This window comes from Curtobacterium sp. MCBD17_026 (assembly GCF_003234895.2).
In the GTDB taxonomy this organism is placed as follows: Bacteria; Actinomycetota; Actinomycetes; order Actinomycetales; family Microbacteriaceae; genus Curtobacterium; species Curtobacterium flaccumfaciens.
This window is the reverse complement of sequence record NZ_CP126281.1, coordinates 57,672-113,120: the sequence shown is the minus strand read 5'-3', so window position 1 is coordinate 113,120 and position 55,449 is coordinate 57,672. Positions and strand designations below refer to the sequence as shown.

General features: G+C 71.3%; 57 protein-coding genes and 1 pseudogene (2 of these 58 running past the window's edge). 21 read left to right on the top strand and 37 right to left on the bottom strand.

The window, feature by feature from the left end; all coding sequences use genetic code 11:
* The 11 genes from hemL to hemE form a co-directional block, all read right to left on the bottom strand.
* On the bottom strand, positions 1 to 1,137 hold the 5' portion of the coding sequence (hemL, locus tag DEI85_RS00535; protein ID WP_111123724.1) for a glutamate-1-semialdehyde 2,1-aminomutase. 195 nt of this gene lie to the left of the window's left edge; the window shows 1,137 of its 1,332 coding nt (coding positions 1–1,137); its start codon is at positions 1,135 to 1,137; its stop codon lies beyond the left edge, outside the window.
* Positions 1,134 to 2,189, bottom strand: coding sequence for a porphobilinogen synthase (gene hemB / locus DEI85_RS00530; protein WP_258369932.1), 1,056 nt, complete (start codon positions 2,187 to 2,189; stop codon positions 1,134 to 1,136). The genes hemL and hemB overlap by 4 nt, the downstream gene beginning before the upstream one ends.
* A complete protein-coding gene (locus DEI85_RS00525) occupies positions 2,186 to 2,767 on the bottom strand; it encodes a uroporphyrinogen-III synthase (RefSeq protein WP_258376356.1) in 582 nt (193 codons plus the stop codon). The genes hemB and DEI85_RS00525 overlap by 4 nt, the downstream gene beginning before the upstream one ends.
* 258 nt (positions 2,768 to 3,025) lie before the next feature.
* Complete coding sequence (hemC, locus tag DEI85_RS00520) at positions 3,026 to 4,078, bottom strand: hydroxymethylbilane synthase (protein WP_284183445.1); 1,053 nt, start codon at positions 4,076 to 4,078, stop codon at positions 3,026 to 3,028.
* The gene (locus DEI85_RS00515; protein WP_111123726.1) at positions 4,075 to 5,307 is read right to left on the bottom strand and encodes a ferrochelatase; all 1,233 of its coding nucleotides are present in this window, start codon (positions 5,305 to 5,307) and stop codon (positions 4,075 to 4,077) included. Before DEI85_RS00515 ends, hemC begins: the two co-directional genes overlap by 4 nt.
* Entirely contained in the window at positions 5,304 to 6,056 is a 753-nt protein-coding gene (hemQ, locus tag DEI85_RS00510) for a hydrogen peroxide-dependent heme synthase (RefSeq protein ID WP_110862042.1), read from the bottom strand. Before hemQ ends, DEI85_RS00515 begins: the two co-directional genes overlap by 4 nt.
* 68 nt (positions 6,057 to 6,124) lie before the next feature.
* Entirely contained in the window at positions 6,125 to 6,355 is a 231-nt protein-coding gene (locus DEI85_RS00505; RefSeq protein WP_027467026.1) for a DUF3618 domain-containing protein, read from the bottom strand.
* A gap of 32 nt (positions 6,356 to 6,387) precedes the next feature.
* On the bottom strand, positions 6,388 to 6,846 hold the full coding sequence (locus tag DEI85_RS00500; protein WP_111123727.1) for a phage holin family protein: 459 nt from the start codon (positions 6,844 to 6,846) through the stop codon (positions 6,388 to 6,390).
* Positions 6,843 to 7,097 carry a hypothetical protein gene (locus tag DEI85_RS00495; protein ID WP_017887727.1) on the bottom strand — a complete coding sequence of 85 codons (255 nt, stop codon included), beginning with the start codon at positions 7,095 to 7,097 and terminating at the stop codon, positions 6,843 to 6,845. The genes DEI85_RS00500 and DEI85_RS00495 overlap by 4 nt, the downstream gene beginning before the upstream one ends.
* A gap of 100 nt (positions 7,098 to 7,197) precedes the next feature.
* A complete protein-coding gene (locus tag DEI85_RS00490; protein ID WP_111123728.1) occupies positions 7,198 to 8,514 on the bottom strand; it encodes a protoporphyrinogen/coproporphyrinogen oxidase in 1,317 nt (438 codons plus the stop codon).
* Positions 8,511 to 9,647 carry a uroporphyrinogen decarboxylase gene (hemE, locus tag DEI85_RS00485; RefSeq protein ID WP_111123729.1) on the bottom strand — a complete coding sequence of 379 codons (1,137 nt, stop codon included), beginning with the start codon at positions 9,645 to 9,647 and terminating at the stop codon, positions 8,511 to 8,513. Before hemE ends, DEI85_RS00490 begins: the two co-directional genes overlap by 4 nt.
* 38 nt (positions 9,648 to 9,685) lie before the next feature.
* Between hemE and DEI85_RS00480 the strand changes: the two genes are divergently transcribed.
* Positions 9,686 to 11,008: a glutamyl-tRNA reductase gene (locus DEI85_RS00480; RefSeq protein WP_110863603.1), complete on the top strand. Its 1,323-nt coding sequence runs from the start codon at positions 9,686 to 9,688 to the stop codon at positions 11,006 to 11,008.
* A gap of 35 nt (positions 11,009 to 11,043) precedes the next feature.
* Positions 11,044 to 11,442: an NUDIX hydrolase gene (locus DEI85_RS00475; RefSeq protein ID WP_111123730.1), complete on the top strand. Its 399-nt coding sequence runs from the start codon at positions 11,044 to 11,046 to the stop codon at positions 11,440 to 11,442.
* A 3-nt stretch (positions 11,443 to 11,445) separates the two neighbouring features.
* Here DEI85_RS00475 and DEI85_RS00470 read toward each other — a convergent pair whose 3' ends face one another.
* The 3 genes from DEI85_RS00470 to DEI85_RS00460 form a co-directional block, all read right to left on the bottom strand.
* Positions 11,446 to 11,721 (bottom strand): hypothetical protein, encoded by a 276-nt coding sequence (locus DEI85_RS00470; RefSeq protein ID WP_111123731.1) that lies wholly within the window; start codon positions 11,719 to 11,721, stop codon positions 11,446 to 11,448.
* A 196-nt stretch (positions 11,722 to 11,917) separates the two neighbouring features.
* Entirely contained in the window at positions 11,918 to 12,856 is a 939-nt protein-coding gene (locus DEI85_RS00465) for a serine hydrolase (RefSeq protein WP_111123732.1), read from the bottom strand.
* Positions 12,856 to 14,820: a M13 family metallopeptidase gene (locus tag DEI85_RS00460; RefSeq protein WP_111123769.1), complete on the bottom strand. Its 1,965-nt coding sequence runs from the start codon at positions 14,818 to 14,820 to the stop codon at positions 12,856 to 12,858. The genes DEI85_RS00465 and DEI85_RS00460 overlap by 1 nt, the downstream gene beginning before the upstream one ends.
* A gap of 81 nt (positions 14,821 to 14,901) precedes the next feature.
* Here DEI85_RS00460 and DEI85_RS00455 point away from each other — a divergent pair, with 81 nt between their 5' ends.
* The 3 genes from DEI85_RS00455 (at position 14,902) to DEI85_RS00445 (ending at position 18,991) form a co-directional block, all read left to right on the top strand.
* Positions 14,902 to 16,239: a uracil-xanthine permease family protein gene (locus DEI85_RS00455; RefSeq protein WP_111123733.1), complete on the top strand. Its 1,338-nt coding sequence runs from the start codon at positions 14,902 to 14,904 to the stop codon at positions 16,237 to 16,239.
* Positions 16,240 to 16,421: 182 nt separating this feature from the next.
* Positions 16,422 to 17,732: an MATE family efflux transporter gene (locus DEI85_RS00450; RefSeq protein WP_111123734.1), complete on the top strand. Its 1,311-nt coding sequence runs from the start codon at positions 16,422 to 16,424 to the stop codon at positions 17,730 to 17,732.
* A gap of 83 nt (positions 17,733 to 17,815) precedes the next feature.
* The gene (locus DEI85_RS00445) at positions 17,816 to 18,991 is read left to right on the top strand and encodes a lipopolysaccharide biosynthesis protein (RefSeq protein ID WP_111123735.1); all 1,176 of its coding nucleotides are present in this window, start codon (positions 17,816 to 17,818) and stop codon (positions 18,989 to 18,991) included.
* A 145-nt stretch (positions 18,992 to 19,136) separates the two neighbouring features.
* Here the strand turns inward: DEI85_RS00445 and DEI85_RS17585 are convergent, their stop codons facing one another.
* Together DEI85_RS17585 and DEI85_RS00440 are read right to left on the bottom strand one after the other, a co-directional pair.
* Positions 19,137 to 19,964, bottom strand: a complete 828-nt coding sequence (locus DEI85_RS17585; protein ID WP_349815126.1) for an FRG domain-containing protein — start codon at positions 19,962 to 19,964, stop codon at positions 19,137 to 19,139.
* A gap of 262 nt (positions 19,965 to 20,226) precedes the next feature.
* Complete coding sequence (locus tag DEI85_RS00440; protein ID WP_111123737.1) at positions 20,227 to 21,369, bottom strand: substrate-binding domain-containing protein; 1,143 nt, start codon at positions 21,367 to 21,369, stop codon at positions 20,227 to 20,229.
* A gap of 115 nt (positions 21,370 to 21,484) precedes the next feature.
* Between DEI85_RS00440 and DEI85_RS00435 the strand changes: the two genes are divergently transcribed.
* The 4 genes from DEI85_RS00435 to DEI85_RS00420 all read left to right on the top strand — a co-directional run bounded on the left by DEI85_RS00435 (position 21,485) and on the right by DEI85_RS00420 (position 25,722).
* Positions 21,485 to 22,882 (top strand): MFS transporter, encoded by a 1,398-nt coding sequence (locus DEI85_RS00435; RefSeq protein WP_258376357.1) that lies wholly within the window; start codon positions 21,485 to 21,487, stop codon positions 22,880 to 22,882.
* A 9-nt stretch (positions 22,883 to 22,891) separates the two neighbouring features.
* Positions 22,892 to 23,587: an endonuclease NucS gene (nucS, locus tag DEI85_RS00430; protein WP_027466993.1), complete on the top strand. Its 696-nt coding sequence runs from the start codon at positions 22,892 to 22,894 to the stop codon at positions 23,585 to 23,587.
* A gap of 183 nt (positions 23,588 to 23,770) precedes the next feature.
* Entirely contained in the window at positions 23,771 to 24,445 is a 675-nt protein-coding gene (locus tag DEI85_RS00425) for an HAD hydrolase-like protein (protein ID WP_111123738.1), read from the top strand.
* Complete coding sequence (locus DEI85_RS00420) at positions 24,442 to 25,722, top strand: MFS transporter (RefSeq protein ID WP_111123739.1); 1,281 nt, start codon at positions 24,442 to 24,444, stop codon at positions 25,720 to 25,722. Before DEI85_RS00425 ends, DEI85_RS00420 begins: the two co-directional genes overlap by 4 nt.
* 109 nt (positions 25,723 to 25,831) lie before the next feature.
* On the opposite strand, the gene DEI85_RS00415 is transcribed toward DEI85_RS00420, so the two are convergent.
* On the bottom strand, positions 25,832 to 26,665 hold the full coding sequence (locus tag DEI85_RS00415; protein ID WP_111090818.1) for an SDR family oxidoreductase: 834 nt from the start codon (positions 26,663 to 26,665) through the stop codon (positions 25,832 to 25,834).
* A 41-nt stretch (positions 26,666 to 26,706) separates the two neighbouring features.
* On the bottom strand, positions 26,707 to 27,348 hold the full coding sequence (locus DEI85_RS00410) for a nucleoside/nucleotide kinase family protein (RefSeq protein WP_111123740.1): 642 nt from the start codon (positions 27,346 to 27,348) through the stop codon (positions 26,707 to 26,709).
* Between the two features lie 54 nt (positions 27,349 to 27,402).
* Between DEI85_RS00410 and DEI85_RS17630 the strand changes: the two are divergent.
* Positions 27,403 to 27,603: pseudogene (locus DEI85_RS17630) on the top strand (VOC family protein); the annotation flags it as partial.
* A 176-nt stretch (positions 27,604 to 27,779) separates the two neighbouring features.
* On the opposite strand, the gene DEI85_RS00400 reads toward DEI85_RS17630, so the two are convergent.
* From DEI85_RS00400 to DEI85_RS00385, 4 genes are all read right to left on the bottom strand, one after another.
* The gene (locus DEI85_RS00400; protein ID WP_027466986.1) at positions 27,780 to 28,220 is read right to left on the bottom strand and encodes an NUDIX hydrolase; all 441 of its coding nucleotides are present in this window, start codon (positions 28,218 to 28,220) and stop codon (positions 27,780 to 27,782) included.
* A gap of 473 nt (positions 28,221 to 28,693) precedes the next feature.
* A complete protein-coding gene (locus DEI85_RS00395; protein ID WP_110862002.1) occupies positions 28,694 to 29,284 on the bottom strand; it encodes a TetR/AcrR family transcriptional regulator in 591 nt (196 codons plus the stop codon).
* Between the two features lie 78 nt (positions 29,285 to 29,362).
* Positions 29,363 to 30,685, bottom strand: a complete 1,323-nt coding sequence (locus DEI85_RS00390; protein ID WP_111123741.1) for a carboxylesterase family protein — start codon at positions 30,683 to 30,685, stop codon at positions 29,363 to 29,365.
* 115 nt (positions 30,686 to 30,800) lie between these two features.
* Positions 30,801 to 31,112: a hypothetical protein gene (locus DEI85_RS00385; RefSeq protein ID WP_110863626.1), complete on the bottom strand. Its 312-nt coding sequence runs from the start codon at positions 31,110 to 31,112 to the stop codon at positions 30,801 to 30,803.
* A gap of 151 nt (positions 31,113 to 31,263) precedes the next feature.
* On the opposite strand from DEI85_RS00385, the gene DEI85_RS00380 reads away from it, so the two are divergent.
* A complete protein-coding gene (locus DEI85_RS00380) occupies positions 31,264 to 31,776 on the top strand; it encodes a MarR family winged helix-turn-helix transcriptional regulator (RefSeq protein ID WP_110861996.1) in 513 nt (170 codons plus the stop codon).
* A gap of 78 nt (positions 31,777 to 31,854) precedes the next feature.
* Here the strand turns inward: DEI85_RS00380 and DEI85_RS00375 are convergent, their stop codons facing one another.
* Positions 31,855 to 33,153, bottom strand: coding sequence for an MFS transporter (locus tag DEI85_RS00375; RefSeq protein WP_110861994.1), 1,299 nt, complete (start codon positions 33,151 to 33,153; stop codon positions 31,855 to 31,857).
* Positions 33,154 to 33,403: 250 nt separating this feature from the next.
* On the opposite strand from DEI85_RS00375, the gene DEI85_RS00370 reads away from it, so the two are divergent.
* The 3 genes from DEI85_RS00370 (at position 33,404) to DEI85_RS00360 (ending at position 36,701) form a co-directional block, all read left to right on the top strand.
* The gene (locus tag DEI85_RS00370; RefSeq protein WP_181430128.1) at positions 33,404 to 34,204 is read left to right on the top strand and encodes a sugar phosphate isomerase/epimerase family protein; all 801 of its coding nucleotides are present in this window, start codon (positions 33,404 to 33,406) and stop codon (positions 34,202 to 34,204) included.
* Positions 34,201 to 35,316 (top strand): Gfo/Idh/MocA family protein, encoded by a 1,116-nt coding sequence (locus DEI85_RS00365; RefSeq protein WP_110861990.1) that lies wholly within the window; start codon positions 34,201 to 34,203, stop codon positions 35,314 to 35,316. Before DEI85_RS00370 ends, DEI85_RS00365 begins: the two co-directional genes overlap by 4 nt.
* Positions 35,317 to 35,507: 191 nt before the next feature.
* The gene (locus DEI85_RS00360; RefSeq protein ID WP_181420132.1) at positions 35,508 to 36,701 is read left to right on the top strand and encodes a carboxylate-amine ligase; all 1,194 of its coding nucleotides are present in this window, start codon (positions 35,508 to 35,510) and stop codon (positions 36,699 to 36,701) included.
* Here DEI85_RS00360 and DEI85_RS00355 read toward each other — a convergent pair.
* Positions 36,682 to 36,972 (bottom strand): hypothetical protein, encoded by a 291-nt coding sequence (locus DEI85_RS00355; RefSeq protein WP_146244681.1) that lies wholly within the window; start codon positions 36,970 to 36,972, stop codon positions 36,682 to 36,684. The genes DEI85_RS00360 and DEI85_RS00355 overlap by 20 nt on opposite strands.
* A gap of 186 nt (positions 36,973 to 37,158) precedes the next feature.
* On the opposite strand from DEI85_RS00355, the gene ctaD reads away from it, so the two are divergent.
* A complete protein-coding gene (gene ctaD / locus DEI85_RS00350) occupies positions 37,159 to 38,856 on the top strand; it encodes an aa3-type cytochrome oxidase subunit I (RefSeq protein ID WP_258376358.1) in 1,698 nt (565 codons plus the stop codon).
* 140 nt (positions 38,857 to 38,996) lie between these two features.
* On the opposite strand, the gene glgX is transcribed toward ctaD, so the two are convergent.
* The 5 genes from glgX to DEI85_RS00325 form a co-directional block, all read right to left on the bottom strand.
* Entirely contained in the window at positions 38,997 to 41,015 is a 2,019-nt protein-coding gene (glgX, locus tag DEI85_RS00345; protein WP_111123743.1) for a glycogen debranching protein GlgX, read from the bottom strand.
* A 59-nt stretch (positions 41,016 to 41,074) separates the two neighbouring features.
* A complete protein-coding gene (locus DEI85_RS00340; RefSeq protein WP_071248778.1) occupies positions 41,075 to 41,689 on the bottom strand; it encodes a TetR/AcrR family transcriptional regulator in 615 nt (204 codons plus the stop codon).
* Between the two features lie 135 nt (positions 41,690 to 41,824).
* Positions 41,825 to 42,361, bottom strand: coding sequence for a MarR family winged helix-turn-helix transcriptional regulator (locus DEI85_RS00335; protein ID WP_111123744.1), 537 nt, complete (start codon positions 42,359 to 42,361; stop codon positions 41,825 to 41,827).
* A gap of 18 nt (positions 42,362 to 42,379) precedes the next feature.
* Complete coding sequence (locus DEI85_RS00330; RefSeq protein WP_111123745.1) at positions 42,380 to 42,562, bottom strand: hypothetical protein; 183 nt, start codon at positions 42,560 to 42,562, stop codon at positions 42,380 to 42,382.
* Between the two features lie 70 nt (positions 42,563 to 42,632).
* The gene (locus DEI85_RS00325) at positions 42,633 to 43,094 is read right to left on the bottom strand and encodes a MarR family winged helix-turn-helix transcriptional regulator (RefSeq protein WP_110861980.1); all 462 of its coding nucleotides are present in this window, start codon (positions 43,092 to 43,094) and stop codon (positions 42,633 to 42,635) included.
* 50 nt (positions 43,095 to 43,144) lie between these two features.
* Here DEI85_RS00325 and DEI85_RS00320 point away from each other — a divergent pair, with 50 nt between their 5' ends.
* The 3 genes from DEI85_RS00320 to DEI85_RS00310 all read left to right on the top strand — a co-directional run bounded on the left by DEI85_RS00320 (position 43,145) and on the right by DEI85_RS00310 (position 44,779).
* Positions 43,145 to 43,888 carry an alpha/beta fold hydrolase gene (locus DEI85_RS00320; RefSeq protein WP_111123746.1) on the top strand — a complete coding sequence of 248 codons (744 nt, stop codon included), beginning with the start codon at positions 43,145 to 43,147 and terminating at the stop codon, positions 43,886 to 43,888.
* A gap of 109 nt (positions 43,889 to 43,997) precedes the next feature.
* The gene (locus tag DEI85_RS00315) at positions 43,998 to 44,441 is read left to right on the top strand and encodes an Hsp20/alpha crystallin family protein (RefSeq protein WP_027466972.1); all 444 of its coding nucleotides are present in this window, start codon (positions 43,998 to 44,000) and stop codon (positions 44,439 to 44,441) included.
* Between the two features lie 11 nt (positions 44,442 to 44,452).
* Positions 44,453 to 44,779, top strand: a complete 327-nt coding sequence (locus DEI85_RS00310; RefSeq protein WP_110861976.1) for a hypothetical protein — start codon at positions 44,453 to 44,455, stop codon at positions 44,777 to 44,779.
* Between the two features lie 82 nt (positions 44,780 to 44,861).
* Here the strand turns inward: DEI85_RS00310 and DEI85_RS00305 are convergent, their stop codons facing one another.
* Positions 44,862 to 45,743 carry a manganese catalase gene (locus DEI85_RS00305; protein ID WP_071404423.1) on the bottom strand — a complete coding sequence of 294 codons (882 nt, stop codon included), beginning with the start codon at positions 45,741 to 45,743 and terminating at the stop codon, positions 44,862 to 44,864.
* Between the two features lie 344 nt (positions 45,744 to 46,087).
* Here DEI85_RS00305 and DEI85_RS00300 point away from each other — a divergent pair, with 344 nt between their 5' ends.
* Together DEI85_RS00300 and DEI85_RS00295 are read left to right on the top strand one after the other, a co-directional pair.
* A complete protein-coding gene (locus DEI85_RS00300) occupies positions 46,088 to 47,299 on the top strand; it encodes a sensor histidine kinase (protein ID WP_258369922.1) in 1,212 nt (403 codons plus the stop codon).
* Positions 47,296 to 47,967: a response regulator gene (locus DEI85_RS00295; RefSeq protein ID WP_110861974.1), complete on the top strand. Its 672-nt coding sequence runs from the start codon at positions 47,296 to 47,298 to the stop codon at positions 47,965 to 47,967. The genes DEI85_RS00300 and DEI85_RS00295 overlap by 4 nt, the downstream gene beginning before the upstream one ends.
* Here the strand turns inward: DEI85_RS00295 and DEI85_RS00290 are convergent.
* Positions 47,964 to 48,716: a TetR/AcrR family transcriptional regulator gene (locus DEI85_RS00290; RefSeq protein WP_258370330.1), complete on the bottom strand. Its 753-nt coding sequence runs from the start codon at positions 48,714 to 48,716 to the stop codon at positions 47,964 to 47,966. The two genes, DEI85_RS00295 and DEI85_RS00290, sit on opposite strands and share 4 nt — an antisense overlap.
* A gap of 79 nt (positions 48,717 to 48,795) precedes the next feature.
* Between DEI85_RS00290 and DEI85_RS00285 the strand changes: the two genes are divergently transcribed.
* Complete coding sequence (locus DEI85_RS00285) at positions 48,796 to 49,638, top strand: NmrA family NAD(P)-binding protein (RefSeq protein ID WP_110861969.1); 843 nt, start codon at positions 48,796 to 48,798, stop codon at positions 49,636 to 49,638.
* Here DEI85_RS00285 and DEI85_RS00280 read toward each other — a convergent pair.
* From DEI85_RS00280 to DEI85_RS00255, 6 genes are all read right to left on the bottom strand, one after another.
* Positions 49,631 to 50,392: a triose-phosphate isomerase family protein gene (locus tag DEI85_RS00280; RefSeq protein WP_110861967.1), complete on the bottom strand. Its 762-nt coding sequence runs from the start codon at positions 50,390 to 50,392 to the stop codon at positions 49,631 to 49,633. The two genes, DEI85_RS00285 and DEI85_RS00280, sit on opposite strands and share 8 nt — an antisense overlap.
* Entirely contained in the window at positions 50,389 to 52,095 is a 1,707-nt protein-coding gene (locus DEI85_RS00275; protein ID WP_111123747.1) for a dihydroxyacetone kinase family protein, read from the bottom strand. Before DEI85_RS00275 ends, DEI85_RS00280 begins: the two co-directional genes overlap by 4 nt.
* Positions 52,092 to 53,483, bottom strand: coding sequence for an MFS transporter (locus DEI85_RS00270; protein ID WP_110861963.1), 1,392 nt, complete (start codon positions 53,481 to 53,483; stop codon positions 52,092 to 52,094). The genes DEI85_RS00275 and DEI85_RS00270 overlap by 4 nt, the downstream gene beginning before the upstream one ends.
* 121 nt (positions 53,484 to 53,604) lie before the next feature.
* Positions 53,605 to 54,384: an SDR family NAD(P)-dependent oxidoreductase gene (locus tag DEI85_RS00265; RefSeq protein WP_111090798.1), complete on the bottom strand. Its 780-nt coding sequence runs from the start codon at positions 54,382 to 54,384 to the stop codon at positions 53,605 to 53,607.
* Positions 54,385 to 54,401: 17 nt separating this feature from the next.
* Complete coding sequence (locus DEI85_RS00260; protein WP_110861959.1) at positions 54,402 to 55,355, bottom strand: 3-hydroxyacyl-CoA dehydrogenase family protein; 954 nt, start codon at positions 55,353 to 55,355, stop codon at positions 54,402 to 54,404.
* A protein-coding gene (locus tag DEI85_RS00255; RefSeq protein WP_111123748.1) for a sugar phosphate isomerase/epimerase family protein crosses the window boundary here: on the bottom strand, positions 55,352 to 55,449 show its 3' end. 913 nt of this gene lie beyond the right edge of the window; the window shows 98 of its 1,011 coding nt (coding positions 914–1,011); its start codon lies beyond the right edge, outside the window; it ends in the stop codon at positions 55,352 to 55,354. The genes DEI85_RS00260 and DEI85_RS00255 overlap by 4 nt, the downstream gene beginning before the upstream one ends.

Here is a 55,449-nt window from a genome sequence, read left to right as displayed (position 1 = left end):
GTTCCGCGGTGCCTGCTCGGTGAACGCGAACGAGAACAGGTTGCCGGCGCGCTGCACGGTGTGGGCGACGCCCTCGGCCGACAGGGCGTCCGACGTGGCCGCGGAGATGACCGCAGCCGTGCGGTTCAGCGACTCGTACACGGACGGCGTCGCGGCGCGCAGCGTCGCGATGCCGGCGGCGACGGCCAACGGGTTCCCCGACAGGGTCCCCGCCTGGTACACCGGCCCGAGCGGGGCGAGGAAGTCCATGACGTCACGCCGACCGCCGAGTGCGGCGAGGGGCATGCCACCGCCGATGACCTTGCCGAACGTGATGAGGTCGGGCTTCCACCCGGCGCCGTCCGGCACGACCTTGGACGCCTCGAGGCCCCACCAGCCGGCAGCACCGACTCGGAAGCCGGTCAGGACCTCGTCGACGATGAGCAGCGCCCCGTGCGACCGGGTGATCTGCGCCAGGGCACGGTTGAAGCCGCGCTCCGGTGCCAGGACGCCCATGTTCGCGGCGGCGGACTCGACGATGACGGCGGCGATGCGCTCGGAGTGCTCGTCGAACGCCCGGCGGACGGCGTCGAGGTCGTTGTACGGCAGCACGAGGGTCTGCGCGGCGGTCTCGGCGGTGATGCCCGCACTTCCCGGCATGGCCAGGGTCGCGACGCCCGAGCCGGCCTCGGCCAGCAGGGAGTCCGAGTGCCCGTGGTAGTGCCCGGCGAACTTCACGAGCAGATCGCGACCGGTGTAGCCGCGGGCCAGCCGGATCGCGGTCATCGTGGCCTCGGTGCCGGTGGACACCATGCGGAGCTTCTCGATGGGGCCGTCGCCGTCCACCGACACCCGCTGCTTCACGAGTTCGGCCAGCTCGGTCTCACCCGGGGTCGATGCCCCGAACGACAGTCCGCGCGCGGCGGCCTGCTGCACGGCCTCGACCGTGCCGGGGTGGGCGTGCCCGAGGATCGCGGGGCCCCACGACGCGACGAGGTCGACGTACTCGCGACCCTCCGCGTCAGTGACGTAGGCGCCCTTGGCGGACACCAGGAACCGCGGAGTGCCGCCGACCGACCCGTAGGCCCGGACCGGGGAGTTCACGCCCCCGGGGATCGCGTTCTTGGCTCGGCCGAAGAGCTGGTCGTTCGTGGTCATTCGGGGGCCTTCCCGGTCGAGGCGATGCCGGCGACGTCCGCGGTGCTGCCCGAGGTGCGGAGGCCCGCTTCCTCGTTGAGCTTCCGCGCGATGTCGACGGCGAAGTAGGTCAGGATCGCGTCGGCACCGGCGCGCTTGATGCCGACGAGCGACTCCATCGCGGCAGCGTCGCGGTCGATCCACCCGTTCTGCGCTGCTGCGGTGATCATCGCGTACTCGCCGGAGATCTGGTACGCCCAGACCGGGACCGGCGAGGTGGCCGCGGTCTCGGCGAGCACGTCGAGGTAGCTCATCGCGGGCTTCACCATCACGATGTCGGCGCCCTCGTCGACGTCGAGCTCGACCTCGCGGAGCCCCTGCCGACCGTTCGCGGCGTCGATCTGGTACGTCCGGCGGTCGCCGACGAGCGACGACGAAACGGCCTCGCGGAAGGGACCGTAGAACGCCGAGGCGTACTTGGCGGCGTAGGCGAGCAGCGCGGTGCCGCTGTGCCCGGCACCGTCGAGCGCGTCACGTGCGGCGGCGATCTGGCCGTCCATCATGCCGCTCATGCAGACGAGCTCGGCGCCGGCCTCGGCCTGCGCGACCGCCATGTCGCGGTAGCGCAGCAGGGTGGCGTCGTTGTCGACGGAGCCGTCGGCGGCCAGCACACCGCAGTGTCCGTGGTCGGTGAACTCGTCGAGGCACAGGTCGGACTGCACCACGAGGGCATCCCCCACCTCCTGCCGAGCGACGCGGATCGCCACGTTGAGGATGCCGTCCGGGTCGGTGGCGCCCGAACCCTCGGCGTCCTTCGTGGTCGGGACGCCGAACAGGTTGACCCCGCCGACGCCCTGCTCTGCCGCCCCGACGAGCGCGCGGCGGAACGAGTCGAGGGAGTGCTGCTGCACGCCCGGCATGCTCGAGATGTCCACCGCGTCGGTCGCGCCTTCGCGGATGAACATCGGCAGCACGAGTTCGGCGGGGTGGAGCCGGGTCTCGGCCACGAGTCGTCGCATCGCGGGGGTGGCGCGGAGCCGACGGGGGCGGACCTGGGGGAAGCGTCCAGTCACGGGTGACCTTCCTGGTGGGGGGTGGTTGGGTTCAGTGCGTCGACGACGGCGTCGAGCAGGGCTTCTGCGGACCGGGACCGTCCGACGGCGTGCACGGGCAGTCCGGCCGCGCGCGCGTCGGCGGCGGTCCCGGGGCCGATGCAGGCCACGATGGTGCGTGGGTCGAGTGGGGCCATCCGGCGGGCGATCTCGCGGGCGACGCTGCCGCTCGTCACGAGCACCGCAGCGGGCGCCGTCTCGAGGGTGATCGGCTCGTCGCCGGTCCCCACGGTACGGTACGCGACCACGTCGTCCACGTCGATGCCGCGGGCACGGAGGCCGTCGACGAGCGTCGGTGCCGCGATCTCGGAACGGGGGAACAGCACGGTGCCGTCGGTGTCGGGCAACTCCTGCACCAGGCCGGCTGCGGACGTCTCGGTCGGCACCAGGTCGACGACCCAGCCCGCAGCGCGGGCGGCACGGGCGGTCGGCTCGCCGACCGCGGCAACGCGCACCCCGGCCGGGAGGCCCGCCACGCGTTCCGTCAGGACCGTCACGGCCGTCGCACTGGTCACCACCACCCATGCGTAACCAGCCACAGGGGTTCGGTCACCGACGAGGGTCGGTGACCAGTTCCTCCCGGCCGCACCGGAGGCGACCAGACGGCGGACCGCAGCGTCGAGCGCGGTGGGGTCGGACGGCGGAGCCTCCGTGATGAGGGGGACGACGACGGGGGCGAGCCCACGGGCGCTGGCCGCTACGGCGACCCGGTCCCCCCACGCACCGCCACGCGGGACGAGGACGACCGGGGGTCGCGCCTCGTCCGTCGCGGTGGTGGAGGGTTCCGTGGTGACCGCCTACTCGGCCGGCGTCGCGAGGCCGGGGCCCGCGGTGTGCGGGCCGTCCGTGGTGTCCTCGGCGACGGTGGTCGCGAGGTCGGCCAGGTCCGCAGCACCGTTCTCGAGCAGCTCGGTCGCCACCCGGCCGCCGACCTCGAGGGCTTCGTCGAGACGGTCCTGCGCCGACCCGTCGAGCACGGCCGCGTGCGATGCGGTGCGGTACTCGGTGCCGTCGGGGCGGTAGACGGTCGCGGACACGAGCAGGAGCTCGGCGTCCACGACGGCCGTCGCACCGATCGGGGCGGAGCAGCCGGCCTCGAGCTTGGCGAGCACCTCGCGCTCGGCCGTGACCGTCAGGCGGGTCGGGGCGTGCTCGATCTTGCGGAGTGCGGCGAGCAGCCCACGGTCGGTCTCGTCCGAACGGATCTCGACCGCGAGCGCACCCTGACCGGGAGCACTCGGCCAGAAGCCGAGGTCGAGCAGCTCCGTCGCGGCCGACAGACGGTCGATACGACCCAGGCCGGCGGCGGCGAGCACCACGGCGTCGAGGTCGTCGTCCACCCGACCGAGGCGGGTGTCGATGTTGCCGCGGATGTCGACGACGTCGAGGTCCGGACGCGTCGCACGGAGCTGCGCGGCACGGCGGGGCGAACCGGTGCCGACCTTCGCGCCCTCGGGCAGGGTGTCGACGGTCGCGCCGTTCCGTGCGACGAGGACGTCACGGGCGTCCGCACGCTTCGGCACGGCACCGATCGTCAGGCCCGGGTACGGCGCGGTCGGCAGGTCCTTCAGAGAGTGCACGAGCACGTCGACCTCGCCGGCGACGAGCGCTTCACGCAGGGCGCTGGCGAAGACGCCGGTGCCGCCGAGCGACGCCAGGGAAGCACGGTTCGTGTCGCCCTCGCTCGTGACGGTGACGAGCTCGACGGGCCGACCGGCGGCCTTCGCCAGACGGTCGGCGACGTCCTGCGACTGCGCGACCGCGAGCCGGCTGGCACGCGTGCCGAGCCGGATCGGGGTCGGGCCGTCGGGCGACGTCGTGTCGGGGTCGCTCACGGGTGCATCGGTCACGGGGCGACGCCCGCGGCGGCGGGCTTGAACCCCGCTCGCACGTTCTCGCAGCACCCGGGACGGCACACGTCGTACCAGGGACCGATGTCGGTCATGTGCGGACGCTCGGCCTTCGGGGTGCCGTTGACCCGCTCGAGCACCAGGTCGACGAGCCCGGACACGTAGGCCGGGTCGATGCCGGGGGTCTGCGTACGGAGCGACCAGAAGCCGAGCTCACCGGCGGTCTCGGTGGCTTCCTCGTCGAGGTCCCACATGACCTCCATGTGGTCGCTGACGAAACCGAGCGGGACGATCAGCACGGCACGCGTCGGGCCGCCCTTGAGGTCCTCGTTCATGTAGTCGTTGATGTCGGGCTCGAGCCACGGCTGCGTCGGGGGGCCGGAGCGCGACTGGTAGACGAGCTTCCAGGCGGGCTTCGACGTGCCCTGCAGGTGGGCGTGCTCGGGCTGCTCGAGGAGCTCGGCCCAGGCCTGGTCGAGGACGACCTCGCCGACCGCCAGGTGCTGCGCCTCGTACGCGCCGTGGTCGTCGAACCCGCGGTAGTCGGGGCCGGAGCGGGCGGCGTCGGCCGAGGGGATCGAGTGCGTCGAGAAGAGCACCTGCAGCTCGGTCGCGACGTCGAGGCCGTCGTTCTCGGCGATCGCGCGGGCCATGCCGTCGCGGACGCCGTCGATGAACGGGCGGACGAAGCCCGGGTGGTCGAAGAACTGGCGGACCTTGTCGATCTGGATCGTGTCGATCAGGCCGGTCTCGTTCAGCACGCGGGCGTAGTCCTCGCGGTACTGCCGGCAGCTCGAGAACGACGAGTACGCGCTCGTGGCGATGGCGACCAGCTTGGTGTAGCCCTTGTCAGCCGCCTCGGTGAACGCTTCTTCCAGGTAGGGCTCCCAGTTGCGGTTGCCCCAGAGGACCGGCATGTCGATGCCGCGCGACGCCAGCTCGGCCTCGAGCGCTGCCTTGAGCGCACGGTTCTGCGCGTTGATCGGGCTCACGCCGCCGAAGTGGCGGTAGTGGTGCGCCACTTCTTCGAGACGCTCGTCCGGGATCCCGCGGCCACGCGTGACGTTGCGCAGGAAGGGGATGACGTCGTCCTGGCCCTCGGGGCCACCGAAGCCGGCGAGCAGGATCGCGTCGTAGGCGGTCGGGGTCTCGACGTGCTCGGGACCGGATGCCGCCGCGGGGGTGGCGGCGAGGACCTGGCCGTTCGTGATCATGCTGGTGTCGGTCATGACAGCACCTCCGGGAGTTCGGCGGTCGTCACGCGACGACCCGTGAAGAAGGGGACCTCTTCGCGCACGTGCATGCGCGCTTCGGTGTAGCGGAGATCGCGCATCAGGTCGACCAGGTCGACGAGGTCCGGGCTCTCGAGCGGCAGGATCCACTCGTAGTCGCTCAGGGCGAAGGTCGCGATGGTGTTCGTGAGCACGCGGCGGTACTTCGCGCCGGCGATGCCGTGGTCGCGGAGCATCTTCGAACGCTCCTCTTCCGGCAGCAGGTACCACTCGTAGGAGCGGACGAACGGGTACACCGTGATCCACGCCTCGGGGTCCTTGCCGCGCAGGAACGCGGGGGTGTGCCGCTTGTTGAACTCGGCCTCGCGGTGCATGGCCATCACGTGCCAGACCGGCTCGGCGTCCTGGAAGAGGCCGGTGCGACGGATCTCGCGCAGCACGGCCTGGATGACCTGCGCGTCGTCACCGTGCAGCCAGACCATGACGTCGGCGTCGGCACGGAAGGCCGAGACGTCGTAGAAGCCACGGATCGTGACCCCGCGCTCGGCGGCGCTGGCGATCACGGTGTCGAGTTCGGCCACAGCGTCGTCTCCGACGCGGTGGACCGGACCGAGGGGCCGGCGGAACACTGCCCAGAGGGCGTAGGCCGTCAGCAGGTTCGGGTCGATCCCGGAGTCCGGGAGGCCGGTCTCGGCGGGTTCGGTGTGGGGGTGGTCGTTCGCGTGCGCGGGCGCGTCGGAGCTCATGGATCCATTGTCCTATCGGTTGCCAGGGTGTTGGCCGCCCCGCATCCGGTGGACCGCGCTCGGGCGGTCTACCGCCGTCGGAGCACCATCACGACGATACCCCCGACCACCGCCACACCGGCTGCGAGACCGGCCAGGTAGGGCACCGGCTTCTCGTCGAGGCCGCGCTTGAACTTCGACGCCGCGATCCCGATCTGCTTCGGGACGTTGAGCTTGTCCTCGATCGCGTCGAGGGTGTCGAACAGCTGGGCGCGGGTCGCGGCGACGCGAGCAGCGAGATCGTCGTGCGGGTCGGTCACGGTTCCTCCGTCGGTGGTGCGGATGTCGGGCCTCAGGGTCGGCCGTCGACGTCCGGGTTGCGGCTGCCGTACTGGGTCGGCGGGGTCGGCTTCTTGCCGAGGCCCTTGACCGCGTTGATGTCGTCCTTGACGCTGGCGATCGTGCGCTTCGGCGTGACCGGCAGGCCCTTCTTCAGCCGCTTCCAGCCGATCAGGCCGAGGATCGCGGCGATGATCAGCATCACCACGGCCACCACCAGTGCGGCCAGCCACGCCGGCATCACGGTCGCGAGGCCCATCACGGCTGCGGTCAGCAGGACGCCGATCGCGTAGAGCACGACGACGAGGGCACCGACCAGCAGACCGGCTGCGAGGCCGAAGATCTTCGCCTTCGCGAGCATCTCGGCCTTGAGCAGGTCGATCTCGCCCTTGACCAGGCCCTTGACGAGCTTCGGGACGTCACCGACCAGGCCGAACAGCGAACGCGACTTGCGATCGCGGGTGTCGGTCATGAGGTGGTGGTGTCCTTCTTCTGGCCGACCTTGCGGACGGCCTTCTTGGTCGTCTCACCGATGAACTCGGCGACGTCCGGCGTCTTGTCGGCGATGAAGTCCTCGGCGACGTGCACGCCCTTCTGGACGCCGTTGCTGTTCCAGACCTTGCCGCTGACGGTCTTGATCTGCTCGTACCGCGCCCGTCCGGCTCGCGATCCCAGGACGTACCCGAGTGCGGCGCCGGCGACGAACAGGAGCTTTCCGCGCATGTGCGATTCCTCCGTGCATTGGTTGTGCGGTGGTCATGCACCGAACGGAATACGTCCGGCGGTCTGACCAACAGTAGCCCTCAGGGGCTGCGCGGTCCGCTCAGGAACCGAGGATCTCGTCGGCTGCCGTCCGAGCAGCGGCGATGATCCCCGCCAGGCCCCGTCCGGTCGAGGCCTCACCGATGCCGACGACGCCCTCGGCCAGCGCGGCCGCGGTCAGGTCCGGCCCGTACCAGCCGACGCGTGCGGCGCCGCTGACGCGGTCGGCCGTGATCGGCACACCGAGCAGCGTGGACGCGTCCTGCAGCGCGCGGCTGCCGACGGGGTCGGTCGGGTCGACCGGGAGGCTCCTGGCGACGCCCGCAGGGTCCGTCCCGGTGGTCGCGTAGCTGAGCCGCAGGACGTGGCGTCCGTCCGCCACGTCGGCCAGCCACGGCCACTTCACCGTCGCGTGCGTGAGGGCCTTCGCCGACACCGCCTGGGCGTCCGGGTGCACGAGCATCCCGGTGCCACGCGGGGCGGCGTCGAGCTCCGGCTGGTCGACGACGAGCGTGACGAGCTGGATGCCCGTCCGGTCGGGGGTGGCGGTGCGCTCCGGGTCGGCGACGGAGGACAGGGTGTGCTGGGCGGGCAGCCGTTCGGTCGTGCCGTCGGCGCTGACGATCTCGACCGCGTGCGCCTCGATGCGGGTCGCCCGGGTGTGCAGCCGGACGTTCACCCCGTAGGTCTCCATGTCGGCGACGAGCTCGTCCACCAGGCGCACCGTCCCACCGCGGATCCCCTGCACCGGGGTGCCGGCGGCCGCGCGTGCCCGCAGCGACAGGACAGCCCGGGCGAGTGAGCCCTCGCGCAGCAGTGCGGCGCGCAGGCCCGGAGCCACCCGATCGGGGTCGAGCTGGTCGGGGTGGGTGGAGTGCACGCCACCGGCGATCGGCACCACGAGGTCGTCGAGCACCCGCTCCCCCATGCGCCGACGGACGAGTTCGCCGAGCGAGGAGGCCTTGGCGCCCACCGGTGCCGGCAGCAGCGAGTCCATCTGGGCGCGCAGGCCGCCCTTCTGCCCGACCACGGCCAGCACGTCCGCGGCCATCGGGGTGCTCGGGATGCCGAGGAGCCCGGTCGCCGGGATCGGGGAGGTCCGGCCGTCGCGGGTCATCAGCCAGGCACCGCGGGGGTCGGGGGCGACGACGTCGTTGCCGAGCCCGAGCTCGATCGCCAGGCGGCCGACGGCGTCCGTGCGGGTGGCGAACGAGTCGGCCGCCATGTCCAGGTCGATCCCGCCGACGGTGTGCCGACGGATCATGCCGCCGAGCTCGCCCGAGGACTCGACGAGCACCACGTGGGCGCCGCCCTTGGCGAGGTCACGGGCGGTGACGAGCCCGGCGACCCCACCGCCGACCACGACGACGTCGGTCACGCGCCGGCTCCGTCCTGCGCTGCGCCGCCGTCCGCGCGGCCGTCGCCGAGCGAGTGGACCAGCTCGACCACCCGGGTCAGGACCTCCGGGTCGGTCTCGGGCGGGACGCCGTGGCCCAGGTTCACGACGTGGGCCCGTGCGGCACCGCCCCGACGGACGACGTCGCGGACGTGCGCTTCGAGGACACCCCACGGCGCCGAGAGCATCGCCGGGTCGATGTTGCCCTGCACGCTGACCCCGGTGCCGACGCGCTGGACGGCCTGGTCGAGCGGCAGGCGCCAGTCGACCCCGACCGCGTCGACGCCCACGGAGTCCGTGCCGAAGGTCGTCATGTCGGCCAGGACCTCGCCGCTGCCGACGCCGAAGTGGATGCGCGGCACCCCGAGCTCGGCGACGTGCGACATCGCCTGGGCGGAGTGCGGTGCGACGGACCGGACGTAGTCGGCGCGGGAGAGCGACCCGACCCACGAGTCGAAGAGCTGCGCGGCCGAGGCCCCGGCGAGCACCTGGGCCCGGAGGAACATCCCGGACACCTCGGCGGCCCAGGCGAGCAGCCGCGACCAGGTCTCGGGGTCGGCGTGCATGAGCGTGCGGGCGCGGATGTGGTCCTTGGACGGGCCACCCTCGACCAGGTAGGCGGCGAGGGTGAACGGCGCCCCCGCGAAGCCGATCAGCGGGGTGTCACCGAGCTGCTCGACCGTGCGTCGGACGGCCTGCTCGATGGGGGCGAGGGCCGCGGGGTCGAGCTGTTCGAGGGCGTCGACGTCGGCGGGGGTGCGGATCGGCGACGAGAGCACCGGGCCACGACCGGGGACGATCTCGACGTCCACGCCGGCGAGCTTGATCGGCACGACGATGTCGCTGAAGAAGATGCCCGCGTCGACCCCGTGCCGGCGCACCGGCTGCAGGGTGATCTCCGACGCCATCTCCGGGTCGAGGCACGCGTCGAGCATGGCTGTGCCGACCCGGAGCTCCCGGTACTCCGGCAGTGACCGTCCGGCCTGGCGCATGAACCACACCGGGAGCGTCTCCGGACGGTCACCCCGCAGGGCCCGTACCAGGCGGGAACCACTCGTCCGCCCTGATGCCAGGGGGTGGGAGTCGGGGAGGGATGTGGTCGTCGCTTCGGTCACCGGATGATTCTCCCATCGAGCGCGTTACCATTGACTACGTGCTCATCTGTCTCACGGCGTCGCATCGCAACGCCAGCTTCGATCTCCTGGAGCGACTGAGCATCGGTGCACCCGCGGCAGCCAGCCGACTCGTCACGGATGCCGGCGTCCTGGACGGTGCCGTGGTGCTCGCCACCTGCAACCGCTTCGAGGCGTACCTCGACATCGCGGGCGACGAGAGCGACTCCGCCGTCTCCGCCACCGTGCAGGCCGTGGCCGCCGCGAGCGACCTGGACGCGACCGAGGTCCTGGACTCCGTCAACGTGCTGGACGGCAAGGACGTCGTGCAGCACCTGTTCGCCGTGTCGAGCGGACTGGAGTCCGTCGTCGTCGGCGAGACCGAGATCTCCGGCCAGGTCCGTCGCTCGCTCGAGGACGCGCGGTCGAACGGCACCACCACCTCGGACCTCGAGCGCCTGTTCCAAGAGGCTGCGCACACCTCGCGCGGCGTCAAGACCCGCACCCGCATCGGCGCCGCCGGCCGGTCGCTCGTGCGCCTCGGCCTCGAACTCGCCTCGTCACGGGTCACCGACTGGGCCCGCACCCGCGTGCTGCTCGTCGGTACCGGCAGCTACGCGGCCACCACCATCGCCGCCCTGCGTGACCGCGGCGCCACGAACATCCAGGTGTTCTCGCCCTCGGGCCGGGCGCCCTGGTTCGCCGCCAAGCACGACCTCGTCGCCGCCCGCGACCTGCGCCAGGCCATCGGCGAGAGCGACGTCCTGATCACCTGCACCTCGAGCGAGGTCCCGGTCGTCGCACCGGCCGACCTCGACGACGGGGTCCGTCGCATCGTCATCGACCTCGGGCTCCCCCGCAACGTCGACCCCGCAGCCGCCGGTGTCGACGGCGTCGAGCTGCTCGACCTCGAGACGATCAGCATCCACGCCCCGATCTCCGAGCTGAACGCCGAGTCCGAGGCCCGCGCGATGGTCGACGACGCCGTGTCCCGGTTCCGCGCCCAGGCGATGGAACAGTCGACGACCCCGGCGCTCGTGGCGTTCCGCAAGCACGTGTTCGACATCCTCGACGACGAGATCGAGCGGGCCAAGCGCCGCGCGGACGCCGACGGCGAGTCCGTCGAGCACACCGAGCGGGCACTCCGGCACCTGGTCGGCGTCCTGCTGCACCGTCCCTCGGTCCGCGCCCGTGAGCTCGGTCGCGCCGGTCGCGGCGAGGAGTTCGTCGGGGCGATCGACTCCCTGTACGGTGTCCGGCCCGAGGCCGAACCGGAGCTGCCGTCGCCCGTCGTCCCGCTGGCCGACCGCACTGCACTGGACCCGACCGCCTCGGATCGCGACGACCAGGCGGACGCGAGCTGAGCCTCCAGGCCGCTCCTCAACCACCCACGCTGCGCGTGAGTGCGCTGCTGCTGGTGCGTGATCGACGCGTCCTGATGGTGCGCGCCCGGGCGCGCGACGTGCTCTACCTGCCCGGCGGCAAGGCGGAGCCGCACGAGACCGATGTCGAGGCCGCCGTGCGCGAGGCGTACGAGGAGACCGGCCTGCGGCTCACCGCCGCCGACGTCGACCCGTTCGGCGTCGTGCTCGAACCCGCCCACGGGCAGGCTCCGGGGACCATGGTCGCGATGACCCTGTTCCTGGTCCGGCCGGGCGGCCCGCTGGACTCCGCCACGCCCGTCGCCTCGGCCGAGGTGGACGAGGTGGAGTGGGTCACCTCGGCCGACGCGGACCGCTGCCCGCCTGCGGGCGCGGAGACGCTCCGCCGCCTGGTGGCGGCGGAGCTCATCGACTGACCGTCAGGCCTTGTCGGTGTCGGTGTACTCCCCGACCTCGCCGTTCTGGGCCGGCTCGGCCTCGCCGGGGATGTCCGAGTCGACGTACTCGCCGTCGGGTCCGGCTCCGGTCGGACGCGTCTCGCCGGGGATGTCGCTCGAGACGAACTCGCCGACGGGCTCCGTCGACTCGACGGGGTCCTCGCCCGGGATCTCGCTGTCCGTGAAGGCTCCGGCGCGGGGTTCGACCCCGTCCGCGCGACCCTCGTCGCCTCGTGCCTGTTCGTGCTTGCCCGTCATGTCCGACCTCCGCTGCTCGGGTTGCTTGTCTCGGAGTGTGCCCGTGGTCCCTGGACGCCGACCGAACCGGATGCGGCGTCCGGCGCCGGAGGGGCAGCACGCTCCCTGAGTCTCGACCCGGCGGACAGTTTCGCCGTCGCTCCGCCAGTGATCTGTCCGCCGGGCCGAGACTCGGCACGGGCGGCGGCGAGCGCCCTCAGCGACGAGCCGGGGCGTGCACGGCCTCGAGCACCTCGGTGCCCATGGTCCGCAGCGCCTCGACGACGGCCAACCGCCGCTGCAAGGAGGCGTCGTCGAACGTCACCGTCACGGCGTAGCTGACCGACGACCCCGGCCCCCGCAGGATCCCCGCCTCGGCCCGCACGCCGGTGCTCGACCCGGTGACCGCGACGACCTGCAGCCCGTGGTCGAGCGCCCGGTGCGCCAGGGGGTCGAGCCCGAAGGAGCCGGCGACCAGGTTCAGGTCACTCGCCAGGGACAGCCAGCCGAGCACCCGGTTCGACACCGCTTCGTCGACGACCTCGCCGAGCGCCAGTCCGCGCATCACCCACGACAGCTCCCCGGTCGGTGCGACGGAGGCGTCGGGGGCGTCATCCGGTCCGCGGCGGTCCCGCACGCGGTCGATCAACGCCGTGCGCTCGATGCCCAGGGACTCCGCGCGCTCACGGACGGCGTCGATGCCCACGGTCGACAGCAGTGCGTTCATGGCCCAGGCGTCGGCGTTGGCCCCGACCAGCGTCGCCAGGTCGGGCACCTGCATCGTGGGCTCCTGCAGGAACTGCCACAGGCCGGCACCGGTCGCGGTGTCGCGGGCCATGCGCTGCAGGCGGTCACCGTGCAGGCGGCCGTCCTCGAGCTGGGCGGCGACCTCGATGAGCAGCAGGACACGGCCCAGGCTCGCGACCGGCTGCACCAGGGTGTCGTCGATCGCGAGCAGGGCCTTGCCGCTCGAGGTGTCGATCACCGAGGCGCTGACCCCGGCACCCTCGAGCGCGAGGGCACCGAGGGCCTCGGTGGTGGCGGTGAAGCGGTCGTCGGGCCGGCCGCTGTGCCGCCCACGACCGCGGCCGCCACCTGCTGGGCGGTCGTCCGGTCGCCGGCGGCGCGACGACCGGGCCGCGTCCGGCTCCGTCATCACCAGATGGCGACGCGCTCGGCGGGGTCGAGGTACATCGCGTCCTGCTCGGTCACGCCGAAGGTGTCGTACCAGACGTCGATGTTCCGCACGACCTGGTTGCAGCGGAACTCGTTGGGCGAGTGCGGGTCGATCGACAGCAGACGAGCCGCTTCTTCCGGGCGGATCGCCATGCGCCAGGCCTGTGCCCAGCTCAGGAAGAAGCGTTCGGCACCGGTGAGGCCGTCGACGACCGGGGGCTCCTGGCCGTCGAGCGAGAGCAGGTACGCCTTCCACGCGATCGACAGGCCACCGAGGTCACCGATGTTCTCGCCGATCGTCAGGGCACCGTTCACGTGCCCGTCGGGCACCTCGGTCGGCACCAGGGCGTCGTACTGGGCGATGAGGGCCTTCGTGCGCTCCTCGAACGCGGCACGGTCTGCCTCGGTCCACCAGTTCTCGAGCTTGCCGTCGCCGTCGTACTGCGACCCCTGGTCGTCGAAGCCGTGGCCGATCTCGTGCCCGATGACGGCACCGATCGCGCCGTAGTTCGCGGCGGCGTCGCGGCTCGCGTCGAAGAACGGGAACTGCAGGATCGCCGCGGGGAACACGATCTCGTTGAAGCCCGGGTTGTAGTACGCGTTGATCGTCTGCGGGGTCATGAACCACTCGTCACGGTCGATCGGCTTGCCGATCTTGCCGAGCTCGCGGTCGACCTGGAACGAGGCGTTGGCGCGGACGTTGGCGACCAGGTCGTCGGCACGGACGGGCAGCGCCGAGTAGTCGCGCCACTTCACCGGGTACCCGATCTTCGGCGTGAACTTGTCGAGCTTGTCGAGCGCGCGGGCACGGGTCTCGTCGGTCATCCAGTCGAGCCCCGTGATGCTCTGCCGGTACGCCTCGACCAGGTTGGCGACGAGGTCGTCCATCTCGGCCTTCGAGGTCTCGTCGAAGTGCTCCTGCACGTAGATGCGGCCCACGGCCTCGCCCATCGCGCCCTCGACCAGCGAGACGCCGCGCTTCCAGCGCTCGCGCTGCTTGGGCGCACCGGTGAGTGCGGTGCCGTAGAACGAGAAGTTCGTGGCCGAGAACGCGCTCGTCAGGTACGCGGCGGAGCCACGGATGACCTGCCAGCGCAGCCAGTCCTTCCAGACCTCGAGCGGCTGGTCGTTCAGCAGGTCGGCCAGGCCGGTGATGAACGAGGGCTCACGGACCACGACGGTCTCGAAGGCGCCCGCCGGTGCCTCGATGGCCTGCCACCAGATCTGCAGGTCGACGCCCTTCGCGAGCGCCGCGACCTCGGCCCAGGGCAGCTTGTTGTAGGTCTTCTGGCTGTCACGCGTGGTGACGTTGTCCCAGTGCTGGGCGGCGAGCGCCGTCTCGAGCGCGATGACGTGCTCGGTACGGGCACCGCCGTCGTCGAGGCCGGCGAGCGGGAACATCGCCGCGACGAACTCGCGGTACTTCTCGCGGATGTCGGCGAAGCGCTCTTCGCGGTAGTACGACTCGTCGGGCAGCCCGAGGCCGGACTGCTCCAGGAACACGACGTAGGACTCGGGGTCGCCCGGGTCGTTGTCGACGAAGAGCTGCAGGAAGCTCGGCAGGCCGAGGCGCTCGAAGCGGCCGACGGCGGCGATGACCTCGCGCACGGACTGGATCTCGGTGATCTCGGCGAGCAGGTGCTCGATCGGGGCGGTGCCGAGCTCCTCGAGCCGCGCTTCGTCGGTGAACGAGGTGAAGAGGTCACCGACCTTGCGCTCCTCGGTGCCGGGGGCGGCCTGCTGCGAGCGCTCGATGATGTCGCGCACGGCGATCTCGGCGGCTTCGGCCAGCACCGTGAAGGAGCCGTACCGGGCCTTGTCGTCGGGGATCGGCGTCGCCTCGATCCAGGTCCCGTTCACGTGGCGGTACAGGTCGTCCTGGGGGCGCACCGCGGGGTCGAGTTCGTCAGTGTGGATGCCGGAGGCACGTGCGACGTCGGTCATGTCGTCCACGATAGCCACCGTCCCCATGGGGCAGGCCGATCCGGGTCGTCACCGGCGCACGGCTGCCGGTACGGTCATCGCATGGGACTTCCGTGGAAGCTGCACGGGGACGGCAAGACCGTCTCCGCGACGACGATCGTGACACCGGACGAACGACTCACCTGGCCCCGGACGATCGGCCTCGGCGTGCAGCACGTCGTCGCGATGTTCGGCGCCACGTTCCTGGTGCCGCTGATCACCGGGTTCCCGCCGTCGACGACGCTGCTGTTCAGCGGCATCGGCACGATCCTGTTCCTGCTCATCACGGGCAACCGCCTGCCGAGCTACCTCGGGTCGTCGTTCGCGTTCATCGCCCCAATCGGCGCTGCCACCAAGATCGGCGGCATCCCGCTCGCCCTGTCCGGCATCATCGTCGTCGGCGCGCTGCTCGCGATCGTCGGCCTCGTCGTGCACCTGGCCGGAGCCGGCTGGATCGACCGCCTGATGCCCCCGGTGGTCTCCGGCGCGATCGTCGCGCTGATCGGCTTCAACCTGGCACCGGCCGCCCGCGACAACTTCACGGCGTCCCCGGTCATCGCACTCATCACCCTGGCGGCGATCATCCTGGTCACCGTCCTGTTCAAGGGCCTGATCGGCCGGCTGTCGATCGTCATCGGTGTGCTCGTCGGGTACGTCGCCGCGCTCATCGGCGGGCAGGTCGACTTCTCGAAGGTCGGTGAGGCGAAGTGGATCGGTCTGCCGGACTTCACCGCGCCCGCGTTCGACCCGTCGCAGCTCGCGATCTACCTGGCGTTCGTGCCGGTCGTCCTGGCGCTGGTCGCCGAGAACGTCGGGCACGTCAAGGGCGTCGGACAGCTGACCGGCCGTGACCTCACGCCGCTCACCGGTCGCGCGCTCTTCGCCGACGGCATCTCGACCGTGCTCGCGGGCGTCGGCGGCGGCTCCGCCACCACCACCTACGGCGAGAACATCGGCGTGATGGCCGCCACCCGCGTCTTCTCCACCGCCGCCTACTGGGTCGCCGCCATCGCGGCCGTCCTGCTCGGCCTGTCACCGAAGATCGGCGTGGTCATCTCCTCGGTTCCGGCCGGCGTGCTCGGCGGCGCCACCACCGCGCTCTACGGCCTGATCGGCGTCATCGGCATCCGGATCTGGGTCGAGAACCGCGTCGACTTCTCGAAGCCGAAGAACCAGCTGACCGCCGGCATCGCCCTGATCATCGGCATCGCGGACTTCACGTTCCGCTTCGGCCAGGCCAGCTTCGGCGGCATCATCGTCGGCACCATCGCCGCGATCGTCGTCTACCACCTGATGGACGTCATCGGCCGGGCCCGCGGCACCGACGAGTCCTCGACCGAGGTCGCCGAACCCGCGCACGCCGCCACCGGCGCCGTCCCCGCGGAACCGCGCGCCGACTGACGCGAGTGGTCGACCGGAACGCGCGTCGGGCCTGACGACGTGGGACCACCGGACTGGAGGCCCGTGGCGGCGCCGCCACGGGCCTCCAGTCCGTCGTGGCGTCGCGCCCACCCCGCCTGATGACCGCGACGGGTCGGCATCGCCGACAGAATGGGTCGGTGCACCCACCGACGCGACCCGCTGTGACCGCTGAGCGGCGCGCGGTCGACCGCGACATCGTGCGGCTGGCGGTGCCGGCGCTCGGAGCGCTCGTGGTCGAGCCGCTGTTCCTGCTGACCGACACCGCGCTCGTCGGGCACCTCGGGGCGACGCCGCTGGCGGCCGTCGGGCTCGCGAGCGCCGTGCTGTCGACGGTGACCGGGCTGCTGGTGTTCCTGGCGTACTCGACGACCCCGGCCGTGGCGCGCGCGCTCGGTGGTGGCGACCGTCGCGGCGCCGTGCACGCGGGCATCGACGGGATGTGGCTCGCGCTCGTGCTGGGGGTGGTGCTGGCGCTGGTCGGGTGGCCGCTTGCCGGACCGCTCGTCGACCTGTTCGGCGCCTCGGCCGAGGTGTCGGCGGCGGCGACCGCGTACCTGACCATCTCGCTGGTCGGGCTGCCCGGCATCCTGGTCGTGACCGCCTCGACCGGGCTGCTGCGTGGGCTGCAGGACACCAAGACCCCGCTCGTCGTCGCGACCATCGGGTTCGTCGCGAACGGGCTGCTCAACGCCGTCCTGATCTACGGCGCCGGCTGGGGCGTCGAGGGTTCCGCCGCCGGCACCGTCATCGTGCAGTGGGCGATGGCCGTCGTCTACGTGCGCATCGCGGTGCGGGCCGCGCGGTCGTCGGGGGCGCCGCTGCGACCCGGCGCCTCGGGCGTCGCCCGTGCACTGCGGTCGGGGGCCTGGCTGTTCCTGCGGACCGCGTCGCTGCGGATCGCGATGCTCGCGACCGTCGGGGCCGCTGCCGGGCTGGGGACCACCGGGCTGGCGACGACGCAGGTCGGGCTGACCGTCTTCTCGACGCTGGCGTTCGCGCTCGACGCCCTGGCGATCGCCGGGCAGGCGCTCGTCGGGCACGGGCTCGGCGGGCGGGACCCGGAGCGGGTGCGACTGGTGACGCGACGGCTCGTGCTGCTCGGGATCGCCGGCGGTGTGCTGCTCGGGGTGCTGACCCTGGCCGTGAGCGGGGTGCTCGGGCCGGTGTTCTCGGACTCCCAGGCGGTGCGGGACGCCCTGCCCGTCGTGCTGGTGCTCATCGCCGTCGGGATGCCCGTCGCCGGGTACGTCTTCGTGCTCGACGGGGTGCTGATCGGCGCAGGGGACGCGCGGTACCTGGCCATCGCCGGAGGCCTGAACCTCGTCGTGTACCTGCCGCTGCTCTGGTGGGCCGGCGGGACCCTCGCGGGATTGTGGGCTGCCTTCGCCCTCGGGTACATCGGGGTCCGGGCGGTGACGCTCGGGGTGCGGGCGCACCGGCGCGGGTGGGTGGAACAGGCGTTGGCGCGATGAGCGGGCCGTCTCCGGCTGGGCCTGCTTCGTCTGCCGGGCCTGATTCTCCTGCGGCGCCGTCGTCGTCGGTCGCTTCGTCGGCCGTGCTCGCCACGGTCGGCATCGGGGTGCAGGGCGTCGCGAAGCTGCTCGTGACCGTCGTCGTCGGGCGGGTGTTCGGCACCGAGACCCTCGGGCAGACCACGGCGCTGCTGTCACTCTCGGTCTTCGTCGCGCTGCTCTGGCCGAACGCCGCAGGCAACACTGCATCGCGGTTCCTGGCCATCGCACTGCGGGGTCGGCGCTCGGACGCCGCCGTGAACCGGCTGCTCGGGGTGTCCATGCTGGTGTCGAGCGCGGTGCTCGCGGCGGTCACCGTGCCGATCGCGCTGGCCTGGGGCAACGGCCCCGGGATGGTTCTGGGCGGTGCCGCGGTCGTCGTCGGCTACGGGCTCTACTGCTACGCCCGCGGCGCACAGCTCGGCTACGACCGGGCGCCCCGGGTCGCTCTCTGGGACTCGGTGACGAGTGTGCTGGCGCTCGGGTTGCTCGTGGTGGCGTGTGCTGCGCGGCTCGAGCCCTTCGTGCTGCTGCCCCTGGCCATCGGGTACACGGTGTTCGCGATCGCGTGCTGGCCGCGGGGCAACGGCTTCGCGCCTGCTTCGCGCGAACCGGCTGCCGGGGTGCTCGGGTTCGCGGCGTGGAACGTGCTGGCGGTGGTGACCTCGAACGGGTTGCTGCAGTTGACGATGATCTCGGCGCAGGTGACGTCGTCGGCGCACGACGCCGGCGTCTACGCCGCCGCGTTCACCCTGGCGACGCCGGCGTCGATGCTCGGGCAGGCGTTGGGGCAGGTGCTCGTGCCGGCGTTCGCGCACCGGACCGATGGCGGATCGCTGCGCTCACGCTGGGCGCTGCTGCTCGTCGTCGGGTTCGCTGCGGCATCGGCCGTCGTGTTCGGCCTGGTCGCCCTGCTCGCGGGGTGGTTCCTGCCGATCGTCTACCCCGCCGAGGGTGCCGCTGCCGTCGCGGATCTGCGGTACCTGATGGTCGCAGTGTGGGTGTTCACCGTCGGGCTGGTGCCGGCGGCGCTGTTGCTCGCCGCTGGACGCTCGCGCCAGGTCGCCCTGGCTTCGGTGGCCGGGTTCGTCGTCGGGGCTGGGCTCATGGCGGTGCTCGGACCCGTCGCAGGAGTCGCGGGCGGAACGACGGGGTTCTTGGTGGGAAGTGCGGTGAACCTGGTCGCGGTGGTGGGGGTCGGGGTGTGGCGGCGCTGTTGATTTCATCGCCTCGGGATAAAGTACGGCGGCGAGGTCCGGTCGGCGGGTACGGCCCTTCCTTCCACCTCGGAAGTCAGCTCGATGCTCGAGCATCAAAAACCCGCTTATGCAGTACAGCCCTTGGTTCCTGGTAACTCGTGCAGTCTTAAAGCCCACGCTTAACGCGAGCTAGCACCCGCGAGTATCGAAGCATGCCCTCCACGTCGGGATAGCAGAAAGCATAGTCGATGGCGTCGCCAGCGGGACGAAGGTCTCCCCTGTTTGCGCGCTTTGCGAGTTGCTCCCGAAGCGCCGCTTTGTCAACGTGTATGCGAGCCGTGTAGCACCGGACGCCTTTTTGATAAGGGAGAGTGGGATCGTCAATCCCGGTGATTGCGAGCGGAACGGACATTACCGAGACCACCTCAGAACGAAGCATATGCCGCTGGGAGCCGACAGACTCAGGGTCCCGGACGCGTCGGCGGGGCGCAGTGGACGGTAGTCGACCCAGGACAAAGACACCTTTCTGAGCGGCAACCCGGGGGGACAATGCGACTGGGGGCGTCCAAAGGCGAATCTCCCCCTGAGTCAGGTCGTTTACTCGAAAGTCGCTTGCATCCTCGAGTGGAGCGTTTGCCTTCGGAACGAGAATGGCGAAAAGCCGCCCCTCAACATCGTCATGAGCTTCGCTGGCGAAGAACGTCGCTATAAGCGGATCGGGGGTGAAGTCAATCAACCGAGTGGGAACACCCATATGCTGGAGCAGAGCAAGCCATTCAAGCTCGTTGGCAGGCGAAGTCGCTAGCGAAGTGACCCAGCGCGCTGCCTCCTCAATCAGGGACGATTCCGCCTCTCGCAGATCGCGATCAGTCAGAACGGTCGGGGTATCACTGAGCCTCGACAGAGATGACGTAACTCCCCAGGAATGATTGGTCTGTCCACGCCAATACACGTCAGCATCGAGGCGACTAGCTGCGGCTTCGACCTCGTTCATGAAGGCGCGGACCTCGCCAATCGTAGTCGGCACGCTTTCGAAAAGGCCGTAGTGGTCTACTGGAGATATCGCCATAGTGAGATGCTCTCACAGAATCAGCGACAGGAGAAGAAGGAAACTAGAGGGGGTAGGCCGAAACGGCTTTGTCCATGCGGGCAAGCACCTTCGGGCCGACAGAACGAAGCAACACCTATTTATGTCACTGCACCTTAGCGGGTTATACATTAAGACTGAGGGCGAGGGGCGCCTGGCGGAGGATCAGTTAGCGAACATGCGACTTTGCTACTGCTGCCGGCGGCCCCGTCGTGTCCCCCACCCGCAACTCCGACGTGAACGACGCCGGCTGCGGCTCCGCCCCCTCGAGCATGGCCAGGGCGGCACGGGCTGCGGCCTGGCCCTTCTGCACGAAGGGCTGCACCAGGGTGGTCAGGTGCCGGATGGGTGTGCGGTGGAGCAGGCTGTCGTCCACCGTGATGCCGTCGAAGCCGACCACGCTGACGTCCTCGGGAACACGGAGTCCGGCGTCGAGAGCGGCCGAGATCACGCCGACGGCGATCAGGTCACTCTGCGCGATGACGGCGGTGGGACGAGGGCCGTTCGGGGCGAAGAGTTCAGTGCCGGCGAGACGCCCCTCTTCCACCGAACTCCCGGCGGTCTCGATCGCGACGGCGTCCGGGTAGACCTCTCGCACACCACGCAGTCGTTCGAGCGTGGTGAAGGCGATGCCCTCGGCCTGGCGAGCAGCGTCGATCGGGCCGCGTCGGCGTGCGGCGTCGAGGGGCAGGGTCACGACGGTGACGGCTGCGTGCCCGAGGTCCTGCAGGTAGGCGGCAGCACGGCGTGAGGCATCCCGGTTGTCGAGCTGGACGGGGACAGCGCCCTCGATCTCGTCCGCCTCGATCGCGACGACGGGGATCTGCCGACGCCGTAGCACCGCGACGGCCGGGTCGATCCGGACGTTGCACCCGACGAGCACGACGGCGTCCATCGGGGCGTCGACCAGCGGGCCGGCGCCCTGCTCGTCATCGAGCGGACTCCGCACGAGCAGCAGCGAGGCACCTGCGGCACCCGCTACCTCGGCGATGCCGTCCAGCGTCAGGACGTTGACCGGGTCACGGAACGCGTCGCTGAGACGCTCGTCCATCACGACACCGATGACGCCCGAGCGACCGCGGCGCAGGGAACGAGCACGGGGGTCGGGGCCGCCGTAACCGAGGTCGGCGGCGGCGGCGAGCACGCGGGCCTTGGCGTCCTCGGACACCGGGCCGAGACCGCTGAAGGCGAGCGACGCCGTTGACGGCGCGACACCGGCAGCACGGGCGACCGCCGCGAGCGTCGGGCGCGACGAACGGGTGACGCCGCCACGGGAAGGCGACGCGCCGGGTCCTGTTGCCGGTTCGTCCATCGCCCGTTAGCGTAGCCGGAACGAGCAGTCGAATCGATTCGACAGCCGCAAGACCAGCACTGACACGCACCAGAACGCGCAGCTCCGAGCGCGCCGCAGCACGATGGGAACCACCATGACGACGCCGTCCACCCGCACCGTCCCGACCACCAAGGCCTGGATCATCGCGGTGTTCGTGGTGTTCACCCTGTCCGGGCTGGACATCGCGACGTGGCTGGGCCGGATCCCGAGCGTCCGCGACTCCCTCGGGGCGAGCACGTTCGAGATGGGTCTGCTCGTGCTCGGCATGGCCGTCGGCTCCATCGGTGGTCTGACCTTCGCCGGCCACATCGTCGCCAAGCTCGGTGCTCGCCGGGGCGTGCAGGTGGCTGCGGCGTGCCTGGCGGTCGGCATGGTCTTCGCGGGAGTCGCGGTCACGCTCGGGTGGGGCTTCGCCGCCATCTGGATCGCGCTCATCGCGTTCGGCTTCGGCAACGGACTGTGCGACGTGTCGATGAACGTCTCCGGCGCCGCCGCCGAGAAGGCCGGCGGGCGCACCATCATGCCGCTGTTCCACGCCGCGTTCAGCCTCGGCACGCTCGCCGGCGCGGGCCTCGGCGCCCTGGCCGAGAAGCTCGAGATCCCGGTCTCGTGGCACTTCATCGTGCTCGTCCTCATCACGAGCGCCGCCATGCTCGTCGCCGTCACGAAGTTCCAGGACGAGCACCGCTTCGAGCAGCCGGTGTCGACCGACACCAGCCCGATCGCGACCCCGCTCACCCGCTGGCAGGTCTGGGCACAGCCCTCGACGCTGCTCATCGGCGTGATCGTGCTCGGCATGGCGCTGGCCGAGGGGTCCGCGAACGACTGGCTGCCCCTCGCGATGATCGATGGGCACGGGCTCGACAACGCGGGCGGTGCTGCCGTGCTGACGGTGTTCCTCGCCGCGATGACCGCCGGTCGCGTCGCCGGCAGCCCGCTGATCGACAAGTTCGGCCGCGTGCCGATCCTGCGCATCAGCGCCGCCGTCGCCGTGGTCGGCCTCGGCATGCTCATCTTCATCGACAACGTGCCGCTCGCGATCGTGGGCGTCGTGCTCTGGGGTCTCGGTGCCAGCCTCGGTTTCCCGATGGGCATGTCCGCCGCTGCCGACGACCCGCGCACCGCCGCCGCCAGGGTCAGCGCCGTCGCGACGATCGGCTACGTGGCGTTCCTGGCCGGGCCGCCCCTGATCGGGTTCCTCGGCGAGGAGATCGGCCTGCTCGAGGGGCTGCTGATCGTCTTCGTGTTCATCATCGCGGCCGGACTCGCGTCGGGCGCCGCTCGTGAGACCGGCGCCGCCGCCCGCCCGGCCCGCAGCACGGGCGACGTGGACGGCGGAGGCGAGCCGCGCCTCCAGGCCGACAGCGCTGCCACCGCTGCCAGCGCTGCCACCGCAACCGACGCTGCCAGCACCCGCGACAGCAGCGACGACGTCGACGGTGGCGGTGCCCGCACCGACGTGCCGTCGGCACGGAGCCACGACGCCGGTTAGGCTTCCGGGGTGCGTCTCGTCATCGCCCGGTGCTCCGTCGACTACGCGGGCCGGCTCTCCGCCCACCTGCCGCTCGCGACCCGCCTGCTCATGCTCAAGGCGGACGGCTCCCTGCTCGTGCACTCCGACGGCGGCAGCTACAAGCCGCTGAACTGGATGAGCCCGCCCTGCTCGATCGAGATCACCGAGCCGGACGACGAGCAGTCGAGCGCCGGCATCACGCAGGTGTGGACGGTCACGCAGAAGAAGACGCAGGACAAGCTCATCGTCTCGCTGTACGAGGTCGTGTCCGACGAGACCCACGACCTGGGCGTCGACCCGGGCCTGGTGAAGGACGGCGTCGAGGCGCACCTGCAGCAACTCCTGGCCGAGCAGATCGAGCTGCTCGGAGACGGCCACACCCTGGTGCGCCGCGAGTACATGACGGCGATCGGGCCGGTCGACATCCTGGCCCGCGACGACGCGGGAGCGAGCGTCGCCGTCGAGATGAAGCGCAACGCCAACATCGACGCGGTCGAGCAGCTCACCCGGTACCTCGAGCTCATGAACCGCGACCCGCACCTGCGTCCGGTGCAGGGCGTACTGGCGGCGCAGACCGTGGCACCACAGGCGCGCACCCTCGCCGAAGACCGCGGGATCCGCGTCCTCGTGCTCGACTACGACGCGATGCGCGGCATCGAGGGCGGGCACACCCGCCTGTTCTGAGCGGACCACGTCTCCCCCTCCCCCGGAACCAGGTTCCGGACGCCACACCGCGCTTGTCCACGGTTCTGTGTCCGGAACCTGGTTCCGAACGGAAGGACCGGCCTGGAGGCACGGCGCACCCCCGCCCCACCGCCGACGGATCCCGGATGGTCACCGCCACGGCCCGGCTAGGGTGGACAGGACATGACCAGCCCGTTCTCCGCCATCCTGTTCGACCTCGACGGCACCATCAGCGACTCCGCGCCGGGCATCCTCGAGAGCCTGACGCACACCTTCCGCACCGTCGGCGTCCCGGTGCCGGACCACGACACCCTGATGTCGTTCGTCGGTCCGCCGATCATGGACACGTTCCGGGTCGCGATGGGCATGGACGAGGAGCTCGCCGACCACACCCTCGCCGTGTACCGCGAGCACTACTTCTCGCACGGGGCGCTCGACTCCGAGATGTTCCCGGACATCGACGTCGTGCTGCGCACCCTGCACCAGGCGGGGCTGCCGATCTCGACGGCGACGAGCAAGCCGGAGACGCCGGCGACCTACATCCTCGAGCACTACGGGCTCACCGGGGACATCGACATCATCACGGGTGCCAGCGACGACGAGGTGCGGTCGAGCAAGGCCGACGTCGTCGAAGAGGCACTGCGACGACTCGATGCCCACGGCTTCGACATCACCCGCCCGGTGCTGATCGGCGACCGGAAGCACGACGTCGAGGGCGCCACCGTGCACGGCGTCCCGGTCGTCTTCGCCGAGTGGGGCTACGGCTCCCCCGACGAGGCCGAGGGCACCATCGCCCGCGCCGCCACCCCGCTCGACCTGCTGCCGATCCTGCTGCCGTCCGCGACGCCGTCCGTATGAGCGGCGACGTCGTCCGGCGGGGGCTCCGCGGTGCCGCCTGGCTGCTGCCGGCGGCCATCGTCCTGATCGCACTGAACTTCCGCGGCCCGATCGTCGCGACCGCACCGGTCATCGGGGACGTCCGCGCCGACCTCGGCCTGACCGCGACGATCGCCGGGCTGCTGACGACGATCCCGGTGCTGTGCTTCGCCCTCGCGACGCCGTTCGCCAGCTGGGTCATCGCGAAGGCCGACCCCGAGCGCGCGGTGTCCCTGTCGCTCGTCATCGTGCTCGCCGGCACCGTCCTGCGCTCGATGCCCTCGTCGGCGGCGCTGCTGATCGGCACCGCCGTCATCGGCATCGGCATCACGATCGGCAACGTGGTGATCCCGGTGGTCATCCGGCGGGACACCTCGCCGGAGCGCGTCGGCCTGGTCACCGGCGTCTACACGTCGGCGCTCAACGTCGGGTCGATGATCACGTCGCTCGGCACCGCTCCCCTGGCAGCCCTGTGGGGCTGGCCGGTCGCCATCGCGATCTGGGCGGTCTTCGCACTCATCGCCGCCGCTGCCTGGACCTACGCGGTCGGTGCTCGCGCGGCCTGGCGCCGCCCGCTCCCGTCCGAGCGGGACGAGCCGCTGCCCGTCACGGGTCCGATCGACCAGGTGCTCGACACCGGGGCGATCCGCACCGCCCGTGCCGCCGAGGCCGCACGGGTCGCCGCCGCCGAGCCCATCCGACCGGCACGGCGGCTCATCACCTGGGGCCTGACGCTCGCGTTCGGCGGTCAGGCGTTCTCGTACTACGCCCTGACCGCGTGGATCCCGACGCTGCTGCACGACGAGATCGGCTTCTCGAAGGCGTCGTCGGGCGCGAGCTCGTCGGTGTTCCAGATCCTGGCCGTCGTCGGGGCGCTCGGTGTCCCGCTGCTCGCGACCCGGTGGCGTCCGGCGGCGATCATCGCCCTGGTCGGCACCCTGTGGCTGGCGATGCCGCTCGGGCTGCTGTTCGCCCCGCAGCTCTGGTTGCTGTGGTCGGTGCTCGGTGGCGCTGCCCAGGGTGGCGGGATCACCGTGATCTTCATCGTGATCGTGCGGATCGTCTCGAGCGATGCCGACGCCCGCAGGATGTCCGCGTTCGTGCAGGGCGGCGGGTACCTGCTCGGCTCGGCCGGGCCGCTCGTCGCCGGTGCGCTGCACGGAGCGACGGGGACCTGGACGGCACCGCTGCTCGTCGTGCTCGTCGCGGTGCTCACCCTCGGCGTCGTCGGGACGTTCGCCGCGCGACGGGTGTCCTGACCGAGGACATCGGCACGTGCGCCGCTTCGTGAGCAGGAACGGTCGGGTGCCCGCGGCCGACCCGACACCTTCTGCCCACGAAGCACGGCGCCGGCCACGCGCGTGCGGCTCAGCCCGCGGCGAGCACCTCCCGCAGGGACATCGGCGCACGCCCGGTGATGCGTTCGACGTCGCCGGACACGTGCGCGAGCGCCCCCTCGGCGATGGCCGTGTAGGTGCTCACCCAGGCGTCGGCCTGCCACGGCTCCGGGTTCCACTGCGCACGTGATGCGTACGCCTCGTCGAGCGTCTCCGGGTGGTAGCTGACCGTGCGGCCGCGGACCTCGGACACGATCGCCGCCGCCTGGGCGAGGGTGATCGCCTCGGGGCCGGTCAGCTCGTACGTCTGGTCGCGGTGGGCGTCCGGGTCGTGGAGCACGGCGGTCGCGACGCGGGCGACGTCGGCACGGGCCACCGCGGCCATGGCGCCGTCGCCGGCCGGGCCGCGGATCACGCCGTCCTCACCGACCAGGTCCTCGACGAAGTCCAGGTAGAAGCTGTCGCGCAGGAACGTGAACGCCATCCCGCTCTCGCGGATCGCCTGCTCCGTCGCCCAGTGGTCGCGTCCGAGCGTGAAGGTCGCGTCGGGAGCCGCGCCGAGGAACGACGTGTAGACGACGTGCCGCACGCCCGCGTCCGCCGCCGCGGCGACGAACGCCCGGTGCTGGTCGAGGCGGTCCTGGGCCTCGGCCGCCGAGACCATGAGCAGCACCTCGACGCCCTGCAGCGCGTTCCGGCTCGCGTCGGCATCGGCGAAGGTCGCGACGGCGACCTCGGTGCCGGGCAGCTCCGGCGCACGCGAGGCGTCGCGCACGAGCATCCGGAACGGCACGGCGTCCGCGGCGAGCGCCGCGCTCACGGCGCCCCCGATGTTGCCGGTCGCGCCGGTGATGGCGATGGTCATGGTCGCTCCTCGTGTCGGTGTCGCGTGGTTGTCGTCGTTGGTCACGTCCACACCGTCCTGGAGGCCCGGCTCACCGTGGGCGCGACCCTCGCGGCGTTCACGCCGTCCACCTCCACCGCCCACGCGCGGGCGGCGTCGTGGTCGCGGCCGTGCCGCATGTGCCGGCCGACCAGACGGTCGAGCCGCACGTCGTCGGCGACGGCGCAGAACCAGGTCTCGGTGAAGAGCGCCGGCAGCGCCGACCACGGTGCGGCGTCGTCGAGCAGGTAGTTGCCCTCGGACACCACGAGTCGGGCTGCGCGGGGCACCGCGATGCTGCCGGCGACGGGTTCGTCCACGCGACGGTCGAAGTCCGGCGCCCACACCACGTCCTCGTCGGCGGTGACGAGTCGGCGGACGAGCGCGACGTACCCGTCGGCGTCGAAGGTGTCCGCCGCGCCCTTGCGGTCGTGCCGGCCGAGAGCGTCGAGCGCCGCGTTCGACAGGTGGAAGCCGTCCATCGGGACCTGCACCGCCGTACCGGCACCGAGGCGGTCGTCGACTGCGGTGACGATGCGGCGGGCGAGCGTGGACTTGCCGGCACCCGGTGCTCCGGCGATCCCGAGCACCGTGCGGCGGTTCGAGCTGGCTAGTTCGAGGGCGCGCTCGACGGCCTGGTCGACGGTCGTGCCGGAGTCGCTCACGACTTCATCCTCGCAGAGCGCACCGACGCCGGACCGCGGTGGTTCACTTGCCGCATGGTCGATGCGACGAAGGCGTTCAGCGGGTTCTCGGTGCGCGACGTGCCCGAGGCGAAGGCGTTCTACGAGGACGTCCTGGGGGTCGAGGTCACCGAGGACCACGGCATGCTCTTCCTGCAGCTCGGCGGCGGACACCAGGTGCTCGTCTACCCGAAGGGCCCCGGTCACGAACCCGCGGCCTTCACCGTGCTGAACTTCCCGGTGCCGGACATCGACGCCGCGGTCGACGAGCTCACCGCGAAGGGCGTCGTGTTCCTGCAGTACGAGGGGATGACCGACGACCGGGGCGTGAACCGGAGGGCGGGCCGCTCATCGCCTGGTTCACCGACCCGTCGGGCAACGTCCTCAGCGTCATCGAGGAGTGACGCCAGCGGTCAGCGGGACAGGGCACCCGCCCAGCCGAGGGCGATCGGCACGAGCAGGCCGTGGCGGTGGTGCGGGAGCTCGGCGACGGGGATCCACCGCGACTCGTCGGTCGAGCCGTCGAGCTCGTGGCGCAGTGCTCCCCCGGTGATGGTCGCCCGGAACACCACCTGCACGGCCTTCATCGGCCGGCCGTTGGCGTGGATGCGGCGTTCCGCGGGGACGATGTGGTGCCGGACCCCGAGCAGAGCACCGGCCTGGGCCTCGTACCCGGTCTCCTCACGGATCTCGCGCACGACGGCCTGCTCGACGGTCTCGTCGAACTCGACCCCGCCGCCCGGCAGCGTCCACGTGCCCGCGTCGGGGTGGCGCAGCTTCGCCAGGAGCACGCGGTCACCGTCCGTGATCACGCCGTAGGCGGCGAGCCGGGTGTCGTAGTCCGTGTACTCCATGGGCCGACCATGCCAGGTGGGTGCACCGACGTCTGCCAGCCGCGCCGGGCCTCCAGGCCGTGGACCGGGGTGGTGCAGACGCTCACCAGCCCGCCGACCGGTCACGACCCCCCGCGGCCCGCACGCCGAGCGGTCACGGACCGTCGGCCCCGCCGCCCGCAAGCGACGGAACGTGACCACGCGACGCAGCCCGTGCGGTGTGTCGCGACCACCCCGCGGGCCGGGAGGCGCGAGTCGCCGCCGCCACGGGCCTCCCCGGCCGTCCGGCGTGCCGTCGGGACGTCCACGCCGGCGCGCGGTCAGGACACCCCGATGGCTGCCCGCCGAGCGGTCACAAACCGTTGCTTGCGACACCGCCAGACGCCGCAACGCGACCGCGCGACGCTGCACGCGCGGGGAGTCGTGACCGCTCGCCGCTCAAGGCCCCGGACCCGCATGGTGCCAACGGACCCGCCGTGCTCGCCCGACCCGGATCAGGCGTCGACGCGTGCCGCTGCCCAGCCAACGCGCATCCGGGCGACCGCCCGGTCGAAGGCGCTGAGCGGTTCCCCGTCGTCGCGGATCACGGACTGGAGCTGGAGCCCCTCGTACAGCGCCATGAGCTGCTCGGCTGCGTGCCGGGGCGATGCGCCGCGGGGCTCCCGGCCGGCGACGACGTCACGGACCAGGGCGAGCGTGACGTCCTCGAACGCCCGCGTGTACTGGTTGCGGAACCATCCGGCTGCGGGGTGGTCGGGGTTCGAGGCGGCGCTGAGCACGGCGACCCGGAGTCGCACGAGGGCCGGGTCCTCGACGCCCGCAGCGAGCCGGGCTCGCAGGTAGGCGACCGTGCCGTCCCGCTCCGCGATGGGCCAGAGCTGGCGCCGGCTGCCGTTGTTCCACTTGTCCATGACCGCGACCACCAGGAGTTCCCACATCGGGTACGCCCGACGGAACTCGTCGGCCGTGACCCCGGCGTGCTCGGCGACCTCGTCGGGCCCGACGCGGTGGAAGTCCCCGGCTCGGTAGGCACTGATCGCCCCGGCGACGATGCGTGCGCGGAGGTCGACGTCGGTCGTGGGCATGCTGACGATTGTGCGGGGCCGGTCAGCAGCCCGCGACCGCCAGTTCAGGGGGCGCGGCCACCATCGCCGGCTCCGGGGTCAGCCGCGGTCGAACGTCAGGGTCTCGTCGTCGGGCGCCCGGACCTCGCCGGTGCGGGCGAAGTCGGCCCAGATCGCGCGGAAGGCCCGGCCGCGGCGCTCGACCTCTGGCCAGTCGCGTTCGGGGACGAACCGGGTGCCGGCCCAGGCCTCGCGCCCACCCAGCAGCAGCGGCAGGTCACTCATGTGCACGGCTCCGGTCGGGGCGCTCGTGACACCGCGGTGCAGTCGGTACGAGGTCGCGCGCCCGCCGGCGCGTCGGTGCCGTTCGGTGAACCGTCGGGCATCGCGGCCGTAGATGACGTCGGACAGCGGACGGACGACCCACCACCGCAGGGCCGACCGCAGCACCCGCGACCGGGTGACCCGACGCAGGCCGGGCACGAGCGGCACGTACATGCCCGCCTCGTCCGAACCGGACCCGATCAGGACGTCGACGTCGGGCGCGACCCGGCTCCACTCGGCGTCGAGGTCACGCTCGGCGGGCAGCGGCGCGAACCCGTACTGGGTGCCGAACGGCATGCCGGCGGAGAGTCCGTACGGCGCGGCGGCCCGGGTACCGAGCGCCTGACGATCGAGCAGGTCCTCGAGCGGGGTGTCGGCGTGCACGGTGCCGACCGCCCGGACCATCGCGCGGTTCATCCGTGCCCGACGGCGGGACAGCCCGAGCGGAGCGCTCTGGATGATCGCGCGGCGGAAGAGTCCTCCGGCGCCGGCACTGATCATCAGGTGCGCGGCCGCGTCCCCGCCGGCCGACTGCCCGAAGACGGTGACCAGGTCGGGGTCGCCGCCGAACGAAGCGATGTTCGCGCGCACCCAGCGGAGCGACTCGACCAGGTCGAGGAGCCCGAGGTTGGCCGGGATCGTCTCGCCGTCACCGAGGAACCCGAGCACGCCGAGCCGGAACGTGACCGACACCACGATCACGCGCTGCTCGGTCACCAGGTCGCGGGCGTCGTAGATCGGCAGGTCCCCGCCGCCGATGACGTACGAGCCGCCGTGGATCCAGACCATCACCGGCAGCTGTTCGCCCGGACGGACGTCGGCGGGCAGCGTGATCGAGAGCCGCTGGCAGTGCTCGTCGACCTCGATGCCCTGGATCGGGTTGAGCAGCAGGTCGACGAACTCCTCGTGCGGCTGCGGTGCGACCGGCGACGGGGTGGACGCGTGCAGCTCGCCCGCGAACGGTGGCATCGGCTGCGGCGGGGCGAACCGTTCGGCCTGCGCGTACGGGATCCCGAGCACCCGCACCACGTCGCCGTCGACCGTCCCGACGATGCGGCCGGCGGGGGTGTCGAACGAGGCGGGCGTGGCGTCGAGCATGGGGTTCACGGTATCGGTGCGGCGACGACACGAGCGGACGTGACGAAAGGCCGCCCCGATGCGATCGGGACGGCCTCACTCCGGCTCGGGAGCCGGGTGCACGTGGTGCTCGGCGTCAGTTCGAACGACCGTTGACGTCGCGTCGGTCGTCGTCGTTCCAGTCGGGCTTGCGCACGCCGGACTTCGCGATGCCGCGGCTGACGACGTAGGCGGCCGTCACGATCGCGACGTACAGCCAGGCCTGGTCGGCACCGAAGCCGGTGTGGCCCTCGTCCGCGTTGTCCACGACGGCCGACGCAACGAGGATCGCGATGGACACGACGAGCCAGGCGTAGAACTCGGTGGTCTTGAGTGCGGACTTGGTCTCGTTCCAGGTGGCACGGACGACCGAGTCGTGTCGTGCGGGATTTCCTGCCGTGTTCGACATGGTCACTCCTTCTGATCTCCGCCACCGGACATCGATGGCGTCATGACCGCAACAGTTGTCTCGCCTGGCTGATTACTTCCCCAGTTTGGGTTCCCAGGGAGGTCGGGGAACATGGGGTTTGTCCACCAAACGACAGGACGCAGGGGCGACCATGAGCGAAGACGACCAGCAGCGCGGATCCGATCTGTTCGACCGGCAGCCGCGCACCGCCGAGGGCGCCGCCGCGATCGCGAGCCTGCAGGCCCTGAGCGACAGCGTCCACGAGGCCGACGAGCAGGCGCTCCGCACCCTGGGGATGCTCCCCATCGATGCCCTCGCCCTGCGACACCTGGTGCTCGCGCGCCGCGATGGACGGACGGTCAACCCCACACAGCTCGCCCGGGCGTTGCGGCTCTCCACCGCGGGGATGACGAAGCTCATCGACCGCCTGGTGCGTGACGGGCGTGCGGAACGGCGGGCGAACCCCGAGGACCGCCGCGGCGTCATCATCACGGCGACCGGCTCCGCCGAGCAGGACCTCGCGCGTGCGTACGGGCACATCCACGCTCCGCTGATCGAGACCATCGACGCGCTGAGCGTCGACGAGGCGACGGCGGTCCGCCGGTTCGCCTCCCGCCTCGCCGAGGCGCTCCGGCAGGAGCTGCCCTCCCCCGGCACCCCCTGACGCCGGCCCGGCGGTCGGTCCCTGCGACGGACTGGAGGCCCGTGGCGGGGTCGCCACGGGCCTCCAGTCCGCTGTGGACTACCGCACCCGCTTGATGGGGATCACGACGAGTGCGCCGATGATGGCGATCGCGCCGGCGGCCCAGCACATGAGCGTGTAGTTGTCAGCGGCGTCCCCGGACCCGATCTTCAGGAAGAACAGGGCGACGGCCGGCGCGAGCGACTGCGGCAGGGCGTTGGCGATGTTGATGACGCCGAGGTCCTTGCCGGGACGGTCCGCGTTCGGCAGCACGTCGACGACGAGTGCGGTGTCGATCGCGGAGTAGATGCCGTACGCGAAGCCCATGATGACCTCGGCGACGTAGAAGCCGTTGACCGTGTCGGCGTGCGCCAGCACGATGAGTCCCACCGCGAACATCGCCGTGGAACCACCGACGAACACCTTGCGGCGACCGAGCTTGTCCGAGGCCCAGCCGGACAGCGCCGCACTGACCAGCAGCGCGATCGTGTAGAGCAGCACGCCGAAGGCGACGGCGGCGGTCGCCTCCTTCGCGCTCTCGATGCCGAGGTGCTGCTCCATGTAGAGCAGGCGGTACGTCGTGAACATGAAGGTCGCGAAGATGATGAGGAAGCGCGACCACCACGCGAACGCGAAGTCCGGGTTCTTGACCGGGTTCGTCCAGAACGACGCGATGAGGTTCAGGAACGTGAACTTCTTGAGCTTGTAGGTCGGCAGGTCGTCACGGGCCACGACGGCGTACACGGCGACCAGGATGATCGCCAGGATGCCCGGCGCGATGAACAGCACGGGCAGGTTCGCGACGAAGAAGACCGACAGGTAGGTGCCGGCGAGCACGGCGATGTTCTGCGCGAGCGCGATGATGCTCGAGGACCGGCCGCGCTGCAGCTGCGGCACGTTGTCGGCGAAGCTCGCGAGCAGCGTGGCGAGCGTGGCGTTCGCGGCGAGCTGGGCGAGCAGCCAGGCCAGCGTCAGGTTGAGGACGTCGGGCGAGTAGGCGATCCAGGCGAGGGCGATCGCGAAGACCACGACACCGCTGAGCAGCCAGGGGCGACGACGGCCCCAGCGCGTGCGGGTGCGGTCGGACAGGGCGCCCGCCAGGGGGTTCATGATGAGTGCACCGAACGCGCCGATCGGCAGCACCGAGCCGATGACGTTCGCGGCGTCGTCGCCGACCAGGGCCTGCGCCTTGAGCTGCATGCTCACGTAGACGGGCGCCATGAGCGCGACGAAGAGGCCGAACTGCCCGAGGAACAGGGCGATCTGGTAGCCGATGCCCACCTTCACCGTGCTGACGGGTTGGGTGATGCCCTCTTCCGGGTCGAGCAGTGCCGGGCTGCCGGGTTCGGTGGTGCTCATGACGCCTCCTTGAGTCGATGAAAACCTTGCCTGACAAGGTTTTTCCGACGCGAGCATACATCGACACGTGTTGTCTGCAACAGCAGGGGCGTCACGGTCGGCGCCGCGCGGGGTGGACGGGCCGCGTCACACGGGGCAGCAAAAACTACACACCGGGTGGTTTTTGGGGTAGCGTCGTCATCGATCTCGCCGCGGAGCATCGCTCCTCGACGGGCCGCGACACCCAGACAGGATCGAAGGAGCCTCTGCAATGCCCACCACTTCTGTGCAGCTGTACTCACTGCGCGACGCCATCGCCGAAGACCTCGACAAGGCCATCGCCCGGGTCGCCGAGATCGGGTACGAGAACGTCGAGCCCTACGCGTTCGTCGAGCGCGCCACCGACCTCGAGCGTGCGTTCGCGGCCACCGGCCTCAAGGCTCCGTCCGGCCACGTCGCCGTGATCGACGCCGAGGACACCGCGCCGATCTGGGACGCCGCCGAGCGCCTCGGCATCCGCACCGTCATCGACCCCTTCATCCCGACCGACCGCTGGCAGACCGCCGACGACGTCGCGAAGATCGCCGAGCGCGTCAACGAGCTGACCGCCGAGGCCGCCGGCCGCGGCCTGCAGTTCGGGTACCACAACCACCAGTGGGAGTTCACGAACAAGGTCGACGGCCGCACCGTCTACGACCTGTTCGTGTCGCAGCTGTCGCCGGAGACCGTCCTCGAGGTCGACACCTTCTGGGCGACCGTCGGTGGCGCCGACGCCCCCGCCGTCCTCAAGGGCCTGGGCGACCGCGTCGTCGCGATCCACGTCAAGGACGGCAAGGTCGACGGTGACATCCTCACTGCGCTGCCCTCGTCCGAGAGCGCCCTCATCGTGCCGGAGTCGCTCCAGCGCGCCTTCGAGAACCAGACGCCGGCCGGCCAGGGCGACGTCGACGTGGCGGGCATCCTCGCCGCGGCGCCGCAGGCCATCCGCGTCGTCGAGTTCGACGCCTACTCGGGCGACGTCTTCGAGGGCATCACCGAGTCCCTCACCTGGCTCAAGGACAACGACAAGTGAGCCGTGTCGGGATCGGCATCATCGGTGCCGGCAACATCTCCACCCAGTACCTGGAGAACCTGACCAAGTTCGCCGATGTCGAGGTCCGCTTCGTCGCCGACGTGCTGCTCGACCGCGCTGCGGCGCAGGCGGCGTCCTACGGCGTGGCCGCGTCCGGCACGGTCGAGGAGCTCCTCGCCCGTGACGACGTCTCGATCGTGATCAACCTGACGATCCCGGCCGCACACGCCGAGGTCGACCAGCAGATCATCGACGCCGGCAAGCACGTCTGGAGCGAGAAGCCGATCGCGACCGACCACGCGTCGGCCGCCGCGGTGCTCGAGTCGGCGAAGGCCAAGGGCCTGCGCGTCGCGACCGCTCCGGACACCGTGCTCGGCGCGGGCATCCAGACGGCGCTCCGGGCCATCGCCCGCGGTGACATCGGCGAGCCGCTGTCCGCGACGACGCTGTTCCACGTCCCCGGACCCGAGGCGTGGCACCCGAACCCGGACTTCCTGTTCGCCACCGGTGCCGGACCCCTGTTCGACATGGGCCCGTACTACGTGACGACCCTGGTGCACGCGTTCGGCACCGCATCGCGCGTGCAGGCCGTCTCGTCGAAGTCGCTCGACCGTCGCACGATCGCGTCCGGCCCCCGCGCCGGCGAGACGTTCCCGGTCGAGGTCCCGACGCACCACGCGGCCCTGATCGAGTTCGCCGGCGGGCAGTCCGCCCAGTCGACGTTCTCGTTCCAGCACGCCCTGCCGCGCATGGGCTTCGTCGAGATCAACGGCACGCTCGGCACGATCTCGCTGCCGGACCCGAACACCTTCGAGGGCTCGTCGCAGCTCTGGCGCTACGGGCAGGACGAGCCCGAGACGCTCGAGGCGGTCGGCTCCACCTGGGGTCGTGGCACCGGTGTCGTCGAGCTCGCCCGCGCCATCGCCGAGGACCGCCCCGAGCGTGCCTCCGGCGCCGTCGCGCTGCACGTGCTCGACGTGCTGCTCGGCATCCGTGACGCGGCCGAGTCGGGTTCCGCCGTCGACATCACGTCCGCCGTGGACGCGATCCCGCCGCTGCCCGAGGACTTCGACCCCGCGGCAGCCGTGCTGACCGCGGGCGCGAACGCCTAGGAGCGCCGCGAGCACCACGTCGTGAACAACAATGGTCGGGTCCCGAACGGGGACCCGACCATTGCTGCTCACCAGGGTGTGTGATCGCTCGACCCTGCGCTCCGTGGACCGGACCGCGCAGTTCGGCCAACGGATCCGCGCTCGTCGGCCATCTGGAACGGCCCGAAGTCGGGGGCTTCTTCACTCGGGTGATGAGAACCATGGGTGTGGAGGAGGAGCTGCTCCTCATCGACCGATCGACGGGCGTGCCCGTGCCGGTCGCCGACGGTGTGCTGGCCGGTGCGAGGGCGACGCGGGTGCCGGACCCCGGCGGCGTCGTGGGCGAGATGCAGCGCGAGATGATCGAGGTCACCACCCGCCCGCACACCTCGCTCGCCGCGCTCGGCGGGCAGGTGCTCGACAACCGGGCACTCGTCGAACAGGTCGCGAACGGCTTCGGTGCGCACGCGGCCCCGCTCGCGACGTCACCGACTCCGGTGACCCCGCACGTGAGCGACGGCGCCCGGTACCACCGGATGCTCGAGCGTTACGGGTCCATCCCCCGGCAGGGGCTGACCTGCGGCCTGCACGTCCACGTCGCGATCGACTCCCCCGCCGAGGGCGTCGCGGTGCTCGACCGGATCCGGACGTGGACGCCGGTCCTCATCGCCCTGAGCGCGAACTCCCCCTTCCACGCCGGGGTGGACACCGGTCATGCGAGTTTCCGATCGATCGCCTGGAGCCAGTGGCCGTCGGCCGGGCCGATGGAGCGGTTCGGCTCCGAGGAGCGCTACCGCGCCGTCACCGAGGGCATGCTCCGCACCGGCGCCCTGCTCGACGAGGGGATGCTCTACCTCGACGCGCGCCTGTCCCGCGCACACCCGACCGTCGAGGTCCGCGTCGCCGACGTCCCCCTGGACCCCGGGGTGACCGTGACGATCGCAGGACTCGTCCGGGCGATGGTCGACACCGCTGCCGAGGAGTGGCGTTCGGGGTCGCTCGAGCGCGACACCCCCGCCTGCACCGTCCGGCTCGCGAACTGGCGCGCAGCGCTCGAGGGCCTGGACGGTGAACTGGTCGACCCGTTGACGGGCCGCGCCGCACCCGCACGCGAGGTCGTCACGCTCCTGCTCGCCCACGTGCTGCCGGCGCTCGTCGCGAACGGCGACGACCAGCTCGTCGAACGCGGCCTGGCCGACCTGTTCGCGCGTGGCACCGGCGCGTCGAGGCAACGTGCGGCCTACGCGGCGACCGGTGATCTCGGGCAGGTCGCACTCGCTGCCGCGATGACGAACCTCCACGCACGGACCGGCCGCGTCGCGGCCGGCCTGTGGCCCGGTGCGGACACCGGTTCGGTGATCGGGGGCCACCCGGCGAGCACGGGCCTCAGCGGTGCGGTCGGCTGATGGGCTCCAGGTGGCAACCGTGCCCCCGGATCGCTCGTCGACACCGGGGCGTCATCGCGCTCGTGAACTCGATCTCGAACGCCTCGGCCCAGCCGGTGTTCGCGGACTCGACGTCGAGCAGGAACTCGACAGGCGTCCACTCCGGGTCGTCACAGCCTGCCGGACGCACCGGCAGGACGCGTGTGGAGAAGCCGGCGACCCACGCCCGGCGCAGCACACCCGGCAGGCTTCGGGCCCGGACCTCGCGGGGCAACACGACCCGTATCCACATCTCGCTGCCTTCCGCCCGTTCCTTCGGACACTCTGCGCACCCGTTGGACAGAATCAACGCGACCGCACATCACAGTCGGATCAGCCTCGCGCTTTCCGAACGATCCGATGGGAGCACCCCGTGACCGACCTCGAGAACCCGCCCGTCCTCGGCGAACACCCGGCGGACGTCGGCCCCGGACGTCCGGTGAAGCTCGGCGCGCGGTTCGTGCACTGGCACACCACCACCGACCACAAGACGATCGGCAACCTGTACCTGGTGACGTCGTTCGGGTACTTCTGCCTGGCCGGGGTGATGGCGGTGGTGATGCGGACGGAACTCTTCACCCCGGGACTCGACGTGCTCGAGACCCGCGAGGAGTACAACCAGCTGCTCACGATGCACGGCACGGTCATGCTGCTGCTGTTCGCGACCCCGCTGTTCTCCGGGTTCGCGAACGCGATCATGCCGCTGCAGATCGGGGCCCCCGACGTCGCCTTCCCCCGGCTCAACGCGTTCTCGTACTGGCTCTACGCGATGGGCAGCCTGGTGACGATGGGCGGGTTCCTGACACCGGGTGGAGCGGCAGCGTTCGGGTGGACGGCCTACGCACCACTGTCGGACACCACCTTCGAACCGGGCATCGGCGGGCACCTCTGGGTCGCCGGCCTGAGCATGACCGGGTTCAGCACGATCCTCGGCGCCGTGAACTTCATCACGACCGTCATCACCATGCGCGCCCCGGGCATGACGATGTTCCGGATGCCGATCTTCACGTGGAACGTGCTGATCACGTCGATCCTCGTGCTGATGGCGTTCCCGGTGCTGGCGGTCGCGCTGTTCGGCCTGCTGCTCGACCGGGTCTTCGACGCGCAGATCTTCAACCCGGCGAACGGCGGAGCGTTGCTGTGGCAGCACCTGTTCTGGTTCTTCGGCCACCCAGAGGTCTACGTGATCGCCCTGCCGTTCTTCGGCATCGTGTCCGAGGTGTTCCCGGCCTTCAGCCGGAAGCCGATCTTCGGCTACAAGACGCTCGTGTACGCCACGATCTCGATCGCGGCGCTGTCCGTGTCGGTGTGGGCGCACCACATGTTCGCGACGGGTGGCGTGCTGCTGCCGTGGTTCTCACTCATGACGATGCTGATCGCCGTGCCCACGGGCGTGAAGATCTTCAACTGGGTCGGCACGATGTGGCGGGGGTCGGTGACCTTCGAGACGCCGATCCTGTGGGCGATCGGGTTCCTCGTGACCTTCACGTTCGGCGGGCTGACCGGCGTGATCCTGGCGTCGCCGCCGCTCGACTTCCACGTCCACGACACCTACTTCGTCGTGGCGCACTTCCACTACGTGGTCTTCGGCACCGTCGTCTTCGCGATGTTCTCGGGCTTCTACTTCTGGTGGCCGAAGTTCACGGGCAAGATGCTCGGCGAAGGGCTCGGCAAGGTGCACTTCTGGATGCTGTTCATCGGGTTCCACATGACGTTCCTGATCCAGCACTGGCTCGGCGTCATCGCGATGCCCCGCCGCTACGCGAGCTACCTGCCCGAGGACGACATCACCTGGCTGCACCAGGTCTCGACGGTCGGAGCAGTCCTGACGGCGGCGTCGATGATCCCGTTCTTCCTCAACATCGTGCAGACGATGCGGAAGGGCCGCAAGGTGCTCGTCAACGACCCGTGGGGCTACGGCCGGTCGCTTGAGTGGGCGACGAGCTGCCCGCCGCCCCGGCACAACTTCACGTCGGTGCCACGGATCCGGTCCGAGTCGCCGGCGTTCGACCTGAACCACCCGGAGGCCGGCGTCCCGGTCGGGGTGGGTCCGGCGATGGACGCCCCGGACGCGGCCACGCACGACCAGGCGACGGGCAAGACCCGGCACCCGAAGGAGACCGACCAGAAGTTCTGACGGCGGCACTTGCTGGGCGGCAATGGTCGGGTCCCGAACGGGGACCCGACCATTCCTGCTCATCAAACGGGATCACGACGCGAACATCGGGACGCGGAGCCCCCGCGCGAGCCGCGCGAGCGCCGCGAACCCGGCGCGAGTCAGACCAGCGCGGTGAAGGACGCGTCGCGCACGAGCAGGGTCGCCGCGTCGCCCACCACGGCCTGGTCGGGGTCGCTCGACAGCCCGAGGGCCCAGCTGCCCCCACCCGGACGCTCCGGCAGCGTGAACTCCACCGTGGTGTCCGACGCGTTCAGCAGCACGGCCACGGTGTCGTCGCCCTGGTGCAGCACGAGCGTCACGGCCCGGTTGCCGCCGTCCGCCCAGTCGCCGTCCTCGAACCCGGCGGCGTCGGCACGGAGCACGGTCACCGTCGACTCCGAGTCCCCCGGCGCGGTGCGGAACCACTCCGGACGCAGCGCTTGATGCTGCCGACGGAACGCGATGGCCGCCGTCGTGAAGGCGAGCAGGTCCTGGTCGGCGGCGGCCCAGTCGAACCACGAGATCTCGTCGTCCTGGCAGTACGCGTTGTTGTTGCCGCCCTGTGACCGGGCGAGCTCGTCGCCACCCAGGATCATCGGCACGCCGGCGGAGAGCAGCAGGGTGCCGAGGAAGTTGCGGCGCTGCCGGTCGCGGTAGTCGTTCACCGCACCGTCGTCGGTCGGGCCCTCGATGCCGCCGTTGAACGAGGTGTTGTCGCTCTCGCCGTCGTTGTTGTCCTCGCCGTTCGCCTCGTTGTGCTTGTCGGCGTACATCGTCAGGTCGGCCAGGGTGAAACCGTCGTGGGCGGTCACGAAGTCGATCGAGCACAGCGGGGAGCGCCGTGAGCCCTCGTAGACGTCGGGGCTGCCCAGGACCCGCTGCACGGCGTCGCCGAGCGCGCCCTCGTCGCCGCGCCAGAAGGCACGCAGGTCGTCGCGGTACTTGCCGTTCCACTCGGACCAGTCGGCCGGGAACCCGCCGACCTGGTAGCCGGCGGTGTCCCACGGCTCGGCGATCATCTTGACCTCGCGCAGCACGGGGTCCTGGTGGATGATGTCGAGGAACGCGGAGTGCTTCTCGGCCTCGCCGTCCTGGCGGGTGAGCGTCGTGGCCAGGTCGAACCGGAAGCCGTCGACGTGCATCTCCTCGACCCAGTAGCGGAGCGAGTCCATGATGAGTCCGAGGGCCGCCGGGTGCCCGACGTTCAGGCTGTTGCCGGTGCCGGTGGTGTCGAAGTAGTTCGCCTCGTCACCCTCGACCAGCCGGTAGTACGACTGGTTGTCGATCCCCTTGAACGACAGCGTCGGGCCCATGTGGTTGCCCTCGGCGGTGTGGTTGTAGACGACGTCCATGATGACCTCGAGCCCCGCGGCGTGCAGGGCCTTCACCATCTCCTTGAACTCGGCGACCTGCTGCCCGCCGGTGCCCGAGGACGAGTACTCGTCGTGCGGCGCGAAGAAGCCGATGCTGTTGTAGCCCCAGTAGTTGCGGAGGCCCTTGTCGAGGAGCGTCGAGTCCTGCACGAACTGGTGCGTCGGCAGCAGCTCGACCGCGGTGACGCCCAGGTCCGTCAGGTGCTTGATCGCCGCGGGGTGGGCCATGCCGGCGTAGGTGCCGCGGATCTCCTCGGGGACGTCGGGGTGCTGCTTCGTGAAGCCCTTCACGTGCACCTCGTACACGACGGTGTCGGCGAGCGGCGTCCGCAGCAGGGCGTCACCGTCCCAGTCGAAGGACCGGTCGGCGACGACCGACTTGGGCATCGCACTGGCCGAGTCGGTGTCGTCGAGCTGCTCGGGGTCGTCCATGTCGTGGCCGAACAGGGCCTGGCCCCACTCGTAGGTGCCGTCGACGGCGGTGGCGTAGGGATCGAGCAGGAGCTTCGCGCCGTTGTGGCGCAGGCCGTTCGCCGGGTCCCACGCACCGTGCACGCGGAAGCCGTAGCGGGTGCCGACGGTCACGCCGGGCACGACGTCGTGGAAGGTGTAGCCGGTGCGGTTGCGGAGCTCGGTGCGGTGCTCGGTGCCGTCCTCGTCGAAGGTGCAGAACTCGACCCGCTCGGCGGTGCTCGAGAACAGGGCGACGTTGGCGCCCCCGTCGACGAGCGTGACGCCGAGCGGGGTGCGCGTGGAAGTGGTCATGCTGCCCTTCTACCGGCCGGTCGCTGTGCCACCGGCGGTCTGGGCGTACCCCTGGCCGCTCAGCGCACCGGCGGGACGAGTTGCTCGAGCAGCCGCAGCACCCGCTCGCCGTCGACGGCGTCCGGGTCGAGCAGCCACTGGACCTGCAGCCCGTCGGATGCCGCGATGCTCAGGCTCGCCAGGTCGACCGGGTCCAGGTCGGCGCGGATCCGGCCGCTCGCCTGGTCCGCCTCGATCAGTGCGGCGAGTTCGGCCCGCAGGCGGGCGAAGCGTTCGCGCATGAAGTCGCGCGTGGCCGGGTGGCCCTCCTGCACGGCGTCGGCCGCGAGGGTCGTGTACAGCTGCACCAGCCCCGGCACGGCCCGGTTGCGCGACGCGCTCTCGCGCATGTCGCCGATCGCCGACTTCATCCGGTCGGGCGCGCCCTGCTCGCGGACCTCGTGCTCCCGGTAGACGGCGAGCAGCAGTTCGTCGCGACTCGGGAAGTAGTGGCGGAGTGCCGCGTGCGTGATCCCGAGGGCCTCGGCCACCGAGCGCAGCGACGATGCGTCGACCCCCTGCTCCGCGACCATGCGGATCATCTCGTCGAGGATCTGCGTGCGCCGCTCGGCGCCCTTGCGGTACCCGCCGCGGCGCGGCTGGGCCGCGTCGGCGTCGTCCGCGGGGTGGGTCATGCACCCAACTTACCGCTGGAAGGTTTTCTCGCCACCGTCCGGTCTGGAGGCCCGTGGCGGGCGCACCACGGGCCTCCCGTCCGTCTCGCCGGTCGCGTCACACCCGCCGGGCCGCGTCAGCCCGGCGTGCTCGCGTCAGTCCTGGTCGTCGACCGTGTACTCGTCGACCGGCGCGGGCATGCCCGCGGCGAGCGCGTCGACGATCTTCGTGAGCGAGTCGGCGAGGACGGCGTTGTCCGCGTCGGGGAGTTGCTCGAGCACCTCGACGACGGCCGCGTGGAAGCGCGCGTACGAGGCGTCGATCTTCTCGGCGGCCTGGTCGGTCGGGGCGAGCACCTGCGCACGACGGTCCGTGGGGTGCGCCGTGCGCGACAGCAGCCCCTTCTGCACGAGCCCGTCGACGATCTTGGTGACCGAGGCGTTCGAGACGGCGAGCATGACGGCGAGGTCCTTCGGGCCCATCGCCCGGCCGTCCCGGTGCGCCTGGAGCATGTACCGGACGGCGAGGAACTCGTTCTTCGACAGGCCGCTCTCGATGCGGGCGGACTCGATCTGCTGGTCCTCGGCGTGCTGCAGGCGGAGCAGCGCGTCGACAGCGGTCTTCGCGACCCGGGACTCGGGCTCGCGGGCGTAGAGGTGGACGTGCTCTCGACGGACGACGGTCAACGGCATGGGGTCATGCGCTCCTTGCTAAACGGCAGGCGTGGTGAAGAAGTCCGCGTAGGACGGTTCGGAACGACCGGCGAGCAGCGAGGGGTCCTGGATGCGACGCGCGACGTACGCGTCGATGATCGCCGGGTCGGTGAGACCGACGCGCGTGTGGCTGCCACCGATCCGTGCCGTCCGAGGCATCCCGGAGTACGTGCTGTGCATGTCCTGTCCCGCCCTTCTTGCTTGCCGTGTGTCCCCTGCGGACGCCTGAACTCTTTCACGAAGTGAACGGTCAGTTCAACGAACCATTCGCGCTGTGTACGTTTTGCGCGCCGAACGGTTCGGGACCGTCGGTCAGGGTCGTCAGGAGCTGCAGGAGTGCCGCCCGTCGCGGCTCGTCGAGCGGTGCGAACAGGCCGTCGAGCACCCCCTCGGCGATGCGGTGTCCCTCCTCGAGCACCCGCCGACCGTCCTCGGTGACGGTGTGCTCGATCCGGCGGCCCCGGCCGGCGGTCCGGGTGATGAGCCCACGGCCGAGCATGCGGTTCGCGAGGGTGCCGAACGCCTGGTCGCTCTGGAACGTCGCGACGGCGAGGTCGTGCCCGGATGCGCGGGGCATCCGGTCGATCGCGCGCAGGGCGTCCCACTGCACGAGCGTCACGCCGAGGTCGCGCAGGGCGGCGTCCATCGTGCGGTGGTTGCGGTACTGCGCCCGCTTGACGGCGTGGCCCAGGGCTTCGAGGTCGGTCGGCATGGTGCTACGGTATCAACACTCGTACATAAACATGTTGATACGGAGCATTCATGACCGACACCCGCACCCGCACCGCGCTCGTCCTGCACGGTGGCGGTGGCCCCAGGACCGTCGCACCGATCGTCGCGCACCTCGCGCCCGCCTTCCACGTCGTCGCCCCCACGCACCCCGGGTGGGACGGCACCCCGCGCCCGGACGGGATCGACTCCGTCCCGGCCCTGGCGGCCGCGTACCTCGAGCAGCTCCTCGCCGCCGGGGAGCAGGACGTCGTGCTCGTGGGGTCGTCGATCGGCGGCTGGATCGCCCTCGAGATGGCCGTGCAGGCAGCTGCCGACGACCGGTTCGCCGGGGTCGTCGGTGCCGTCGTCGACATCGACGGCGTGGGTGCGGTGGTCGAGGGCGAACCGATCGCCGACTTCTTCGCCCTCGATGCCCGCGGGCTGGCCGAGGTCGCCTGGCACGATCCCGAGCGGGGGTACCAGGACCCGGCGTCGGTCACCGAGGAACAACAGGCGGTGCAGCGGTCGAACGGGCAGACCATGGCGGTCGTCGCCGGCCGGTCGATGAGCGACCCGACCCTGCTCCGGCGGCTCGGGGCCGTACGGGTGCCGACGCTCGTGGTCTTCGGTGCGAGCGACGCGGTCGTGACCCCGGCGTACGGTCGCGCGGTGGCGGCGGCCGTGCCGGGTGCGGTGTTCGCCGAGGTCCCGGCGGCCGGGCACCTGCCCCATCTCGAGGCCCCCGGGGCGACGTGGGCGGTCATCGACCCGTTCCTGGCGCCACTGCTCGGCTGAGTTCTCGGCGTCCTCTGAGCGATCTTTTGGCACTCACCAGGGTCGAGTGCTAAAACGGTCGCAGTTGAGTCGAGGGGACTCAACGAGAACCACGAAGGAGTTGATTTCGATGACGATGAACTTCGACCCGTTCCGCGAGCTCGACCGCCTCGCGGGTTCGCTCCTCGGCACCGCCGCCGGCCCGCGCTCGATGCCGATGGACCTGTACCGCACCGGGGACCACTACGTCCTCGACGTCGACCTGCCCGGCATCGACCCGGGCTCCGTCGACATCGACGTGGACGGCTCCGTCCTGACCATCCGCGCCGAGCGCACCCTGGGCGCGCCCGAGGGCTCGCAGTGGCTCACGCGTGAGCGCCAGCCCGGCACGTTCGTCCGGCAGCTGACGCTCGGCGACGGCCTGGACGCCGAGCGCATCACCGCCGGGTACGACAACGGCGTGCTGAGCGTCACGATCCCCGTCAAGGAGTCCGCGAAGCCGCGCAAGATCGCCGTCACCGTCGGTGGCGCGTCCGAGCAGCTCGCGGTCGGTTCCGGCGCCGCCGCCGAGTGAGGAGCTGAGCGATGACGTCCGTCCTGCTGAACGCTGTGGTCGCGGTCCTCGTCGTCACCGCGGCCCTCGCGCTGACGAGCCTGGACCGGCGCACCGCCGTGCTCCTCGGGGCCACCGGCAGCCTGACCGGCACGTTCCTGACCTGGGTCGCCGCGCCCCGGCTCTTCGAGCAGTCGCTCCTGGCGCCCTGGGTCGCGGCGGTCCTCGGCACGGCCCTGCTGATCGCGGGGTGGAGCGCGGTCCGCTCCTACTCGGGCATCTTCGAGGCACCACGCGACGAAGAACCCGAGACGGGGGCACTGATGACCGTGGGCGGGTCCGCCCCGTCGGTGCGGTGACCATGTGACGGACAGGAGGCCCGGTGCACGTCGTGCGCCGGGCCTCCCGTCTTTCCGTCGGTCGCGTGGGCGACCGTCGGGACTACTCCTTGTTCAGCTTGTCCTGCACCAGGCCGGCCGTCTTCTCGACGACGTTCGGCAGCTCGGTGGTGCCGTAGAGCCGGACGTCGGGGTGCGTGGGCGGGGGCATCGGGACCGAGGTCGTCGGGCCGTCGTGGTACGAGTACTCGCCCTTGCCGTCGAACGAGGGGCCGCTCGCCCACGGGCCGTTCTTCGCCTCGGCACCGTCGGAGAAGTTGAGGTACTGGTAGTTGACCTCCTGGTTCTCCTTCGACTGCGGGAAGTTGCTCGGCACGGGGAAGCCCTCGACGCCCTTCTCGCGCAGCTCGGCCGCGGCGGTCGCCCACATGTTCTGGTGCATGGTGTCGCGGGCGATGAGGAAGGACAGCAGGTCCCGCACGCCGTGGTCGTCGGTCATGTGGTAGAGCCGGGCGGCCTGCACACGACCCTGCATCTCGGCGTTCTCGTTCGCCGTGAAGTCGGCGAGCAGGTTGCCGCTGGCGGTGATGTACGAGCCCTGCCAGGGGTTGCCGTTGCTGTCCACCGGACGGGCGCCCGCACCGGCGACGATCGCGTGCTGGACGTCCGTGCCGCCGACGATCGCGGCGACCGTCGGGTCGTCCTGCAGCGCGTCCTCGGTGATCCCGAGCGGGGACTTCTCGAGCAGCTGGGCGATCATCGTCGCGAGCATCTCGACGTGGCCCATCTCCTCGGCGCCGATGCCGAACACCATGTCGCGGTACTTGCCGGGGATGTGCATGTTCCACGCCTGGAACTGGTACTGCAGGGCGACGGAGATCTCTCCGTACTGGCCACCGAGCACCTCCTGCAGCTTGCGGGCGTAGATCGCGTCGGGCTTGTCGGGCGTTGCCTTGAACTGGAGTTCCTGCTTGTGGAAGTACAAATCGTGCTCCTTCGTGTCGATCGAGCGATTGCACCGCCGATGGTTCGCCGGGGGCACTGAGCGGCCGTCCAAGGTGGCCGGATCACGCAGAGGGTGTCCCGGATGGGCCGGTTCCACGGCTCCGGGTCCACCGCCGGCTTCACCCGGCAGGACGAGGCCCTTCGGTCGACCGCCCGATGCCCTCGGCCGTCCGGTTGCGCAGGCTGGGAACATGCAGACCTCGACCAAGCACACGATCGCCACCCTGCTGCTCTGCGCGGCGATCGTGGTCGCCACCGTCATCGCACTCATGGCCATGACCCCGCCCGCGTGACGCCGCGGTGCGGCATGGGAGGATCGCTCTCGTGACCGAACGGGGCAGGTTCCTCCGGCCGCTCGCCACCCGGTCGATCGTCATCGACGTGGCCTGGGCGGTCCTGGCGGCGTTCGTCTTCCTGCTGCCCATCGACCTCGAGCTCGAGCACGCGAGCCTCGCCGCGGTGCTGTCGGCCTCGGTGGCGATCGCCCTGCGTCGCGTCTCCCCGTCCGCCGCGATGGCGATGGTCGTCGTCCTCGGGGTGATCCAGGTCGGCGGCGGCGAGCGCCCGTCGCTGGTGGACCTCGCGCTGTTCGTCGTGATCGGCACCGCCGCCGTCGTGGGCACCCGCACCGAGGTCGTCGTCTCCGGCGTGCTCGCGGTCGTCGCCGGAGCGGGTGCGACGGTCTACCTGGCGTCGACCGGCTTCCGGTTCCTCGTGCTCATCAACGGCCCGCGCGACCAGGCCTTCCTGGCGATGGCCGCCCCGGTGACCGCGCTGCTCGGGGTCTGGGCGGGCGGGGTCGCCGTCCGGGCCTTCCGCTCCCGCGACCGCGAGTCGGAGCGCCGTGCCGACGCCGAGGCCGCAGCATCACGTGCCGAGGCCGTCGCCACCGAGGCCGAGGCCACCGCCACCCGCGCCATCGACGTCGCCGAGTCCGAACGCATCCGCGCCGACATCGCCCGCGACGTGCACGATGTCGTCGGCCACTCGCTCGCGGTCATCATCGCGCAGGCGGACTCGGTGCCGTTCCTCGACGACGAGGCGCGCATCCGAGCGGTCAGCGCCACCATCGCGAGCACCGCCCGGAGCTCCCTGGTCGAGGTCCGACAGGTCCTCGGGCACATCGACGGCTCTGCCGAGGCGACCGGCCCGGGCTCACTCGAGGAGATCGTGCAGGGCATCCGCGACGCCGGGGTCGACGTCGACCGCACGGTGCGCGGGGTCCCGCTGGCCCTGCGCCCGGACACCGGCACCGCCGCCCGCCGTGTGCTGCAGGAGATGCTCACGAACGCCCTGCGCCACGGTGCCCCCGGCAACCCGGTCGTCGTGCGGGAGACCTGGCGGAACGCCGACCTGGTGCTCGAGGTCGAGAACGTCGCCGGCGACGGCAGCACCGCGGGCTCGGGCCGCGGGATCGACGGCATGGACTCGCGCCTCGGCGCCCTCGGTGGGTCGTTCGACGCCGCCGTGCTGGACGACGTGTTCACGGCACGCGCCCGCATCCCGTTCGACGTCCAAGGGGGACCCGTCCGATGACCGAACCGATCAGGATCCTGCTCACCGACGACCAGGCGCTGTTCCGCGCCGGACTCCGGGTGGTGCTGGACGCCCAGGACGACATGCGCGTGGTCGGTGAGGCCTCCGACGGCGCCGAAGCGCTCGCACTCATCCCCGAGGTGCGCCCCGACGTGGTGCTGCTCGACATGCGGATGGCCGGCATGGACGGCGTGGAGACCGTCCGGCAGCTCCACTCCGGCGCCGTCCCGGGCCCGCTGCCCCGCGTCGTCGTGCTCACCACCTTCGGGCTCGACCCGGCGGCGGCGACCGCGATCCGGCTCGGCGCCAGCGGGTTCCTGCTCAAGGACACCACGCCGCCGTTCCTGTTCGCCGCGGTGCGGGCCGTGCACGAGGGCAGCTCGGTCATCGCACCGAACGACCTCGCGCAGCTGTTCGGCACCGACGTCGCGCGGGCCCCGGCACCGCAGCCGCCCGAGTTCGCGACCCTGACCGAGCGGGAGCGCGTCGTGTTCGGGTGGGCGTCCCGCGGCCTGTCGAACGCCGAGATCGCCACCAAGGAGTACGTCACCGAGTCGACGGTGAAGACCCAGATCTCGAGCATCCTCGGCAAGTTGTCGCTGCGGGACCGGGTGCAGCTCGTCGTCTACGCACACGACCACGGGCTGGCGGGCACCCGCGAGGACTAGTCCGCGGCGATCCGGTCGAGCCACTCCGCGAGCATCGTCCGCTCGGCTGCCGACAGTCGATCGAGCCGGGACGCTGCGGCACGGAGTGTGATCGCGGCGCTCGTCACGGCGTCACGCCCCCGGCCCTGACCACCCGGGGCCGCGCCGCCGTCGTCCGTCGTCGCCCCGCTCGGCACGAGGATCCTCCCGAGCACGGCCTCCAGGACGTCATCGGCGAGTGACGGGTCCCGCTCGTCCGCCGGAGCGGCCAGGATCGCGAGCACCGCACCGGTACCGGCCGCGTGCACGAGCTCGACCGCGCGGCGCTCCGGCACGGCCAGTCGTCCGGCCTCGGCCACCCGCCGGATGCGTTCGGCGAGCAGCGCGGTGCCGGCGCGGGCGGCTGCCGACCGACGACCGCGCTCCGGGTCGCTCAACAGCACGAACAGGTCGGGGTTCGCCAGCCCGAAGCCGATCGTCATCGACCACCCGGTGCGCAGGTCCTCGACGGGGTCGGTCGCCTCGTCACGAGCAGCTCGGACGGCGTCGGCCTTCATCGCCGAGAACGTCGCCATCGCGTGCTCGGCGACCGCTTCGAGCAGGCCGTCCTTGTCACCGAACAGCCGGTAGATGGTCGGTGCCTGGACGCCTGCGCCGTCCGCGACCGCCCGCGTGGTCACCGCCGCGGCACCGCGTTCGCGCAGCATGGAGCCGGCGACCTCGACGATGCGCGAACGCGTCTCGTCACGCTGACTTCCCTGCTCGACCACGGAACAACGATAACGGATGTGTGCTATCACTGTGTTACCAGCGATACCAACACGCTGTTTCCACCGATACGGAGAAGTCATGATCGTCATCACCGGGGCCACCGGAGCCCTCAACGGCGCCACCGCCGACCACCTGCTCGAGCACCTCGCGCCGTCCGACCTGGCGGTGGTGGCCCGCGACCCCGCCCGCGCCCAGCGGTTCGCCGACCGTGGCGTCGAGGTCCGCCGAGGCGACTACGCCGAGCCGGAGACCCTGCCGGCGGCCTTCGCGGGCGCCGACCAGCTCCTGCTCGTCTCGTCGAGCGACCCGGCCGCCGACGCCGTCGCGCTGCACCGTGCCGCCGTCGACGCAGCCGTGGACGCCGGCGTCGGCCGGGTCCTGTACACGAGCCACCAGGGCGCCGCGCACGGTTCGCCCTTCGTACCGGCAGCGCACCACGCCGCCACCGAGGACCTGCTCCGCGACTCGGGGCTGCCGTGGACGAGCCTTCGGAACGGCTTCTACGCGCACAGCGCCGCCTGGATGACGGGCCCGTGGCAGGAGACCGGCACGGTGTCCGTCCCCGTCGACGGCCCGGTGTCGTGGACCGCCCGCGAGGACGCCGCCGAGGCAGCCGCCGCGATCCTGCTCGCCGACCAGCCGTTCGACGGGCCGGTGACGCTCACCGCTCCGGACGCGCCGACCTTCGCCGACCTGGCTCGGCAGGCGTCCGAGGTGTCCGGTCGGACGATCGGGTTCGAGGCCCTGGGCGAGGACGAGTGGCGTGCCCGTGCGCTGGCCGCGGGACAGGACCCGCACATGGTCGGGTTCCTGCTCGGCATGTACCAGGCCGCCGAGCGGGGCCTGTTCGCCGGCACCGATCCGCTGCTCGGCGAGCTGCTCGGTCGCGCCCCGCGCCCGGTCCGCGACCAGCTCAGCTGAGCGACGCGACCTCGTCGAGGATCGCCCGGATCGCGGCGGGGTCGTGGGCGAACCGTCCGAGGAACAGCCCGCCGATCCGGCCCTGCCCCCGGGTGAGCAGGCCCGGTCCGGCACTGCCCCCGTAGAGGACGGTGCTGCCGTGCAGCTCGGGCCGGGTGGCGAGGTGCTGCTCGATCCCGTCGAGCACCGCGACGATGTGGTCGTCCGGTGCGGGTGCCGGTGCGCCGATCGCCCACACCGGTTCGTAGGCGACGGTCAGGGGTTGGGCGAGACCGTCCGCGACGGCGGTCGAGACGGCCCGGTCGAGCTGCGCGGTCACCGCCGCCACGGCCTGCGTCGGATCGGAGGCCCGGTCCGGCTCCCCGACGCAGACCAGCGGACGCAGGTGGTTGCGGTAGGCCGCGTGCACCTTCCCCGCGATCGTCGCGTCGTCCTCGTGGAACAGCGAGCGCCGTTCGGCGTGCCCGATCTCGACCAGGTCGACACCGATCTCCCGCAGTTCGGCGCCGGAGACTTCTCCGGTGAACGCGCCCGCATCGGCCCACGACAGGTCCTGCGCGGCGAGCTGCACACCGGTGCCGGCGAGCAGGTCACGCACCGGGACGAGCGCCGGGAACGTCGGCGCCACGAAGAGCGACGCAGCACCCGAGCACACCGCGGGGTGTCGCCGGGCGATGTCCGCGACCTCAGCCGCCCACGACAGCGTCCGGGCGTGCGAGAAGTACGTCTTCAGCGACACCCCGACGGTGATCACGGGGCGACCGTCTCCACGACGAGGGCGAAGGACAGCGCGCCGGGGTCCGCGGTGCCGACGGCCTGGTCGGCGTGCGTTCGCGCCCGGCCCATCTTCGGCACGAGGGACTCCGTCGCGTCCGCTGCCTGACGGGCGGCACGGACGGCGTCGCCCCAGGCCTCGGCGAGCGCCGCCCCGGCGTCGAGCCGGGTGCGGAGCACCTCGTCGAACGGCACCAGGGCGTCCACCATCGTCTTGTCACCGACGGTGGCACCGAACGCGAGCACGGCCTCGGTGGCCGCGCGGACCCCCTGCGCGACGGTGGCACCGGACGGACGCGAGTCGTCCCCGACCACGCGACCCAGTGCCTCCAGGGCGGCGCCCCAGATCGCACCGGACGTGCCGCCGGCCTTGTCGGACCAGGCGTCCGCGGCGACCAGCAGGACGGTGCCGGCACCGGCACCGCGGGTGACCGCGTCGGCAGCTGCGGCGTCGGCGGCGTGCGATCCACGCTGCATCCCGATGCCGTGGTCGCCGTCGCCGGCCACGGCGTCGATGCGGCCGAGTTCGTCGGCGTGCTCGTCGAGGACGGCGCGGACCGCGGCGAACCCGGCGGCGACCTGCTCGGCGACCGCGCGGGACTCGTCGGTCGCCGGGCCGATGCCGACGCCCTCGGCGTCCGCCACCACGGTGGACGGGTCGACGCGCTGTCCGGCGACCGCACCGCCCTTGCGGTAGGCGGGGGTGTCCGCGGGTGCTGCCCAGAGTTCCTCGAGCTCGTCGTCGAGCCAGAACAGCGTCAGGGAGACCCCGGCCATGTCGAAGCTCGTGACGAGTTCGCCGACCTCGGGCTCCACGATGACGACGCCGGCGTCCGTCAGGCGCCGCTGCACCGAGCGGTAGACGACGAAGAGCTCCTCGTACTTGACCGAGCCCAGACCGTTCAGGATCGGCACCACCCGCTGGTTCTCGAGCGTCACGCCGTCGGGCAGTTCGTCGAGCAGCCGGGACACCAGCAGCTCGGCCAGCCCGTCCGCGGTGGGGACGTCCGTCTCGTCGATGCCCCGCTCGCCGTGGATGCCCATGCCGACCGCCATCCGCCCCTCGCGCACCGTGAACAGGGGTTCCTCGGCACCCGGCAGCGAGCACCCGGAGAACGCGACGCCGAAGCTGCGCGTCCGGTCGTTCGCCCGCTCGGCGACGGCGGTGACCGTGTCGAGGTCGTCCCCGCGCTCGGCGGCGGCGCCGGCGATCTTGAACACGCAGAGGTCACCCGCGATGCCGCGGCGCTTCGCGCGGTCGTCGGCCGGGGCGCTCGTCACGTCGTCGGTGACGCGGACCGTCCGGACCGGGATGCCGTCGGCCTCGAGCGTGCGCGCCGCGGCGTCGAAGTTCAGGACGTCACCGGCGTAGTTGCCGTAGCTGAGCAGCACACCGCCACCGTGCTCCGCGGCCTTCGCGACACCGGTGACCTGCTGGGCGCTGGGGCTGGCGAACAGGTTGCCCATCGCGGCACCGGCGGCCAGTCCGTGTCCGACCAGTCCGCCGAACGCGGGGTAGTGGCCCGAGCCCCCGCCGATCACGACCGCGACCGTGCCGTCGGGGCTCGTGGTGGAACGGGCGACCCCGCCGTGCACCCTGCGCACCCACCGCTCGTTCGCGGCGACGAAGCCGTCGGTCGCCTCGTCGGCGAAGTCCGCCGGGTCGTTGAACAGTCTGGTCATCGCTTGCTGCCCTTCGGGTCGGTGGTGCGGACGTGCGAGGTGTCGAGCAGTTCGTCGGCCTTGGCCCCGCGGAAGAACTTGGTGCAGAAGATCATCACCGCGGCGACGAACGCCAGGACGCCGAGCGAGACGATGCCGAACGCACCGCTGTCGGTCGGCACCACCTCGTTGATCGCGGTGCGCATGATCGGGGCGACGAACCCGCCCAGGTTGCCGAGCGAGTTGATCAGGCCGATGCCCGCGGCGGCTGCGGCACCGGTCAGGAACGCCGTCGGGTACGCCCAGGTGATCGGGCCGACGGCCAGGAAGCTCGCGACGGCCAGGGTGATGAACAGGATGCCGAGCACGGGCTGCCCGTTCGCACCCGCCCACGCCGAACCGAGGATCGACAGGCCGGTCGTGACGTAGAACAGGGTGCCCCAGCGACGACGGCGTCCGACGGAGTCCGCACGCGACCCGATCAGGTAGCAGGCGACGAGCCCGACGAGCCACGGGATCGCGGACACCAGACCGACCTGCCAGCCGACGTCCTGCCCGAGCAGCGAGGACACCTGCTGCGGCAGGTAGAACGTCGTGCCGTACACGGCGACCTGCAGGCAGAAGTAGATGATCGTGAAGTACCAGACGCGCCCGCTCGCCATCGCGCGCCAGATGCCCTTCGGGCCGTCCTCGCTGCGGGCGGTGTCCTCGCGCTCCATGGCCGCGGTGAGCGACGCCTTCTCGCCCGGTTCGAGCCACTTCGCCTGCTGCGGACTGTTCGTCAGGAACACCAGGGCCGCGATGCCAGCCAGCACCGCGAGGATGCCCTCGCCGGCGAACATGACCTGCCAGCCGTGGAACGGCGTCACCTGGTCACCGATGCTGATGAGGCCGCCGGACAGCGGGGCACCGATCATCTGCGAGAACGGCTGCGCCAGGTAGAAGATCGCGAACATGCGCACGCGCACCTTGTTCGGGAACCACTCGGACAGGTACATGATCACGCCCGGGAACAACCCGGCCTCGGTCACGCCGAGGATGAACCGCAGGATGATGAACATCGTGTCGTTCGTCGTGAAGGCGAACAGTGCGGCGACGATGCCCCACGTGACGGCGATGCGGGCGAGCCAGAAGCGCGCACCGAACCGCTTGAGCAGCAGGTTCGACGGGATCTCGAAGATCGCGTAGCCGATGAAGAAGATGCCGGCGCCCAGGGCGAAGGCGGCGTCGGAGATGCCGCGGTCGACGCGCAGGGCCTCTTCGGCGAAGCCGACGTTCGTGCGGTCGAGGAACGCGACGAAGTACAGGATGACGAGCATCGGCATGAGGTGCTTCGTCGCCTTGCCGATGGCGGACTGCAGGCCGGGGTCGTTCGTCGACCCGAGCGCGGGGGCAGGGGGAAGTGACACGGGTTCGCTCCTTTGCGAGCACGGTGCGGTCGTTCGTGGCGTCCGGCGGTCGGTTGGGTCGTCCGGACGGGAGGCACGGATCGCGTCGCACGGTCGGCGCGCGTTCCGTGGGCGGCTGGCCCTAGTGCATGTACAGGCCGCCGTCGACGTTGAGTGTCTGGCCCGTGACGAACCCGGCGTCCTCGCTGATCAGGTACGCGACGGCCGCGGCGATGTCCCGCGGCGTGCCGATGCGCGGCAGCACGCCGTCGGCGGCCATCTCGGCCTTCCGTTCCTCGGACAGGGTGCCGCCCATGATGTCGGTGTCGATCGGGCCGGGGGCGATCGCGTTGACCGTGACGCCGCGCGGGCCGAGCTCGCGCGCCAGGCCACGGGTCAGCCCGATCACGCCGGCCTTCGCCACCGTGTACGGGGTCTTGCTGAAGGTGCCGCCGCCGCGCTGGGCGGAGACCGACGACAGGTTCACGATGCGCCCGTAGCCGGATCGCACCATCGACTCCGCCGCCCGCAGGCTGGCGAAGTGCACGCCGTCGAGGTTGATCGACAGCACCCGGTGCCACTCCCCCTCGGGCAGGTCGAGGTAGGCGTGCGCGGACGAGACCCCGGCCAGGTTCACCAGTGCGGTGATCGGCTGGAGCTCCGCCTCGATCCTGTCGAAGGCGGCACGCACGGCGGACTCGTCGGCGACGTTCGCACCGACGCCGACGGCCCGCACGCCGTGCTGCTCGCGGATCTCGTCGGCGACCTGCTCGCTCGCCGTCTGGTCGAGGTCGATGATCCCGACGTCCCACCCGGCCTCGGCCAGGTGGTGGGCGGTGGCGCGGCCGATGCCCCGCGGTGAGGCGGCCCCGGTGAGGACGACGGTGCGGTCCTGGGGGCCCTGGGGGTTCTGTGTGCTCATCGTTCGTGCTCCGGGGCTCAGTGGATCGGCGCCGGGCCGAGGTCGTCCAGCAGCTTCTGCATCGCGACGTACGCCTTGTTCCGGTAGGCGACGAGCTCGGGCGTGCGGTCGGCGGGGACCTCGAGGTACCCGGCGCCGGACTTCGTGCCGAGTTCGCCGGCGTCGACGTGCTGCTGCAGCGACGGCGGGGTGGCGAAGCGTTCGGGCCAGCGGGTCTGCAGCGACTCGAAGCAGAACGCGTACACGTCGAGCCCGGCCATGTCGGCGATCGCGAACGGGCCGAAGAACGGCAGGCGGAACCCGAACGTGGTCCGCACGATGGTGTCGATGTCGTCGGGGCTCGCGATGCCCTCGTCGGCGATCTTCGTGGCCTCCTCGAACAGCGCGTACTGCAAGCGGTTCAGGACGAACCCCGTGGAGTCCTTCACCCGCGCCGACTGCTTGCCGGTCGCGGCCACGACGGTCTCGCCGACCTCGATCGCGTGCTCGTTCGTGGTCGGGTGCGGGATGAGCTCGACGCCGGGGATGAACGGCGCCGGGTTCGAGAAGTGCACACCGAGGAACCGCTCCGGGCCCACGACCGCCTCGGCCAGCGACTCGATCAGGATCGTCGAGGTGTTCGAGCCGATCACGGCGTCCGGGCGGGCGGCCTCGCTGATGCGGCGCAGCGTGGCGTGCTTGATCTCGAGCTTCTCGGGCACGGCCTCCTCGATGAAGTCCGCGTCGGCGACGGCGGCCTCGATCGACTCGGCGGCGCTCAGGTGTGCGCGGACCCGTTCGACTGCGTCCTCGGGGAACAGCCCGTCGGCGACGAACTGGGCGGTCTCGCCGAGCAGCCGCTCCAGGTTCTGCTGGGCGATCTCGGCCGAGACGTCGGCGATCCGGACGGTGTGGCCGGCGAGGGCGAGGACCTGGGCGATCCCGCCGCCCATGTAGCCGGACCCGACGACGGCGATGTCGAGGGTGCTCATCGCGTTGCTCCTTCGGTGCTGGTTGCCGTCGCCGCGTCGAGCTTCGTGGTCGCGAGGACGGATCGGATGTACTGCTGGTTGGTGGCGCAGACGC

Bases quoted from the DNA above. Each gene is read 5' to 3' on its own strand.
- DEI85_RS00355 (WP_146244681.1), bottom strand. From the start codon at position 36,972: ATGTGGATACGGGTCGTGTTGCCCCGCGAGGTCCGGGCCCGAAGCCTG.
- DEI85_RS00330 (WP_111123745.1), bottom strand. From the start codon at position 42,562: ATGCACAGCACGTACTCCGGGATGCCTCGGACGGCACGGATCGGTGGC.
- hemQ (WP_110862042.1), bottom strand. From the start codon at position 6,056: ATGAGCTCCGACGCGCCCGCGCACGCGAACGACCACCCCCACACCGAA.
- DEI85_RS17585 (WP_349815126.1), bottom strand. From the start codon at position 19,964: ATGAACGAGGTCGAAGCCGCAGCTAGTCGCCTCGATGCTGACGTGTAT.
- DEI85_RS00500 (WP_111123727.1), bottom strand. From the start codon at position 6,846: ATGACCGACACCCGCGATCGCAAGTCGCGTTCGCTGTTCGGCCTGGTC.
- DEI85_RS00370 (WP_181430128.1), top strand. From the start codon at position 33,404: ATGCCCACCACTTCTGTGCAGCTGTACTCACTGCGCGACGCCATCGCC.
- DEI85_RS00415 (WP_111090818.1), bottom strand. From the start codon at position 26,665: ATGACCATCGCCATCACCGGCGCGACCGGCAACATCGGGGGCGCCGTG.
- DEI85_RS00310 (WP_110861976.1), top strand. From the start codon at position 44,453: ATGACGTCCGTCCTGCTGAACGCTGTGGTCGCGGTCCTCGTCGTCACC.
- DEI85_RS00385 (WP_110863626.1), bottom strand. From the start codon at position 31,112: ATGTCGAACACGGCAGGAAATCCCGCACGACACGACTCGGTCGTCCGT.
- glgX (WP_111123743.1), bottom strand. From the start codon at position 41,015: ATGACCACTTCCACGCGCACCCCGCTCGGCGTCACGCTCGTCGACGGG.
- DEI85_RS00295 (WP_110861974.1), top strand. From the start codon at position 47,296: ATGACCGAACCGATCAGGATCCTGCTCACCGACGACCAGGCGCTGTTC.
- DEI85_RS00380 (WP_110861996.1), top strand. From the start codon at position 31,264: ATGAGCGAAGACGACCAGCAGCGCGGATCCGATCTGTTCGACCGGCAG.
- DEI85_RS00390 (WP_111123741.1), bottom strand. From the start codon at position 30,685: ATGCTCGACGCCACGCCCGCCTCGTTCGACACCCCCGCCGGCCGCATC.
- DEI85_RS00455 (WP_111123733.1), top strand. From the start codon at position 14,902: ATGGGACTTCCGTGGAAGCTGCACGGGGACGGCAAGACCGTCTCCGCG.
- DEI85_RS00395 (WP_110862002.1), bottom strand. From the start codon at position 29,284: ATGCCCACGACCGACGTCGACCTCCGCGCACGCATCGTCGCCGGGGCG.
- DEI85_RS00460 (WP_111123769.1), bottom strand. From the start codon at position 14,820: ATGACCGACGTCGCACGTGCCTCCGGCATCCACACTGACGAACTCGAC.
- DEI85_RS00325 (WP_110861980.1), bottom strand. From the start codon at position 43,094: ATGCCGACCGACCTCGAAGCCCTGGGCCACGCCGTCAAGCGGGCGCAG.
- DEI85_RS00465 (WP_111123732.1), bottom strand. From the start codon at position 12,856: ATGACGGAGCCGGACGCGGCCCGGTCGTCGCGCCGCCGGCGACCGGAC.
- DEI85_RS00275 (WP_111123747.1), bottom strand. From the start codon at position 52,095: ATGACCAGACTGTTCAACGACCCGGCGGACTTCGCCGACGAGGCGACC.
- DEI85_RS00265 (WP_111090798.1), bottom strand. From the start codon at position 54,384: ATGAGCACACAGAACCCCCAGGGCCCCCAGGACCGCACCGTCGTCCTC.
- DEI85_RS00470 (WP_111123731.1), bottom strand. From the start codon at position 11,721: ATGACGGGCAAGCACGAACAGGCACGAGGCGACGAGGGTCGCGCGGAC.
- DEI85_RS00340 (WP_071248778.1), bottom strand. From the start codon at position 41,689: ATGACCCACCCCGCGGACGACGCCGACGCGGCCCAGCCGCGCCGCGGC.
- DEI85_RS00425 (WP_111123738.1), top strand. From the start codon at position 23,771: ATGACCAGCCCGTTCTCCGCCATCCTGTTCGACCTCGACGGCACCATC.
- DEI85_RS00315 (WP_027466972.1), top strand. From the start codon at position 43,998: ATGACGATGAACTTCGACCCGTTCCGCGAGCTCGACCGCCTCGCGGGT.
- DEI85_RS00400 (WP_027466986.1), bottom strand. From the start codon at position 28,220: ATGGAGTACACGGACTACGACACCCGGCTCGCCGCCTACGGCGTGATC.
- DEI85_RS00375 (WP_110861994.1), bottom strand. From the start codon at position 33,153: ATGAGCACCACCGAACCCGGCAGCCCGGCACTGCTCGACCCGGAAGAG.
- DEI85_RS00440 (WP_111123737.1), bottom strand. From the start codon at position 21,369: ATGGACGAACCGGCAACAGGACCCGGCGCGTCGCCTTCCCGTGGCGGC.
- DEI85_RS00420 (WP_111123739.1), top strand. From the start codon at position 24,442: ATGAGCGGCGACGTCGTCCGGCGGGGGCTCCGCGGTGCCGCCTGGCTG.
- DEI85_RS00515 (WP_111123726.1), bottom strand. From the start codon at position 5,307: ATGACCGACACCAGCATGATCACGAACGGCCAGGTCCTCGCCGCCACC.
- DEI85_RS00335 (WP_111123744.1), bottom strand. From the start codon at position 42,361: ATGCCGTTGACCGTCGTCCGTCGAGAGCACGTCCACCTCTACGCCCGC.
- DEI85_RS00360 (WP_181420132.1), top strand. From the start codon at position 35,508: ATGAGAACCATGGGTGTGGAGGAGGAGCTGCTCCTCATCGACCGATCG.
- DEI85_RS00285 (WP_110861969.1), top strand. From the start codon at position 48,796: ATGATCGTCATCACCGGGGCCACCGGAGCCCTCAACGGCGCCACCGCC.
- DEI85_RS00435 (WP_258376357.1), top strand. From the start codon at position 21,485: ATGACGACGCCGTCCACCCGCACCGTCCCGACCACCAAGGCCTGGATC.
- DEI85_RS00320 (WP_111123746.1), top strand. From the start codon at position 43,145: ATGACCGACACCCGCACCCGCACCGCGCTCGTCCTGCACGGTGGCGGT.
- DEI85_RS00260 (WP_110861959.1), bottom strand. From the start codon at position 55,355: ATGAGCACCCTCGACATCGCCGTCGTCGGGTCCGGCTACATGGGCGGC.
- DEI85_RS00495 (WP_017887727.1), bottom strand. From the start codon at position 7,097: ATGCGCGGAAAGCTCCTGTTCGTCGCCGGCGCCGCACTCGGGTACGTC.